Origin of the sequence: Bacillus sp. RC51, assembly GCF_044908115.1 — a bacterium.
In the GTDB taxonomy this organism is placed as follows: Bacteria; Bacillota; Bacilli; order Bacillales; family Bacillaceae_G; genus Bacillus_A; species Bacillus_A mycoides.
The window spans coordinates 173,014-230,684 of sequence record NZ_JBIYCW010000001.1 but is presented as its reverse complement, the minus strand read 5'-3'; the positions used below and the strand labels follow the sequence as shown (position 1 = coordinate 230,684).

53 protein-coding genes, 2 other RNA genes, 1 pseudogene and 2 riboswitches (2 of these 58 only partly in view) are annotated in these 57,671 nt (G+C 35.0%); of the genes and pseudogenes, 16 read left to right on the top strand and 40 right to left on the bottom strand.

Annotated features, from left to right (window positions below; translation table 11 throughout):
* The 6 genes from ABH959_RS01215 to ABH959_RS01190 all read right to left on the bottom strand — a co-directional run.
* Positions 1 to 1,173, bottom strand: partial view of a transglycosylase gene (locus ABH959_RS01215; protein WP_404492179.1) — the 5' portion only. It extends 192 nt beyond the left edge of the window; only the first 1,173 of its 1,365 coding nucleotides appear in the window; the start codon lies at positions 1,171 to 1,173; its stop codon lies beyond the left edge, outside the window.
* 29 nt (positions 1,174 to 1,202) lie between these two features.
* Entirely contained in the window at positions 1,203 to 2,849 is a 1,647-nt protein-coding gene (locus ABH959_RS01210) for a flagellar motor switch protein (RefSeq protein ID WP_404492178.1), read from the bottom strand.
* A 208-nt stretch (positions 2,850 to 3,057) separates the two neighbouring features.
* Positions 3,058 to 5,028, bottom strand: coding sequence for a chemotaxis protein CheW (locus tag ABH959_RS01205; protein ID WP_404492177.1), 1,971 nt, complete (start codon positions 5,026 to 5,028; stop codon positions 3,058 to 3,060).
* Positions 5,029 to 5,157: 129 nt separating this feature from the next.
* Positions 5,158 to 5,526, bottom strand: coding sequence for a response regulator (locus ABH959_RS01200; RefSeq protein WP_000940577.1), 369 nt, complete (start codon positions 5,524 to 5,526; stop codon positions 5,158 to 5,160).
* Positions 5,527 to 5,676: 150 nt separating this feature from the next.
* Positions 5,677 to 6,354, bottom strand: coding sequence for an OmpA family protein (locus tag ABH959_RS01195; protein WP_002012067.1), 678 nt, complete (start codon positions 6,352 to 6,354; stop codon positions 5,677 to 5,679).
* A 22-nt stretch (positions 6,355 to 6,376) separates the two neighbouring features.
* A complete protein-coding gene (locus tag ABH959_RS01190) occupies positions 6,377 to 7,210 on the bottom strand; it encodes a flagellar motor protein MotP (protein ID WP_002012069.1) in 834 nt (277 codons plus the stop codon).
* Between the two features lie 172 nt (positions 7,211 to 7,382).
* Here ABH959_RS01190 and ABH959_RS01185 point away from each other — a divergent pair, with 172 nt between their 5' ends.
* Positions 7,383 to 7,985, top strand: coding sequence for an HD domain-containing protein (locus tag ABH959_RS01185; protein WP_404492176.1), 603 nt, complete (start codon positions 7,383 to 7,385; stop codon positions 7,983 to 7,985).
* Positions 7,986 to 8,023: 38 nt separating this feature from the next.
* On the opposite strand, the gene hfq is transcribed toward ABH959_RS01185, so the two are convergent.
* Both hfq and ABH959_RS01175 read right to left on the bottom strand, forming a co-directional pair.
* On the bottom strand, positions 8,024 to 8,212 hold the full coding sequence (gene hfq, locus ABH959_RS01180; RefSeq protein WP_002012071.1) for an RNA chaperone Hfq: 189 nt from the start codon (positions 8,210 to 8,212) through the stop codon (positions 8,024 to 8,026).
* A 55-nt stretch (positions 8,213 to 8,267) separates the two neighbouring features.
* Positions 8,268 to 8,486, bottom strand: a complete 219-nt coding sequence (locus ABH959_RS01175) for an aspartyl-phosphate phosphatase Spo0E family protein (protein ID WP_002141097.1) — start codon at positions 8,484 to 8,486, stop codon at positions 8,268 to 8,270.
* A gap of 304 nt (positions 8,487 to 8,790) precedes the next feature.
* Here ABH959_RS01175 and ABH959_RS01170 point away from each other — a divergent pair, with 304 nt between their 5' ends.
* From ABH959_RS01170 to ABH959_RS01155, 4 genes are all read left to right on the top strand, one after another.
* Entirely contained in the window at positions 8,791 to 8,907 is a 117-nt protein-coding gene (locus ABH959_RS01170; RefSeq protein WP_000007805.1) for a YjcZ family sporulation protein, read from the top strand.
* Between the two features lie 192 nt (positions 8,908 to 9,099).
* Positions 9,100 to 9,567 carry a VOC family protein gene (locus ABH959_RS01165; protein WP_002193165.1) on the top strand — a complete coding sequence of 156 codons (468 nt, stop codon included), beginning with the start codon at positions 9,100 to 9,102 and terminating at the stop codon, positions 9,565 to 9,567.
* Positions 9,568 to 9,573: 6 nt separating this feature from the next.
* Positions 9,574 to 10,791 carry an MFS transporter gene (locus tag ABH959_RS01160; protein ID WP_215584779.1) on the top strand — a complete coding sequence of 406 codons (1,218 nt, stop codon included), beginning with the start codon at positions 9,574 to 9,576 and terminating at the stop codon, positions 10,789 to 10,791.
* A 247-nt stretch (positions 10,792 to 11,038) separates the two neighbouring features.
* The gene (locus ABH959_RS01155) at positions 11,039 to 11,764 is read left to right on the top strand and encodes a sulfite exporter TauE/SafE family protein (RefSeq protein WP_063217921.1); all 726 of its coding nucleotides are present in this window, start codon (positions 11,039 to 11,041) and stop codon (positions 11,762 to 11,764) included.
* Positions 11,765 to 11,965: 201 nt separating this feature from the next.
* Here the strand turns inward: ABH959_RS01155 and ABH959_RS01150 are convergent, their stop codons facing one another.
* The 5 genes from ABH959_RS01150 to ABH959_RS01130 form a co-directional block, all read right to left on the bottom strand.
* Positions 11,966 to 12,577, bottom strand: coding sequence for a PH domain-containing protein (locus ABH959_RS01150; protein WP_404492175.1), 612 nt, complete (start codon positions 12,575 to 12,577; stop codon positions 11,966 to 11,968).
* 1 nt (position 12,578) lies between these two features.
* Positions 12,579 to 13,124 (bottom strand): sigma-70 family RNA polymerase sigma factor, encoded by a 546-nt coding sequence (locus ABH959_RS01145; protein ID WP_404492174.1) that lies wholly within the window; start codon positions 13,122 to 13,124, stop codon positions 12,579 to 12,581.
* Between the two features lie 217 nt (positions 13,125 to 13,341).
* Positions 13,342 to 14,076 (bottom strand): oxygen-insensitive NADPH nitroreductase, encoded by a 735-nt coding sequence (gene nfsA, locus ABH959_RS01140; protein ID WP_404492173.1) that lies wholly within the window; start codon positions 14,074 to 14,076, stop codon positions 13,342 to 13,344.
* 165 nt (positions 14,077 to 14,241) lie between these two features.
* Positions 14,242 to 14,559: a magnetosome magnetite crystal formation protein family gene (locus ABH959_RS01135; RefSeq protein WP_002011879.1), complete on the bottom strand. Its 318-nt coding sequence runs from the start codon at positions 14,557 to 14,559 to the stop codon at positions 14,242 to 14,244.
* A gap of 147 nt (positions 14,560 to 14,706) precedes the next feature.
* A complete protein-coding gene (locus ABH959_RS01130) occupies positions 14,707 to 15,243 on the bottom strand; it encodes a YdcF family protein (RefSeq protein ID WP_404492323.1) in 537 nt (178 codons plus the stop codon).
* 202 nt (positions 15,244 to 15,445) lie between these two features.
* Here ABH959_RS01130 and ABH959_RS01125 point away from each other — a divergent pair, with 202 nt between their 5' ends.
* Complete coding sequence (locus ABH959_RS01125) at positions 15,446 to 16,111, top strand: DUF421 domain-containing protein (RefSeq protein WP_002126540.1); 666 nt, start codon at positions 15,446 to 15,448, stop codon at positions 16,109 to 16,111.
* A gap of 37 nt (positions 16,112 to 16,148) precedes the next feature.
* On the opposite strand, the gene ABH959_RS01120 is transcribed toward ABH959_RS01125, so the two are convergent.
* Both ABH959_RS01120 and ABH959_RS01115 read right to left on the bottom strand, forming a co-directional pair.
* On the bottom strand, positions 16,149 to 17,504 hold the full coding sequence (locus ABH959_RS01120) for an MATE family efflux transporter (protein ID WP_404492322.1): 1,356 nt from the start codon (positions 17,502 to 17,504) through the stop codon (positions 16,149 to 16,151).
* Between the two features lie 89 nt (positions 17,505 to 17,593).
* A complete protein-coding gene (locus tag ABH959_RS01115) occupies positions 17,594 to 18,424 on the bottom strand; it encodes a MerR family transcriptional regulator (protein ID WP_002086530.1) in 831 nt (276 codons plus the stop codon).
* A 268-nt stretch (positions 18,425 to 18,692) separates the two neighbouring features.
* On the opposite strand from ABH959_RS01115, the gene ABH959_RS01110 reads away from it, so the two are divergent.
* Complete coding sequence (locus ABH959_RS01110) at positions 18,693 to 19,856, top strand: cation:proton antiporter (protein ID WP_404492172.1); 1,164 nt, start codon at positions 18,693 to 18,695, stop codon at positions 19,854 to 19,856.
* Positions 19,857 to 19,919: 63 nt separating this feature from the next.
* Here the strand turns inward: ABH959_RS01110 and ABH959_RS01105 are convergent, their stop codons facing one another.
* The 8 genes from ABH959_RS01105 to ABH959_RS01070 all read right to left on the bottom strand — a co-directional run bounded on the left by ABH959_RS01105 (position 19,920) and on the right by ABH959_RS01070 (position 26,449).
* Entirely contained in the window at positions 19,920 to 20,198 is a 279-nt protein-coding gene (locus ABH959_RS01105; protein ID WP_328010878.1) for a DUF3986 family protein, read from the bottom strand.
* A gap of 65 nt (positions 20,199 to 20,263) precedes the next feature.
* Positions 20,264 to 21,613 carry an aspartate aminotransferase family protein gene (locus ABH959_RS01100; RefSeq protein ID WP_404492171.1) on the bottom strand — a complete coding sequence of 450 codons (1,350 nt, stop codon included), beginning with the start codon at positions 21,611 to 21,613 and terminating at the stop codon, positions 20,264 to 20,266.
* 190 nt (positions 21,614 to 21,803) lie between these two features.
* Positions 21,804 to 23,354 carry a solute symporter family protein gene (locus ABH959_RS01095; protein ID WP_002011892.1) on the bottom strand — a complete coding sequence of 517 codons (1,551 nt, stop codon included), beginning with the start codon at positions 23,352 to 23,354 and terminating at the stop codon, positions 21,804 to 21,806.
* 2 nt (positions 23,355 to 23,356) lie between these two features.
* The gene (locus tag ABH959_RS01090) at positions 23,357 to 23,698 is read right to left on the bottom strand and encodes a DUF485 domain-containing protein (protein WP_002086537.1); all 342 of its coding nucleotides are present in this window, start codon (positions 23,696 to 23,698) and stop codon (positions 23,357 to 23,359) included.
* A 225-nt stretch (positions 23,699 to 23,923) separates the two neighbouring features.
* Complete coding sequence (locus tag ABH959_RS01085; RefSeq protein WP_404492170.1) at positions 23,924 to 24,553, bottom strand: sterol desaturase family protein; 630 nt, start codon at positions 24,551 to 24,553, stop codon at positions 23,924 to 23,926.
* Between the two features lie 82 nt (positions 24,554 to 24,635).
* Entirely contained in the window at positions 24,636 to 24,929 is a 294-nt protein-coding gene (locus ABH959_RS01080; protein ID WP_404492169.1) for a cytoplasmic protein, read from the bottom strand.
* Between the two features lie 19 nt (positions 24,930 to 24,948).
* On the bottom strand, positions 24,949 to 25,581 hold the full coding sequence (locus ABH959_RS01075; protein WP_002030886.1) for a LysE family transporter: 633 nt from the start codon (positions 25,579 to 25,581) through the stop codon (positions 24,949 to 24,951).
* 139 nt (positions 25,582 to 25,720) lie between these two features.
* Entirely contained in the window at positions 25,721 to 26,449 is a 729-nt protein-coding gene (locus ABH959_RS01070; RefSeq protein ID WP_002141079.1) for a YqcI/YcgG family protein, read from the bottom strand.
* A 259-nt stretch (positions 26,450 to 26,708) separates the two neighbouring features.
* Here ABH959_RS01070 and cspB point away from each other — a divergent pair, with 259 nt between their 5' ends.
* Both cspB and ABH959_RS01060 read left to right on the top strand, forming a co-directional pair.
* Entirely contained in the window at positions 26,709 to 26,906 is a 198-nt protein-coding gene (cspB, locus tag ABH959_RS01065; RefSeq protein WP_002011904.1) for a cold shock-like protein CspB, read from the top strand.
* A 119-nt stretch (positions 26,907 to 27,025) separates the two neighbouring features.
* A complete protein-coding gene (locus ABH959_RS01060; protein WP_002011905.1) occupies positions 27,026 to 27,274 on the top strand; it encodes a DUF2564 family protein in 249 nt (82 codons plus the stop codon).
* Between the two features lie 33 nt (positions 27,275 to 27,307).
* Here ABH959_RS01060 and ABH959_RS01055 read toward each other — a convergent pair whose 3' ends face one another.
* The 3 genes from ABH959_RS01055 to ABH959_RS01045 all read right to left on the bottom strand — a co-directional run bounded on the left by ABH959_RS01055 (position 27,308) and on the right by ABH959_RS01045 (position 28,793).
* Entirely contained in the window at positions 27,308 to 27,484 is a 177-nt protein-coding gene (locus ABH959_RS01055) for a zinc-finger domain-containing protein (RefSeq protein WP_002011906.1), read from the bottom strand.
* Between the two features lie 12 nt (positions 27,485 to 27,496).
* Complete coding sequence (locus tag ABH959_RS01050; RefSeq protein ID WP_404444739.1) at positions 27,497 to 28,156, bottom strand: ribonuclease H family protein; 660 nt, start codon at positions 28,154 to 28,156, stop codon at positions 27,497 to 27,499.
* A 148-nt stretch (positions 28,157 to 28,304) separates the two neighbouring features.
* Complete coding sequence (locus ABH959_RS01045; protein WP_002011909.1) at positions 28,305 to 28,793, bottom strand: QueT transporter family protein; 489 nt, start codon at positions 28,791 to 28,793, stop codon at positions 28,305 to 28,307.
* 6 nt (positions 28,794 to 28,799) lie between these two features.
* Positions 28,800 to 28,844: riboswitch (PreQ1 riboswitch) on the bottom strand.
* 131 nt (positions 28,845 to 28,975) lie between these two features.
* On the opposite strand from ABH959_RS01045, the pseudogene ABH959_RS01040 reads away from it, so the two are divergent.
* The 3 genes and pseudogenes from ABH959_RS01040 (at position 28,976) to ABH959_RS01030 (ending at position 31,217) form a co-directional block, all read left to right on the top strand.
* Positions 28,976 to 29,841: pseudogene (locus ABH959_RS01040) on the top strand (aldose 1-epimerase family protein).
* Positions 29,842 to 29,911: 70 nt separating this feature from the next.
* Complete coding sequence (locus tag ABH959_RS01035; protein WP_002011911.1) at positions 29,912 to 30,298, top strand: reverse transcriptase-like protein; 387 nt, start codon at positions 29,912 to 29,914, stop codon at positions 30,296 to 30,298.
* 13 nt (positions 30,299 to 30,311) lie between these two features.
* Positions 30,312 to 31,217 carry a DMT family transporter gene (locus ABH959_RS01030; RefSeq protein WP_158664725.1) on the top strand — a complete coding sequence of 302 codons (906 nt, stop codon included), beginning with the start codon at positions 30,312 to 30,314 and terminating at the stop codon, positions 31,215 to 31,217.
* 2 nt (positions 31,218 to 31,219) lie between these two features.
* Here the strand turns inward: ABH959_RS01030 and ABH959_RS01025 are convergent, their stop codons facing one another.
* The gene (locus tag ABH959_RS01025; protein ID WP_404492168.1) at positions 31,220 to 31,480 is read right to left on the bottom strand and encodes a DUF6123 family protein; all 261 of its coding nucleotides are present in this window, start codon (positions 31,478 to 31,480) and stop codon (positions 31,220 to 31,222) included.
* A gap of 182 nt (positions 31,481 to 31,662) precedes the next feature.
* Between ABH959_RS01025 and ABH959_RS01020 the strand changes: the two genes are divergently transcribed.
* Positions 31,663 to 32,223, top strand: coding sequence for a cysteine hydrolase family protein (locus ABH959_RS01020; RefSeq protein WP_404492167.1), 561 nt, complete (start codon positions 31,663 to 31,665; stop codon positions 32,221 to 32,223).
* A gap of 44 nt (positions 32,224 to 32,267) precedes the next feature.
* Here ABH959_RS01020 and ABH959_RS01015 read toward each other — a convergent pair whose 3' ends face one another.
* Positions 32,268 to 33,128, bottom strand: a complete 861-nt coding sequence (locus ABH959_RS01015) for a GNAT family N-acetyltransferase (protein WP_404492166.1) — start codon at positions 33,126 to 33,128, stop codon at positions 32,268 to 32,270.
* A gap of 122 nt (positions 33,129 to 33,250) precedes the next feature.
* Between ABH959_RS01015 and ABH959_RS01010 the strand changes: the two genes are divergently transcribed.
* Entirely contained in the window at positions 33,251 to 48,283 is a 15,033-nt protein-coding gene (locus ABH959_RS01010; RefSeq protein WP_404492165.1) for a DUF7507 domain-containing protein, read from the top strand.
* A 67-nt stretch (positions 48,284 to 48,350) separates the two neighbouring features.
* Here ABH959_RS01010 and ABH959_RS01005 read toward each other — a convergent pair whose 3' ends face one another.
* From ABH959_RS01005 to ABH959_RS00980, 6 genes are all read right to left on the bottom strand, one after another.
* Entirely contained in the window at positions 48,351 to 48,491 is a 141-nt protein-coding gene (locus tag ABH959_RS01005) for an FbpB family small basic protein (RefSeq protein ID WP_001228051.1), read from the bottom strand.
* A gap of 336 nt (positions 48,492 to 48,827) precedes the next feature.
* On the bottom strand, positions 48,828 to 49,694 hold the full coding sequence (locus ABH959_RS01000) for a 5'-3' exonuclease (RefSeq protein ID WP_113937083.1): 867 nt from the start codon (positions 49,692 to 49,694) through the stop codon (positions 48,828 to 48,830).
* A 132-nt stretch (positions 49,695 to 49,826) separates the two neighbouring features.
* The gene (locus ABH959_RS00995; RefSeq protein ID WP_113937082.1) at positions 49,827 to 50,552 is read right to left on the bottom strand and encodes a P-type ATPase actuator domain-containing protein; all 726 of its coding nucleotides are present in this window, start codon (positions 50,550 to 50,552) and stop codon (positions 49,827 to 49,829) included.
* Between the two features lie 354 nt (positions 50,553 to 50,906).
* A riboswitch (M-box (ykoK) riboswitch) is annotated at positions 50,907 to 51,072 on the bottom strand.
* A 205-nt stretch (positions 51,073 to 51,277) separates the two neighbouring features.
* Positions 51,278 to 51,664, bottom strand: a complete 387-nt coding sequence (locus ABH959_RS00990) for a DUF350 domain-containing protein (RefSeq protein ID WP_002117799.1) — start codon at positions 51,662 to 51,664, stop codon at positions 51,278 to 51,280.
* Complete coding sequence (locus tag ABH959_RS00985) at positions 51,661 to 52,896, bottom strand: glutathionylspermidine synthase family protein (protein ID WP_113937081.1); 1,236 nt, start codon at positions 52,894 to 52,896, stop codon at positions 51,661 to 51,663. The genes ABH959_RS00990 and ABH959_RS00985 overlap by 4 nt, the downstream gene beginning before the upstream one ends.
* A 3-nt stretch (positions 52,897 to 52,899) precedes the next feature.
* Entirely contained in the window at positions 52,900 to 53,211 is a 312-nt protein-coding gene (locus ABH959_RS00980; RefSeq protein WP_113937080.1) for a hypothetical protein, read from the bottom strand.
* Between the two features lie 83 nt (positions 53,212 to 53,294).
* Between ABH959_RS00980 and ABH959_RS00975 the strand changes: the two genes are divergently transcribed.
* Complete coding sequence (locus tag ABH959_RS00975) at positions 53,295 to 53,744, top strand: hypothetical protein (protein ID WP_113937079.1); 450 nt, start codon at positions 53,295 to 53,297, stop codon at positions 53,742 to 53,744.
* A gap of 55 nt (positions 53,745 to 53,799) precedes the next feature.
* Here the strand turns inward: ABH959_RS00975 and ssrS (ABH959_RS00970) are convergent.
* The 5 genes from ssrS (ABH959_RS00970) to ABH959_RS00950 all read right to left on the bottom strand — a co-directional run bounded on the left by ssrS (ABH959_RS00970) (position 53,800) and on the right by ABH959_RS00950 (position 55,901).
* A non-coding RNA gene (gene ssrS / locus ABH959_RS00970) (6S RNA) lies at positions 53,800 to 53,983 on the bottom strand.
* Between the two features lie 21 nt (positions 53,984 to 54,004).
* Positions 54,005 to 54,187: non-coding RNA, 6S RNA (ssrS, locus tag ABH959_RS00965), on the bottom strand.
* A gap of 116 nt (positions 54,188 to 54,303) precedes the next feature.
* Complete coding sequence (locus tag ABH959_RS00960; RefSeq protein WP_113937078.1) at positions 54,304 to 55,137, bottom strand: sulfurtransferase; 834 nt, start codon at positions 55,135 to 55,137, stop codon at positions 54,304 to 54,306.
* Positions 55,138 to 55,139: 2 nt separating this feature from the next.
* The gene (locus tag ABH959_RS00955; RefSeq protein WP_113937077.1) at positions 55,140 to 55,412 is read right to left on the bottom strand and encodes a YpbS family protein; all 273 of its coding nucleotides are present in this window, start codon (positions 55,410 to 55,412) and stop codon (positions 55,140 to 55,142) included.
* Between the two features lie 21 nt (positions 55,413 to 55,433).
* Positions 55,434 to 55,901: a GNAT family N-acetyltransferase gene (locus ABH959_RS00950; protein WP_002030843.1), complete on the bottom strand. Its 468-nt coding sequence runs from the start codon at positions 55,899 to 55,901 to the stop codon at positions 55,434 to 55,436.
* A gap of 72 nt (positions 55,902 to 55,973) precedes the next feature.
* Here ABH959_RS00950 and ABH959_RS00945 point away from each other — a divergent pair, with 72 nt between their 5' ends.
* Entirely contained in the window at positions 55,974 to 56,228 is a 255-nt protein-coding gene (locus ABH959_RS00945) for a DUF3931 domain-containing protein (RefSeq protein ID WP_000369740.1), read from the top strand.
* 3 nt (positions 56,229 to 56,231) lie between these two features.
* Here the strand turns inward: ABH959_RS00945 and ABH959_RS00940 are convergent, their stop codons facing one another.
* Positions 56,232 to 57,671, bottom strand: the end of a protein-coding gene (locus ABH959_RS00940; RefSeq protein WP_113937076.1) for a dynamin family protein. 2,220 nt of this gene lie beyond the right edge of the window; 1,440 of the gene's 3,660 nt are visible here — the last part of the coding sequence; the start codon falls outside the window, past its right edge; it ends in the stop codon at positions 56,232 to 56,234.

Sequence of the window (57,671 nt, the reverse complement as noted above, 5' to 3'; positions counted from 1 at the left end):
CACATTATTTACTTCCTTGTTGTCTGTTAACGACTCTTTTATAACGTAGTTGATTTCCTCTTTTTCTTTCAACGGCTCTTTTATATAAGAGTTCACTTTCTCTTCTTGCTTTGGAATTTGAACAACTGGAAGTTTTTCTTCTGGAAGCGGAGTCGCTATTTTCGAATCTTCCTGCTTCTCAGCTTCTTTCTTATCTTCTAGTTTATTTTGATTCTCATGTTCTTCTATCTTTTCATTATCTTCCACTTTTTGTTCGATAATAGAAATGATATATTCACTCTCTGTCACAAGTTTGTTACCTGCCATATCTGTTACTTCCACAATAAGTTGGTGCGGGCCAATAGGTAACGCTTCTGTTATTTCAAATATTTTCTGCCAATCCATGTCGTGTTTATTATAGTCTAATAAAAAAGTAATATCGTTACCTTCTTCTTTTCCTTTTAATATAACGCGCACTTCTTTAACAACCGATTCTATATCTACCGTTTGTACTCGTATATGAACGGATTCTCCCTTTTTCCGTTCAATTAAGTTCCCTTTTGCCTCATCAATACTAACTTTCTCTAACTTTGGCAATTCTTTATCTATAGTTGGTGCTTCATTGTTTATACGAATGAGCGGGACATTTAATTCGTTCTCTATTACTTCTTCCTTCTCATCTTCTTTATAGCTTTCAACGAGCCTAAGGTTCCAATCACCTTGTAAATCATATATTCCGGCCTTATAATTAGCGATCCATCGCTTCGTTTCTTCTTCATACTCAAAAGATATTATTCTCTCTTGTCTGTACTGCTCACCATTTTTTTGTAATTGTAATATACCTTTTACACTTTGAATGTTTTTTTCATTTGGTTCTACAGCAATCCACACTTCTTCGCCAACCTTTAGCTCCTGCTTATTAACTGTAATAACCCCTCGGTCTGTTTCTATCGTTCTTTCTTCTTTTTGTTCTTTCCCTTGCTCATTTTCTACTACTTTTTTTTCATCTTCAACCGAGGGCATTTCCACTTGTTCCGGCTGTTCCTGAACTTCTTTATTTTTTCCCTCTTGGTCATTCATTTCGCTTATATTTTGATCTTGTACACCTTTTTCTTCTGCCTGCCCTTGCGATGGTAAAAATATACATATATGTAAGAATAGCCAACTAACTAGAAAAAACTTTACTTTTTTCATCTATTTGTTCAAACTCCTATTTTGACGCCTTATAGCGATTTCGTCACTTTTACTCCGAAAAACCCATCTACATTTACAAGTTCTCCATACGCCACTAATACATCGTTCACATAAATTTGAATCGGTTCATCAATATCTTCATCAAGTACGACCGCTTCATTTTCTTGTAGACTTAAAATATCTTGAATTGTTCTCACTGTACTTCCAAATACAAATTTAACATTCATTTCTACATTTTGTAGAATAGATGTATCCATATATGCTGGCTCAACTTGCTTGACTTCTTTATATTCAATTGGCTGTACGACTGGTGCAGGAATTTCTTCCTCTTCAACAACTTCCTCAACTATTTCTTCTTGCTCTTCCACCATCGGATATAGAAGTCTTCTAACCATTTCTTTCGCTTCTGATATCGGTAGTATTTGATACATCTTTGATTGAAGGAGATCACCAATTTCAAGATTAAAAGTAATTTGAACGAGTTCGTCAACTGCCATCGACTCTCCCAAATACTCCATTTCTTCTTTTAAAGAAACAAACTTAACGTCTGGTGGTGTCATATCCATTTTTTCTTTAAACATTTCTGACATCGCTGTTGCAGCATGCCCCATCATTTGGTTCATAATTTCTTTAATGCCACTTAACTCTAATTCACTTAGCTCTTTCTCCGGATCAATTTCACCCGTTCCCATCATCATTAAATCTACCATTGTTAAAGCAACATCTTTCGTAAATACGAATACATTCTCATTTTTTAGTCCTTCAACAAAATCGACATTTAAAATAACAAACGGAACCGGTACTCCTTCATAATGACGAACATTAATCGCCTCTACATTTGGTGTACTAATAGTGACAGGCTGATTTAAAAGCGTCGATAGTACTGTTGAAGCCGAACCGATTGAAATATTCGCAATTTCACCAAGCACATCTTTCTCTTCTTGTGTTAATTGCTCTTTTTCTACATGCTCTTCTACAATCTCAGTTTCCTGCACTTCCGCCGGCTCATCTATTTCTTCTTCCACACCACCAGATAATTGTAACAATTTATTTATCATTCGCTTCGCATGTTCAACTGAAACAACCTGTACAAGCTGAGAATTCACAAGATTATCTATTTTTAATTCAAACGATACTTTAACAACCATATTATTCCCATTAATACCAGAAATCTTCTCCATCTCTTCTGTAAGTTGCACAACTTTAATTGTTGGCGGAGACATGTCTACCGTATCTTGGAAGAATTCTGACATAGATGTTGCTGCGAATCCCATCATTTGATTCATAGCTTCTTGTACTGCACTTAGCTCTAATTCACCAAGCTCTTTTCCCTCTTCAACTTCACCTGTTCCCATCATCATTAAATCAGCAATAGATAAAGCAACATCTTGCTTTAAGACAAGAAGATTTTCCATATCTAATCCTTTTGTGAAATGGATATTTAATACAACATGTGGAATTTCAACATCACTTGTATCATATAAATCTACCAATTCTACTTGAGGAGCAGTAATACTTACTTGCCTATTTAAAATTGTTGATAATACAGTCGAAGCTGAACCAAATGATATATTAGCAATCTCACCAAGAATATCGCATTCTTGAGGCGTTAAATGTTCATTTTCTTTTTCTAGCACAATTGTGCCAGTATCCCCTTTTGTGTGTTGCTCAGGCATTTTTCCTGCCTCCTCATTTTTGTTTTTCTATCAAATGATTTAAACTCTCTATTACACTCGTTATATTTTACCAAACTTATCATCCGAATTGTGAACATGTATTTACTTCCACAATATGTGTAAACGACGGTTTTCATATACTTATATTATTAATTCTACCCAAAAAGCTCCCCAATTGTATACAAGTGGGGAGCTTCCTTCATTCCTATTATAAACCTTCTGGGTTTAAAATGAGGACCACTCGTCCATCACCGAGAATTGTCGCACCAGAGAAATAGTTAGAGCTCTCTGCAAAGAAATCACCTAATGACTTTAAAACTATTTCTCTTTGACCGATAATTGTGTTTACGATAAGTCCATAGCTACGATGTGTATTACGAACAATTAACACAGGAACCATTTGACTATCATATGATGCGAACGCCTCATCTACTGTTTTTTCACCAAATACAGTACTTAAATGTTTCACTTCAATAATTTGATTGCGATAGTTTAAAACGTCTTTCCCTTGTAACGATTGTATGTCTTCTTTCTTAATTCGAATGGCCTCAGCAATATTGCCAAGAGGCAAGGCATAACGCTTATCATTTGTTTGAACAAGCATTGATTGAATAATAGACAATGTTAAAGGAAGTTCAATTCTGAATGTACTTCCTTTTCCTTCTTCAGAATCAATAATTAAATGCCCACCTAAACTATGAATCGTATGTTTAACAACATCTAATCCAACCCCACGTCCAGAAAGGTCAGATACAACTTCCGCTGTACTAAATCCCGGTTGGAAGATAAGATCAAACACTTCACGATCCGTTAATTTATTTGCCTCTGATTCCGTTACAACACCATTTTTTATCGCTTTTTCTAATACTTTTCCTTTATGAATACCATTTCCATCATCAGTAATTTGAATTACGACATGATTTCCACTATGAAACGCCTCTAATTTAATAGTACCTGTCTCATTTTTCCCGGCATCACGTCGGTTTTCGACAGTTTCAATACCATGATCAATTGCATTACGAATTAAATGAACGAGTGGATCACCAATTTCGTCAATAACAATTTTATCAACTTCAGTATCTTCACCTTTAATTTGTAAATCGATTTTTTTACCTAAATCTTTCGCTAACATACGTACCATACGCGGAAAACGATTGAAGACCGTTTCAATCGGTACCATACGCATATTTAATAATACATTTTGGATATCTTTTGAAATATCCCCTAATCGATTTAAATGCTCGATTAACTCTTTATTTTGAATCGTTTCTGCTAATTCATCAATTCGTCCACGCTCAATTACACTTTCTTCAAACATATTCATTAATCTTTCGATTTTTTCTAACTGAACACGAATAGAACGATTCTCTACTTTAGCATTTTTCGTTTTTGTATTACTTTTAGCCGGTGTAGTACTAGCTGTTGGAGTTCGTGCCTCTAGAGATGGATCCAGCTGCGTTGCTGCAATAGATTGTACGATTCCTTCTTCAGCTATATTTCCTTGCTTCACTTCCACTTTCTCAATTTCAGAAACGTGAAGCACCACCTGTTTCAATTCTTCAACACTACGATCAGTATCCATATATACTGTAAACTCAAATCCAAAAGCATCCGCTTCGATTTCTTCAATGCTTGGAACCGTTTTTTGTATATCCCCTACATTTTGTAATGCTTCAATACACATAATGGCACGTACTGCTTTTAAAATGGCTTGTTGTTCGACGGTTATATATACTTCATGTGAAACTGTATCATCATTGTTTATACTACTTTGCTCTATTTGTTCCATAGAAGCTTCTACATTCCCATTTAATAATGCTTCTAATTTATGCTTTGTAGATACAACATCAATATTACCCATTCCGCCCTGCTGCACATCTGTAACCATCTTTTCTAAATTATCAATGCATTCAAAAATAACATCAATAATATTAGCATTCACCATCATATTTCCATGACGGATTTCGTCTAAAACATTTTCCATCTTATGAGTTAAATCTGCCATTTCCGCAAATTCCATACTCGCAGACATACCTTTAAATGTATGAGCTGAGCGGAATATTTCCCCTACAACACCCATATCGGCAGGATTCTGTTCTAAATTTAGCACATTTTCATTTAGCGACTGTAAATGCTCTTCTGCTTCTTCAAAAAATATATTTAATAGATCTGTTTGCATTTTAATCCCCTACCTGTCTAACAAACATTTCATTTATGTATAACAATTTAGTGTTTTATAACGAGAAAAAAGGGGGCCACACGTCTATCCGCTATCATTGATTTGATTCTTTGTGGCACCCCTTCTATATTAGCTATTTGCTACTTTTGTTAAAGCTTCGATAACACGATCGGCTTGGAATGGCTTTACAATAAAGTCTTTTGCCCCGCCTTTAATTGCATCTAATACCATACCTTGTTGTCCCATTGCGGAACAAATGACAACCTTTGCACTCGAATCAATTTTCATAATTTCTTTTAATGCTTCAAGTCCGTCCATTTCAGGCATCGTAATATCTAGTGTTACAATATCAGGTTGAAGCTCTTTATACTTTTGAATCGCTTCTACCCCATTCTCTGCTTCACCGATAACTTCAAATTCTGAATTACTTTTTAATAAGTTTTTAATCATTGTTCGCATAAACATCGCATCGTCTACAACTAAAATTTTATGTGCCATTCTTTTTGGTTCTCTCCCTCTATGTATAAATATATCTTAATATTTCACCTTATCATTCTCACTCATTATACAAAATAAAACGAGAAAATTTAATATTTTTTTAAAAGAATTTCTGTATTTTTATTATTTTATTAATAAAATGGAAATATATTATTCTTTAATATATATTACAACGCGCCGGTTTTTCTCCCAATTTTGCGGTGAATCATTTGATGCTACTGGTTTTGTGTCCGCATATCCTACCGCTGCTAATCGTTTATCATCTACATTATACACTTCAATTAAGTGGTGAATCATATTAGCTGCTCGTGCTGAAGATAATTCCCAGTTGGAAGGAAATTTTTCATTATGAATCGGTCTACTATCTGTATGTCCTTCTACAACAATTGGGTTTGGTACCGATTGAAAGAACCCTACTAATTGACTAATTACTTCTTTTGCTTCCGGCTTAACATTCGCATCGCCTGTATCGAATATTAAGTTATCTACTATAACGATGCTAACACCTGTATCTTCTCGATATACATTCACTTGACTAACACCATTATTATCTACATATGCTTTTAACTTTTTATACAATTCATCCATTCGTTTTTTTGAAACTGCTTTTTCATCATTTTTTTCATGTGAAATATCTGGTATTGTACCTTCCATTACTTTCGCATCCACTTGTTCTGCATCACTAAACTTTTCAAGCATCTTCGATAATTTTACTGTATCTTGTTTTGATGTAGCAACTAATAGTACAAAAAAAGTCAATAACAACATCGTTAAATCAGTAAAAGTCGTCATCCAACGAGGCGATCCTTTTTGCGGTCGTTTTATCATCACCATACCACTCCTTGAAATATTAGGCTGCTCGTTTTTCTTTTTTTATCTTCGTTTCATATACGTATGTATCAAGTTTTAACTTTAACTTAGAAGGAATTTGTCCTCGGTAAAGCTCTGTGATTGCTTCTATTACAAACTTCTTCTCTGTATACAAATCTTCAATGCCACGATACACTTTTTCAGATAACGGTATTGCAATCATGTTTGCAATAACAGATCCATACAATGTCGTCAACATAGCAACTGCCATTCCTGTACCAATTTGCGATGTATCTTGCAAGTTTTGAAGCATAATAATAAGACCAATTAAAGTTCCTATCATACCCCACGCTGGAGCGAAATCACCAATCTTATCTAATAATGTTGCTCCTTTTCTTAACTCATATACTTCTGTTTCAACATCTCTCATTAATACTTCTTTTAATTCTGCTTCATCATATCCACTTAACATTAAACGAATCCCCTTTTGAATAAAAGGATTGTCTACTTGCTCTCCATCAACTTCTAACGAGAGTAAACCATGCTTTTTAGACTTCTTTGAAAAATCAACGAACAAATCCGTTAACTGTTCTAGATTTTCCTCTCTTCTATGTAAAACAGTAAAAATACTTTTCGTATATTTTTTTATTTCTCCAAATCTATATGCCACAATAATTGTCGCTGTTGTTCCCCCTATAACGATCAAAATAGATGAAACATCTAAGAAATTTTTAAAAGCTTTTATTCCACCACCGCCAAGCATGATCGCTGCAATTAAAATAACGAAACCTACTACAATGCCAAAGGGGCTAGAAATATCAAACTTCCTTTTTTTCCTTTGCGGTCTAGCTAATCCTTGATTTTCGTCTCCCATATTCCTGCCCTTCCTTTTTCGTTTTCGTAAAACATTTTTTTATTTTAATAATGCGTTTTCACATATAACAATCATTATACGCGTATCATCTATTTATCGCAATATACTCATTAAATTGACACATTTCATTTCTATATTAGAATTATAGTATGGAAATATGAGGAGGATCACGATGGAACATAACATTTTACAAGTCATTGCATTAGCAGAAAAACTAAAATATGAAATGCGACATAGTTGGCTTTCTAACGGACGTCAAGAAAGTGTTGCTGAACATACGTGGCGTATGTCCCTAATGGCTATCTTAGTTGAGCCTTATTTGGATCAAAAAGTAAATATAGAAAAATTACTTAAAATGGTTATTATTCATGACCTTGTCGAAGCAGAAGCTGGTGATATTCCTGCCTTTGATACGATGAATAGCCGTGAATTACAATTACAAAAACAGAAAAATGAGCTAGAGGCCATTTTAAATATTAAACGTACACTAGAAGGTCCTCTCGGCGTGGAATTATACGATTTATGGATGGAGTTCGAAGCGAAAGAAACGTATGAAGCAAAAGTTGCTAATGCACTTGATAAACTTGAAGTAAAAATTCAGCATAACGAAGCTGATATTGATACTTGGCTACCAATTGAGCATAAAATGACTTTCCAAGTTGGTAAACATACAGATTTTGACTCTTTCTTATCTAGATTACAAAAAATCATTGAACAAGACGGAGAAAAAAAATTACTAGCTGCTGGCATTGACGTTGAAGCATGTAAACATTAACCATTTAATTATGAAATAAGACACTCAAAATGAGTGTCTTATTTCATAATTGTTGATATTGCCTGCTTATAAATAAGTTGTTGTTTTCCATCTACTAATATTAATACTGTAAATCTATCTACTCCAACTACTTCCCCTACTATTCTTACTCCGCTCTTTAAAAATATAGTAACTGCACCTTTTTCTTCTTTTATTTGTTTATACAACTCTTCTTGTAAATGTTCCAATAACTGTTCTCTCCTTTATCAGTAAATAATCCTAATATAAAAAATTAAAGATTAATCACTTACATACTTTGCCTTTTATATTCATAAACTTATTAATTAGTATATCTAAATCTCGACTAAATAACAAAACTTTATCATGATCTAATCCATGCCTAGCAACAAGTTGAATTAACTCTTTCTTTTTGTGTTCTATTTTATTGTGTAATTGTCCCATCTCCATCTCTATACTAAAACTCCCTTTTCCCATAATATTACTTGTAAAATTATAGTACATTTCCACTCATAAAAAAATAAAAAAATGGCTTTTTTTACAAATTTTATATTTATGAAAAGAAATTTTAATGTAATTGTAAGTTACATACCCCTTTCATTTGCAATACATTCACCTAGTATACACTTCCATATTGTTTTACCATTTTTAAAAAAGCGCTATGAAACAAAGTAAATATCACATTTAAATTCGATCACAGGCTCTTGTCTAATTAGAAGTAAGACTTGCTCCTTTTCTAAATAAAAACATATCTTATAAAGTAATCCATTAGTTATATAGATTAATTTCCTAAAAAGGAGGAAAAAACATGAGCTTTGGTGGTAGTTGCGCTGGTTTCGGCGGTGGATTTGCTTTACTCATCGTGCTATTCATCCTTCTAATCATTATCGGATGTAGCTGTTGGGGTGGCGGCGGAGGGTTTTAAATATAATACGTATCCTTTTCGCTAAACTCTAAATGAATGAAATATGTTAATTAAAAACTATACGAAAACAGCTCATATTTGAGCTGTTTTTTCATACTTTCGTATGAATTTATGTCCATCTTTTTTGTGATTTCAACTAACAAGAAATCGTTTACTATGGAATAAGAAACATTTTTACTAAGGAGGATTATAATGATTAAAGGTCTTTATGAAGCACATTTACCTGTCTGTAATTTAGAAATTTCAATACCTTTTTATGAATCACTGGGGTTAAAATTATATAAAAGAGACAACGATATCGCCTTCTTTTGGATTGTAGAAAATGAAAGTTGGATTGGTCTTTGGGAAGGAAAAGAATACAAAGTCAATTATCATCCATCCTTACGACATATCGCTTTCCAAGTAAGCTTACACGATTTAGAAAACGCAATACACTGGCTCAAACAGAAAGGAATTCCAGCGCGAAAAGACTTTGGAATGGAGCCAATTGAGCCAATCGTTTTTCCAGAATTAGCACACGCCTCCGTATATTTTAACGATCCTGATGGAAATAGTTTAGAATTCATTGCACAATTACCTGTTGGACTACCTAAAGCAGAGAAAATGTATTTAAGTGAATGGAAAAAACAAGTACAGGCATCACTTATAGATAAGATTTAATTTCTCATGTCAATTTCTTATTACAGGCTTCTTAAAACAAATAAAAACTTTAAAAAACTATTTTATGGTCAAACATTAAGTGTACTTGGGGATTGGTTTCATACTGTCGCTTTATTAACACTCGTCTATAGCATAACAGAATCTTCATTTATGTTAGCACTCACCTTTATGAGCAAAGGGTTACCTCAACTTCTTCTGAGCCCATTCATAGGCGGCATTGTAGACCGTTTTTCAAAAAAGAAAATTATGATTTTTACTGATAGTTTACGAGGAATTATCGTCCTCACTTATTTATTAGCATTTTACAAAATTGAAATTATTTTCGTTTCTAATATATGCTTATCAGTACTCTCTTGCTTATTCGAGCCTGCTAAGCAATCAACTCTAAAAAATATCGTACATCAAAAGCATTTCGTAACCGCTAACTCTCTTTCTAGTACAATCAATGGTTTTATGTCTATTATGGGAGCTTCTTTAGGTGGGCTCATTGCACAATCTTTAAGTATCGAGATTGCCTTTTTTATTAATAGCCTATCATACTTTATTTCAGCCTATATTATTTATAAAATAAAGATCCCTTCTCGTGACACTTTTAGCAAGAAAAAAGCGTTTTTCACTGATATAAAAGATGGTTATACATACATATTACAAAGCAAAATTATTTTAACATTAATTCTTGTCGGCATTTCATGGGGCATTATTGGAGGTGCCTATCAGTTACTTCTAACAATCTATGCCGAAAGAATCTTCCACACTAACATTGGTATTTTATATGCGGTTCAAGGGGCTGGACTTATGATTGGCAGTCTCTTCGTTAATCTTTATATGTCTAAAAATGAAGACAAAATGAAAAGAGCATTTGGTTGGGCCTATTTACTGCAAGGAATTTTCTTTCTCGGATTCATTCTATCCGATCAACTTATTATCGGTATCATTACATTACTCTGTATGCGTATAGCAGGAGGAATCATCGTTCCACTTGATACGACATTGCTACAAATGTATACAGAAGAAAACATGATTGGTAAAGTTTTTTCATTTCATTATTCCATCTACGGATCGCTTATTCAGTTATCTATGTTTATTACAGGATGGTTTTTAGAAATCCTTTCTCCTCAAGTGATTGGTAGCTTGTTAGCTATATGCTGTATTTTTGTTAGTTTTATATGGCTTTTCTTGTTTTATCGCGGTGAGCTTGGTGAAGAATCTATTGATAATCAATAGATTCTTCACCAAATTTTATTTGATCTCATTTATTAACGCTGCGTAACAATACAATTATTTGAAAATGGCAGCCATATTCGTTAATGGACCCTATACGTGAATGCTATTTGAGAAGAAACTAAGTATTTATGTTAAAATAAAAGTAAGATTGTGAAACATTGCACTTATGCTATAGGCTCAAAATAGCTAAATTCGATTTTCATGGTATTAAAATATTTATTGTATTTGATTAAATAGGAGGGCTATTTTGGAGATTACATTAAGTTTCATATGTATTATATTGGTGGCTTCTGTTTTGCAAACAAGTACAGGTTTTGGCTTTTCCATAATGGCAACACCTTTCTTACTAATGTTATTCTTACCACAAGAAGCTATACAAATAAATATCATTTTATCATTAATTATTTCCATATCACTCATTTGGAAAATAAGAATGGACATTGACTTTATTCTACTGAAAAGGTTAACTATTGGAAGTATAGTTGGTGTACCTTTTGGTATTTTACTCTTCATTTCCATTAATATAAACGCTTTTAAATTAGCAATTAGCATCCTGCTCTTACTATTAACATTGATGCTAATATGCAACTTTAAGGTTAAATCAACACCATTTAGAGATTTTATAGTTGGTGGATTATCAGGGCTTTTAACGACCAGTATCGGTATGCCAGGACCACCCCTGTTACTTTACTTTACAGGAACTGATACGAAAAAAGAGACGTTGAGAGCAACTACTTTAGCTTTTTATCTATTTATATATTTCATTAGTCTACTAACTCAAATACTCTTTACTGGCACAAACAAAACAATTTGGGAATCAAGTTTTTATGCTATTCCAATCGTATTTCTAGGTTTGTATATAGGTCAAATTATTTTCAAATGGCTTAATCAACGGATTTTCAAAATATTTACGTATATCCTTTTAAGTTGTACGGGGGGATATCTTCTTATTGAAAGTTTGAACTTGTTATAGAGGGTGCTTTAGGTAGTGCACAATAATAGATAGGTTCAAACGAAATTATTGCTGCATTTTCAAGTGCGATGGGGCATTCTATATCAAAACTTAAATAACTTTATTGGCAGTTTACAATTAGCAATACTCGTTCTTTCATAAGACAAATATTTTAAATCGAATACTAAATAAAACGATAAAAAGCGGCTATTATGCCGCTTTTTACATTAAATATTTTATAAAGCAAAGACCTGCACTTACTATCACGAATATATTAAAAAATAAGAAAAACCCTTTTTCAAAATCTGTATACTTTTCTACTTTTACTCCGCGTTTTTTTAACTCCATAACTATCATTGCAACTTCACGTGCATACTCAATACTTCCAAATTGTATATGAGTGTTATTATATTTGATCTCAAAGACATTTTTCATTTTTTTATGTTGCGAAATGGATTGTATATCCTCTATTGGCATGCTATGCTCATTTGTTTTTTTAAAATAACAATCTAATCCTTTCATAATCACTCTTTTATTTGTTAAAGCGATATAATAATAAAAAGTAGCTCCTACGTAATATATATTTGGTATTACTTTATTATTTGCCATATATCCTTCGTCTACTAACAGTTCCTTCTCAATTTCTTCACCAGCTTGTAATTCGTTGCGAATTGACTCGTCCAACATTTGTAAAGTTATTTTTTTTAATAACTCTCCATTTCTCACATAATACTTATCTATATTTATAGACTCATTCGCTTCCTTCTCTAAACGTGTAATTTCTTCTTCTGAATATTGGAGCTCATTTAACATCGATAATAATCTTTTATCCATATTACACACTCCCTTTCCACAGTTTTTGAAGTTTTTTCTTTCCACGAGAAATTCGATTGTATATATAGTCAGCCGTTACTTTTAATTCTTTCGCAATATCGTCAATGGAATACCCATCAATATACCTCTTTAAAAAGATATAACGATCCTTTGTATTTAAATCTTGTACGAGTTCCATAATCTCTTCTTCTTGTTCTATTTCATACCTATCATGGATACTTGTATCTATTTCTACGTCTTTATCGATTTTATTCTCTTTATATACTTTCTTTTTATATTCCAATGCCTTTAATTTAGTAATACCAATCATCCAAGATTTTAAGTTTCCCTTTTCTATATCAAATTGTTCGATATTAAACCAAATGACAGTAAATACATCATTATAACAATCATCTATATATTGTTTTTCAATAGGGGTACTTAATGATTTATGAATAATGTACAAAATTAATTTTCCATATTGATCAATTACTTCTTTCAAAGCATCTTGATCGCGTTTTTTCATAGCTATAATTAAATCCTCTTCAGAATCGAAAATCATAAACATCTTCCTTCCTCAGTTCCCCTTTAGCAGCTGCTTTTACTTACTATTGGCATTTATTTCTCATTTTCTATCACTTTTGTAAAAATTTATTAATTTTTATTTTCATTTTATATAATAACAAATAAAAACCGAAGTTGAGAAAGCGAGTCTCGCTTTCTTAGCTTCGGTTTTGCATGTAATGTTATAACTTAAGTTAACATCTCAGGTTTGTCCTTTTTACTCATTTCTTATTAAATCCTTTCTCACTTAAAAACTCTTTCATATGCATTCTTTTCTCTTTGGACATAAATGAGCTCATTGATTCCGTCCATGTTACGTTTTTTTGATTTGACGATCTTTCTTTGTAATACGCACTCATCGTTTCATCATATTCGTTTAATAATTCATCATATTTCTTTTCATCGTATCCATTTTCATGAAGAATGGCTGCTACCGGTAATCGTGGTTTTACTCCATGCTCTTCATCTGGTACGCCGACCGTCATTCCGAATACCGGATATACTTTATCCGGTAAATGAAGCAATTCACTCACTTCTTTCGGGTTATTACGAATTCCGCCAATATAACAAATACCGTATCCTAAAGATTCAGCTGCAAGTGCTAAGTTTTGTGCAAATAATGAGGCATCTACTGTTGCTACAATAAAGTCCTCTACTCCCTCATGTTTAATCTCTGTTCCATGTTTTTCACATGCCATTTCAAGTCGCTTTAAGTCTGCACAACAAACAAAGAATGCTGCGCAGTCTTTCACGTGACGATTCCCGGATAACTCAGCTAGTTTACCCTTGAGTTCTTGATCTGTTACATATATAAGAGAATACGCCTGTACAAAATGTGAGGAAGCTGCATGCTGCGCAGCTTGCACCATTCTTTCTACTATCTCTTTTGAAATTGGTTCTTCTTTATATTTACGAACTGAAACGTGTTGCTCCATTTTATGTATCATCTCATTCATAAAAACCACTCCTTTTTTCTCTTCATAATAAAAAATTAACATATCTTTTTCAATATTCACAACTTATAAGCACAAAAAGAGCACTCCTTTGTGAGTTGCTCTTTTTTAAATACATATTAATATGGTAAATGAAATTATATCGACTTTACACACATAACGACAACGTTAAGCTGCTTTCAATACTTTAATACCTTTAACAATATTCCAAATGAAGTAGTAAATCCCTACAAGAATAAACACTGCATACGTTATAACCATCCCAATTCCAACGCTCTCAGACTGATTGAAACTTAAACCGTATACTCCTGATAAAGCTAACCCTCCAAATAAAATTGCATATGGGAAAACATGTGACCAAAATGCTTTTTTCGCATGATATTTCACCTCATCTTCCGCAACGAAGTACACGATAATTGGTAGTAAAAATGGTGCAAAAAAGATACTAAAGTAACATAGCGAAGATAAAATATTATTTCCTTTCAACCGAATCACCTCTAAAGTTTTTTGTTACCTTCATTATGTCAGGAAACCTTTCCACAAACTATCGCTTTACCTTTCATGAACATGACATTTTTGTAAGATTTCCCTCGAAATAAACCCCGCCTCAAATTTTGGGCGGGATTACTTTAACTATATTCGATTCATAAACCAATATTGCGTAATCGCTAAATATTCTCGTACATTCGATAGAATGATAATTGGCTTCGGTGTTTTGGCCGGAAGCCCTTCTAATTGCAAACCTTGTTTTGCAGCTATTTTTTTCGCTCTAAACATATGGAAATCGTTTGTTACGATCATACCTTTTTTCATATTGGCCGGAATTAACGGTTTTGAGAATTTAATATTTTCATCTGTGCTCGTCGACTTATCTTCCATTATAATGCGGTCTTCTGCAATATTTTGTTTCATTAATCCTTGTTTCATCGCTAATGCTTCTGTAATATCTTCACCTTTTCCTTGGCCTCCAGATACAATAGCAATTGTTTTATCATGTAATTTTAAATACTCAGCTGCTTTATCAATACGATATTGCAATGAATAAGAAGGTTGTGTTCCATTTACTTTCGATCCTAGTACAATTATATAATCCGCATCATCAATTGCATTCATATGCCCATGCTTATAAATGTTATATTGTAAAAACCCCGCATATACGGCGCAAATCATTATAACAACTAAAATATACTTGATTATTTTCTTCTTTCTCATATCCATATACCCCTATTCCCTTTACTTCCTTCATCATAATATCCATTTATTCGTTTGTATACAGACAAATTCCAATTAAGCCTAATTTATCCTCCAAAAGGTAATATTTCTATTAATTTCGGGAATAGTAAGTACAACTTCGCACGAAGGAGTGTCCCTATTGCTTCTCTTTTTATGTAACGTATCATTCTTTTTTATCTTATTTTTACTATCACTTAAGCTACTTGGTAAATCTGCATTAGCACAACTAACTCCTCATGATTTTGGGGCTATTATCTTTTTATCTTATTTAGCTTTTCAAGCCATACCAGTCGCTGGTGCTTTACAAGCATTTCTCGGTATGGTCGTTATTACATGTTTGCATTTGCTTCTTACAAAATTAAGCCTACTCAACAAACTAAATCGTTTTATTCTCGGACACCCCATTATTTTAATTAAACATGGTGATATTATTTTTGAGAACTTACAAAAAAGTAGATATCCGATCCCTGAATTGCTTTCTAACCTTCGCGTCGCAGGATATCCAAGTGTTCATGAAATTGAGTATGCGATATTAGAAGCGAATGGAGCTATTAGTATTTTACCAAAAAGAGAACTTGTGCCTCTGACTCCAAAAGATTTGAATATAAATGTTAAGTATGCAGGCTTACCAATTGCTCTTATCGTTGATTCACAAATTCAATACGATAACTTAAAATTAATCCATAAAAATGAAAAGTGGTTACATGCAGAGTTAATGGAGAAAGGCGTTACAAATATTAAAAATGTGGCTTTCGCTTCTGTGCAGGAGACAGATGGATCTTTTGCGATTAGTTTAAAAGAATGAAAAAAATCCCCTTACTTGTTCAAGGGGATTTTCTTCACTATATTGCTTTTTTCTCTCTCGCCATGTTTAACGGAACAGGATGTTTCATACGATTCATCGTAAATATGATAATTGCTGTCAATACTTCCGCTACTGGCATAACGAGCCAAATTCCGTTTATACCAAATACTTTTGGCATAATCCATAACAACGGGATAACAAATAGTAAACCTCGGCTCATTATTATAAGTACTGATTTTTTCGTTTGTCGCACTGATTGGAAATACTCTCCATACACAATGTTATAGCCTAAAAATACATATTGAATAAAGAATAAACTAATACCTGTTAACGTTAAATCCAATAGTTCTGGCGATTGAACATTAAATAAACCTATAATATATTTCCCGAAGAATAAACCGACAACAATTGCAATGCCTCCGAGTACAAGCGCAATTTTCACAGCAAACTGTAATCCTTCACGCAATCTTTCTGATAAGTTTGCACCGTAATGGAAACTAGCGATTGGTTGTAATGCTGCACCAACACCGAAGAATAATAGTAATGTCATTGCATGAATACTATTCACCATCGCATAGGAAGCGACTCCTATTTCTCCTGCATATTGAACGAATGCAATGTTAAAACCGATCGTTACGATTGCAACTGTACTTTCTGCTGTAAAGCTTGGGAAACCGATCACCATAATTTGTTTAACCGTATCCCATTCAAAGTGGAATTTCGTCCATTTTAAAATACTACTTTTTCTAAAGAAGTGAGTTAATAATACAAGAAAACCAATTGCTGCCGAAAGAATAGTCGCTGAAGCAGCACCAGTTACACCCCATCCAAAGATGAAAATAAAAATATAGTCGAACACTATATTTAATACAGCCGTTACAACAAGACCTGCCATTGCTAAATTAGGATTTCCGTCATTTCGTATAAATGTACTTAAAATATTTTCTAAAACGTATATCATTCCAAATGTTAATAACACCTGTAAATAGTCTAATGCGTATGGTAAAATCACTTCATTCGCACCAAATAAATATGCTAAATCTTCTATTCTCCATAAGCAAATAGCCGCTAAAATGCCTACGATAATAACTGCCACTGTCATAGATTGAGTAAAGATAGACCTTGCTCTTTCCAGTTTATTTTCACCTAGTGCAATGGAATATAGCGTTGCTCCGCCCATTCCAATCCATAATGAAATAGAGAAGAAAATTGAAAATGCTGGAATAGCTACGTTTACTCCGGCTAAACCGTTCGCTCCAACTCCTCTACTAATCATGACTGCATCAATCACAATATTAACCGACATTAATACCATCCCAAGAACAGCTGGTATTAAATACGTAATAAATAAACTTTTAATTGGTTTTTCTCTTAATTTTTCTGTTGTTTCCATCATATAAATGCTCCTTTTTCAATCCTCTGTTCACAGTTTAAACCTTCAAGTTACTTGAAGGTCAATAGAGAATCGAAAAATATATAAGCCTATTTTTTAACAACAGGTATTTGAATTTCCGTTACTTGCTCCTTCGGATTTTCTGTTACGGACCAATCAATTAATGCAAGTTCCAGTGCATCTCCGCACACTTCATATCCTTCGTTATCAATGTGCTTTAATAATTCCGTATACGTTGCGTCTGTTTCTTCATATGGTCCATGGTGATAAGAACAGGCAAATATCCCTTCTTTTATTTCATCTGAAGTATGCGCTTCAAAAGGCATGTAATCCAATAAAATAAACACACTGTTATATGCTTGAAACTCATTTTGCATTAATGCTTTTTTTGAAACTGTTACACCGATATCACCTGAAAATAAACTATTATCAATTTGCTTCATATTTTTTTGCAACGAATGGATATAATATTCAAACATATCATCCGTTGTATTTGGTGCAACTGCAATTGCTGTAATTTTTCGTTTCGGTATCTTTTTATAAATAATTTGATTTGCTTCAGATTTCGTCGCTTTCTTCATTAAATGGATTTTATGTTCCATTTTTGCCAAAGCATACTCGATTTCTCTTTGTTTTTTCAGCATCATTTCTTGTTGTTTTTCAAGTAAATTCAGCGCATAAGATGGATTTCGTTCATCAATATATTTCTTTATTTCCTTTAACGGGATGTTCAATTGGCGTAAAAATTTAATCGTATCTAATAGTGAAAACTGATCAATTGTGTAATAACGATAATTGGTTTGAGGGTCAACAATTGACGGATGAAAAATCCCTTTTTCATCATAATAACGTAATGTAGATTCCGCTATATTATGCATTTTCGCCATTTCCCCAATTGTAAAACGTTGATTTAATAACATTTTTCTTTCTCCATTCATTATATGTAAACTTTATTACTTCCTATTATATATCTATATCCCCCGTTTCTAAAACGAATCCTCTCATGAAAATCTGCTATTTTTTCATTGATTTTTAATAAATTTTATTATATATTAATTACAGGTTCAAATTACAAGTTCAAAAGAACTTGTAATCAGACCCTTTGTTTAATGGATCTTTACATATTATCATTAGGCAAATTCCGAGAAATCGTATGATAAAAATAAAAAATGATGAGGAGAGGATCAAATGGAATTCGAATTTTTCTTTCAAATTGCACTTATCTTATTAAGTACAAAGCTTGCTGGTGACCTTAGTGTTAGATTAGGTCAACCTTCTGTACTCGGTAAATTAATTATTGGTATCGTTATCGGTCCAGCTATATTCGGATGGATTGAAAATTCAGAGCTTCTAACACAATTAAGTAATGTCGGAGTTATTCTTTTAATGTTTATGGCAGGACTTGAAACAGACTTAGAAGAATTAAACGCAAATCGTAATTCTTCTTTAGCTGTTGCACTTGGGGGTATCGTTCTTCCATTCGTAGGTGGTTACGTTGCCGGCCTTGTTGTCGGTATGGAACAAGGGAATGCTGTCTTTTTAGGATTACTTCTATGTGCAACAAGTGTTAGTATTTCCGTTCAAACACTTCGTGATTTAGGTAAAATGAAAACACGTGAAAGTACGACGATGCTTGGAGCCGCTGTATTTGATGACATTCTTGTTGTTATTTTATTAGCATTTGCAATGAGCTTCTTAGGCACAGATGACGTTAACTTAACAATGATTATCTTGAAGAAAGTAGTATTCTTTGCTTCTATCATTTTAATTGGTTGGAAAGGTGTTCCAGCAATCATGCGTTGGTTATCACCACTTCGCGTATCTGAGTCTATCGTTAGTGCTGCGCTTATCATCTGTTTCTCATTCGCATACTTCGGCGAACTATTAGGAATTGCTGGTATTATCGGTGCTTTCGCAGCTGGTATCGCTATTTCTCAAACGAACTACAAACATGAAGTAGAAAAGAAAGTAGAACCAATTGCTTACGCTATGTTCGTTCCAGTATTCTTTGTTAGTATCGGTATGAATATTACATTTGACGGTATTGGCGATCAAATTTGGTTCATCTTAGCATTAACAGTTATCGCTGTATTCACAAAACTAATCGGTTGTGGATTCGGTGCACGAATCACTGGATTTGATGCAAAGTCTTCTGCAATTATCGGTGCTGGTATGGTTTCTCGTGGTGAAGTTGCACTTATCATCGCAGGAACAGGACTTTCTTCTGGCCTATTAGCACAAGATTACTTTACAGCAATCGTTATCGTAGTTATTTTAACAACGATGATTACACCACCAATGTTAAAATACACTTTTGGTGCAAAAGATAAAGCAATGAAAGCAAGTAAATAAGTTTACTATAATAAAAGGAGATTGCTATCTTAAAAGATAGCAATCTCCTTTTTCATTTTCTCTTTAAACAATTCCATTCGTTTTTAACCATTTTTCAAAAATGGAGCGTGCTTCTTCATCATCGATATCATCACGAAATGAATAGACTTTAATGCCGTAATCATCTATATATTCACCTAGCTTCATTTCACTTACTTTCTCATAAAGACTCCCTGCTTCATATTCTGGAATATATGCATCCCAAACTGCCTCATTTATTCTTTTGTACGCTGTCACTTCTAAATCATAACCATCTTCATAATATCCGATGTGATAATGTTTGTTAGGATCATATTTCTCCATTAAAAGCTCCTCCTAATAAACAAAAGCGAGCCTTATATTACAGCTCGCTCCTCTCGTTCTATTTATTAAATACGTTCCATCGCTGTCTTCAACGTTCCGACAATAAAAGCAATTTCTTCACCTGAAATAACGAGCGGCGGTGCTAATGTTAATACGTTATTATACCCTGCTGTTGTCATACCGTTGCGTCCGATAATGAGCCCTTTTTCTTTACAAGCATTTACAACACTTGCAATTTTGTCATTATCAATTGGTTCTTTCGTCGCTTTATCATTTACTAGTTCGATTCCAACTAATAGCCCTTTCCCTCTAATATTTCCAACAAGCGGATGTGCCCCAATTTCTTCTTTTAATTGATTTAATAAAAGCGAACCCATTTGTGCAGAGCGCTCAATTAAATTTTCATTTTCCATAATCTCTAAGTTTTTAAGCGCTAATGCACAAGCCGCTGGATTTCCACCAAATGTATTAATATGGCGGAAGAATTCATATTCTCCTGTTCCTTTAAATGCCTCATAAATTTCTTTTTTTACAGCTGTTGCTGATAATGGTAAATATGCGCTCGTAATACCTTTTGCCATCGTAACGATATCAGGCTTAACGTCATAGTTCATAAACCCAAATGCTTTTCCTGTACGCCCGAAACCACAAATAACTTCATCACTTATAAGTAGTGCTCCGTGTTTTTGACACGTTTCGTGAATTGCTTTCATATAGTCTTGTGGTGGCATTAAAATACCTCCGCCTGTAATAATTGGCTCCATAATAAATGCTGCTATCGTTTCACTTAATTCCCATGTCATAACACGATCTACTTCTTTCACACACTCTACATCATAAATATTTTGCGATTCCATTTCTGGCATGCGGTAACAATCTGGAGGCGTTACATGTAAAAAACCTGAAGCAAATGGCTCATATTGATATCTACGTTGTGCTTGGCCAGTTGCCGCCATCGTTGCCATTGTGTTTCCGTGATAACCACGATAACGCGACATAAATTTATAACGATGCGGTTCACCTTTTTGAGCATAATATTGTCTTGCTATTTTAAAAGCTGTTTCATTCGCTTCTGATCCACTATTAGAGAAGAAAATAACATACTCTCCACCAAGCCACTCGTTTAACTTTTCAGCGAGCTTAATTGCTGGTTCATGTGATTGTGACATCGGAAAGTACGATAATGTTTGCAATTGCTTATAAGCTGCCTCTGCGAGCTCTTTTCTTCCATACCCACTATTTACACACCAAAGGCCACTCATACCGTCTAAGTATCTTTTCCCCTGTATATCTTCAACCCAGCACCCTTCTGCTTTCGCCCCTACCATTGTACTATTCGGGCTAAAGGGACGCATTCCGTGCCACACATATTGCTCATCTTTTGCTAATAATTCATCGGTTTGTTTTGTCTTCATCATTTCTTCCACCTTCCATAACAACTTATTTTTCACAAAGCTGCGCTGGTGCCATGATGAGTTAAATTTCTCCCTGCCTATTTTCATTCCACAAATACAAGACAAATCCTACTTACAAAGCAGTATTATTTACAATAAAATGACAAAAGAAAAAGGAGCTTTTCTTTTATATCGAAAAGCTCCTCTTTTTTTAATGCGAAGATGCATCACTAATACCATGACCAGTATTAGATTTCACAAGAATTTCATCAAATTTCGCTGCATCTTCTTTCTTACTAGAGAAAACAGTTCCTAAATATGCTGCAAGAAACCCGAGCGGGATCGAAATAATTCCAGGTGTCGTATATGGGAATATCGCTTCTCCAACAAAAATAGCTTTTCCAGCTACTGGGTTCCAAACATTTGGACTTAACGCTACAAGAACAATCGCTGATACAAGACCAACAATCATACCAGAAATTGCTCCTGTTGTATTAAAACGCTTCCAATAGATTGTAAATAATATAACCGGTAAGTTTGCACTCGCTGCAACTGCAAATGCTAGTGATACTAAAAATGCTACGTTTAATGTTTGAGCAAATAAAGCAAGTATAATAGATACTATCGCCACCCCAATAGACGCATAACGTGCCATTGACACTTGCTCTTTTTCCGTTGATTTTCCTTTACGGATAATCTCATTATAAAAATCATGCGCGAATGCTGATGCTGCTGTTAACACAAGCCCTGCTACTACAGCTAAAATAGTTGCAAAAGCAATTGCTGATACGAAAGCAAATAAGAAATCTCCGCCTAATGCTTTTGCTAATAAAGGTGCTGCCATATTACCAGCAGGGTTTGCTTTAATAATCGCCTCATTTCCTACAAACGCTGCTGCTCCAAACCCTAAGAAAATTGTCATAATATAAAACGCGCCAATTAACCACGTCGCATATACAACAGATTGACGTGCAGTTTTTGCATCACGTACTGTAAAAAAGCGGACAAGAATATGTGGTAATCCCGCTGTACCAAGGACTAGTCCTAAATTTAAAGAAAGTGTATCAAGACCATCCTTATACTTTACTCCTGGATTTAAAAACGAATCTTTTAATGGAGTAGCTGTTTTCATGTGAGCGAACATTTCAGTCACACTGAAATTAAATTTGGAGAAAACGATAACAGAAATAATAAATGTCCCTGCCATAAGTAATACAGCCTTTACAATTTGAACCCAGCTCGTAGCTGTCATTCCTCCAAAAATAACATACACAGTCATAAGTGTACCTACGATTAATACAGATGTTGTATATTCAATACCTAATAATAGTTTAATAAGTGCACCCGCACCAACTAATTGTGCAATCATATAAAAAATTGAAATCGTCATCGTATTAAGCGCTGCTATACCACGAACTTTTTTCGCATCAAAACGTGCCGCAATCATATCCGCTAACGTGTACTTCCCTAAATTTCTAAGCGGTTCTGCGACAAGATATAGAACAACTAAATAAGCAACTAAAAAGCCGATACTATAAAAGAACCCATCAAACCCAGTTAACGCTATCGCTCCGGCTATACCAAGAAATGACGCAGCAGACATGTAATCCCCAGCAATAGCCAGACCATTTTGCCAGCCAGTTAATCCCCCTCCAGCCGTATAAAATTCACTCGCATTTTTCGTTTTTTTCGATGCGAAATACGTGATAACGAGTGTACCAAGGACGATAATTAAAAATAGTGCAAAAGCGGTTGTATTCAAAGTCAGCCCCTCCCTTGTTGCATATCTTGCAGAATTTTTTGCGAGATTTCATCAAAGGATTCTGCTTTTTTGCTATAAATCATACATAATGCCCATGTCATTATAAATTGCGCAAATGCAAATACCCACGCCCATGTAACATCACCAAATACCGGTGTATTAAGCACCTTTGAATAGGATGTTAAAATAGGTAATGTAATAAAAAAACTTAAAAAGAAAATACTCATCGGAACGATAAACTTCTTTTTCTTATTTAATAGCAATTGAAAATCTTCTGACTGAACAACCTCTGTATAATTCACCTCATTTTGTAACTTACGTGCTGACGTATCATCTCGTTTCATTCTCTGGTCCCCTCTCTTACTTGAAATGCACTTCCCCCTTGTATACCTAAAAACTAAATCTTATAAATATTCAGAAACTTATTTTCATTTTAGACAATCCGTACATTCCTGCAAAGATTTTTCGATAGACATTTTTCGGCATTTTCCCCTAAGTTTTTAATATACTTTTTCACCATAAAATTCGAGTACTTCAATCCACACCAATCGGGATAAAAAAAGTAGTGCTTATCGCACCACTTCTGTCTTTTTCTCTTTTTCTAAATTACGAGCTGTTTCGCTTAATTCAACTTCTTTTCCATCTTTAAGCGTTCCAAATATAAAATCGAATACTGGATTTGAAACACCAAACCAAAACTTTTCATTTTTATAATGGTGTAATATATGCTGTTTTTTTAGCCATCTTCCAAACTTAGTGAAGGGACGAATCGGTTTATGTGCAATATAATGTTTCCATTCATAAACGAGGAGCATGATAATCATTCCGATTCCGAATGAAAGTGTAACAGTAACACTTTTTGTAATACCATACGTTATAAGTAAATATATAGTAAAGCTAGGTATACTAAACCATACAGGCAAAAATAAAAGCTTTAAATCATCTGGATATACGTGATGATCATAATGTAATCTTCTTAACATTTTTAATAAAAATGCGTTTTTAGGCGGCTTTAGATGGAATAAAAAACGGTGTGTCATATATTCGTTAAACGTATAAAAAACAATCCCAAACATACACGCTAACATACCAATCCATGTGAAAAATTGCATTTTTAAAATAATAATAAAAATTAATAAAACACTATACATAATAACAATATCATGTTGTAAAAAAAACTCTTTCATCACTCTCTTCATCTTACTTCCCCCTTTTCCACAAAAACAGCCGCAACATATCGTTACGACCATTTTTTTCTATTTCATTCTTATTCTATTCACTTTACAAATTTGCCTGCTGTTCTATTGCCGAGAAAAAAGTGTTCGGACCAAATATATTTTGCTTCGGAATAATGTGTTCTACTGCAAACACTGTTACTTCTCCTCTTTGTACTTCTCCAATAATGAGACCAAATACTTCATGATTTACCGCGAACGTTGGTTGTTTCGTTTGCAGTAACCTTGCTGCATTTTTAAATACCGCTTCGTATAGTGGATTCCTATCAGTAATTTCTTTTCGGATTTTTGTTGCTAAAGTGATGATAATTTCTTTTCCGTCAATAGTGGTTCGATACATAAAAATCTCCCCTTCAATCTTATATGAACAACTGTAAAGCTTTGTATGCAAAATGGATAGAATATCCTACTAAAATAATACCTGCTCCGGCTGTAATATAGCCAAGTGCTTTTTTCTTTAATAAAGTTCTTCCAAAATGTACAGAAAAAGCAATATTTAAATTCCACAAAATAATACCAACAATAATACAAAGACTGTACAAAAAAGCTTCTTGTTTCGTTACCTTTGTAAGCAACGAGCTAAGTGTACTTCCATATATACCAAACCAAAAAACGAGATTTAATGGATTGGATATCGCAATTAGAAATCCTGCCATAAAAGATTGTTTAAGTCCACCTATCTCTTCTTGTTTATATTCCATATTAGAGTGAGAAATTCCTTGTTTTACACTTTGAAACCCTAAATAAAACAACAAGAAAAAACCAGCGCAATACATAAAAGCTTGTACATATGTATACATAAACACAGAAGATAAACCAAAATAAATAAGCAGCATAAACAAAATATCAGCAGTCATTCCTCCGATTCCAACAATCCACGCATGCCAAAATCCACGTTCAATTCCTCGTTTTAACATTTCAATATTAATCGGACCTACAGGTGCAGCTAATGAAATACCTAATACTATTTGTTGTATAATTGCTCCAAACATCGCTCTATCCTTTCTACTTCTTTTACTATTAAGTAATGATGCAAATAAAGAAAATAGACTAGCTTTCATAAAAATTATTCACTAATACAATACCCTTTTTTATCCAAAATATGCAAAAGAGCCATCCAATTGATGGCTCTTATTTCTCTACTCTATGATGAAAAGGACATTTACCTTTAATCGGCTCAATATCATCCCCTATGAAATATTGTTTCCATTCACGATGATTAGGATCGCCGTAGTGACTAATGTTAGGGTGCTTCGGCAACTGATCCCACTTTTCAACTCGTTCACGGACCATTTGTCTTGAATACGACCCTTTAGGACGATCTCCTTCTAATCCATCGAAAATAGTTCGTGGCTGGAATCCAATAACGAGAGAATTTCCTAAATGCCTAGTCTTTCGCTGTTTATAAGCTGGCGCATTCCCAAATGCAAATATTGGTTCACCACCAAATGAAAATTCCCATAAATGATGGTCTGGATTTTTCGGGATTTGCTTTGGCCATAATTGATTATCTTGTTCATGCAAATATTGTAGTACTTTCCAAAAATAATCTCGATAATATTCGATTGATTTTTCTTCACATTCCGGTTCCACAAAAAGAAAAAATCCTCTTCTTACAATCGGCCGCTCTTTCATTAGCTCCAAAAAAGTTAACATTGTATTGGGCAAATGACTCCAATCATTATGAGAGAGAAATGAATAACGAAGTTCATTCTTCTTCAAAGCTGTTAAACCGAAATAACACGGGAAGGTTGGTTCTAACACGACACTCGAAAAATCATGAAATTCTTTTGCAACCCAATTCGGTATGTCGACTCTATTTTTCATCCCTTCATTATCTAATAAATAAGACTTATCCATTCTTTCACCTCATTATGTACAGCATTCACTTAAGAATATTACATACTCGGCTTGTCCTATACCTTTTTAAAAATTCGAAAAAAATTAATTCAAAATACAAAATTTTAAAAACGCTTACTTGACTAAATTCTACCAATTCATGTATATTTAAATTAATCATTTAGCAGAATATTCGATAATATAGCATTTTTTATTTTTATTATTTTTTAATGAATTTCACTAAATGAAAAAAGGAATCGTTTTTAGGAGGAATTGTGACATGCAAGGAAAAGTAAAATGGTTTAACAATGAAAAAGGTTTTGGATTTATCGAAATGGAAGGCTCTGAAGATGTATTCGTACATTTCTCTGCTATTCAAAGCGACGGCTACAAAGCTTTAGAGGAAGGTCAAGAGGTATCTTTCGACATTACTGAAGGAAACCGTGGACCTCAAGCTGCTAACGTAGCAAAACTTTAATCCCACATATGACAGGAGGTTACCTTACTTGGTAACCTCCTTTGTTATTCCTTTGTATATTTCCGTTTTCCAGAGCAAAAACTATGTGAAATGCGCAAAATACAAAGGAGGCAATAACAATGGGGTCACATGTAAATGATTTTGAAGAAGTAAAATTCCGTGTAGAAACTGCACAAAAAATGGTAGGTTCTGCAACAATTTCAATGGATCCAGACACATTAGAGCATGCCACTACTGCAGTAGAATCGGCTCGTTCTCAGCTTGAAATCATGAAATCCGTTGCAACGGATTTAGATGAGCCATTTCTAATGAATGAAGAAAAAAAATTAAGTAAATGCGAGCATCAATTACACGAAGCAAAGCACTAAAAAACATCCAGAGAAAATTCTCTGGATGTTTTTTTATGACAATTGCTCCCCATACTTTTTCAACTTCTCTCCAACCGTACATTGCCGTATACAAAAAGAATGGGCATAGTATTTACTATGATTTTTCCGATTATGTTCCTGCAGGAAACATCCTCCGCAATACGTTTCTAATAAGTCATTTACCTCTGTAATGAGTTGCTTCTTCTTCACGTGTGCACCTCTCTATTCGGTTATTTCTTTATGACTATCAATTGTCGTCCCTTCTAATGCTTGCGCTGCTAATTGATGTGCCTCTTTATTTTGTTTTCTAGATATCGGTTCACAAATAAGCTTTAATTTCAGTTGCTTCGCTTTTTGTTCAATTTGGTCTAAGTAATGATTTAAATGTTCATCATAGCAAGGCCATTCACCAGCTAATTGCTGCAGTACAACTTGAGAATCTCCACGAAGTGTAACTGCTTCATATTTAATTCCTAATTCCTCGAGTGTATTCATCCCGTATAATAATGCTGCATACTCCGCTTCATTATTATCATATATGCCTTCTATGTATGCATTGCGACGAATTCGGTAATTTGTATTTCCTTTTTTATAGTATACACATATACCAACCCCAGCTTCTTTCGTCTGCACATCATAACCACCATCAAAATAAACTTGAATTTCTTGCGGATCTTCCTCCACTTGCTTACTCAGTTTTTTCATTTCTTTTAATGACCATTCCGCGTCCATTTCATCGAAAAATAAAAGTTCTTTCACCCTACCTGTTTTCTCAAAATCCTCTGCAAATTGCAGTACATCTTCTATGTTCATATAATCTGTCGTTAATTCCGTCTGCAAACCGCGCTTCGTTTTATACAACCAATGAATTTTATATTTCATACTAGATTCCCCTTTTATAAGACTTCTTATATGTAGCCAGCTAATGAAAGCCTCACTTTATTTTATTATATTGTATCAAGAGTCACAGCATTATATTCAATGTGATTACATACAAAAAGAGCTATCCCTATAGGAATAGCTCTTTCATCTATTGCATAAATCTTTCAAATTGCACTCGCTTATTAATCCAGTACATTACAGGCATACCAATTGCCATTACAACAAATTCACCAACTGCACAAGTTAGCCATGTCAATAAAAATGGCAGATCAAACGCAAGATGAAGTTCAATTGCAATCATAAACATTGTGACTGTAAAAATAACTGTATTAAAAATCATACGAGCCCAAACACCTTTAATGAAGCGCATAGAAATAATAGTTGCAAGTAATGCAAGAATGGATTGCCCTACTCCAAATACTAAATCATAAGCGATCATAGGTGAGAAAAAGAGATTCGTTAAAAATACCCCTAATACAATCCCGTAAATTGCTTTCTTATTGAATACAACGAGATGATTAAACATCTCTGAAATACGAAACTGTACACTGGTAAAGCCAAATGGCTGAATAAGCATAGAAACAGCAATATATAATGCCGCTAAAATACCATTACCGACTAATGTCCTTATATTCATGACAAAATCTCCTTAGTTTTTTTACGTGGGATGGTTTCGAACCACGTTATTCGTTTTTAAGCAACAAGATTATATTTTACGCAATAGGCACTCTTTCGTCAATAGATTCCTATCATTTACTACCTTTTTTCTTTTGGACAACGTATAATAAAACATATGAAAGATTTAGGAGGTTTCACTTCATGACAGCAACAATTCAAAATGAAAAAGTGATCGTTTCCATTTCTGACAAAGGTGCAGAATTACAAAGCGTTCGCTTAAAAGAAGATAACACTGAATACTTATGGCAAGGCGATTCTACTTATTGGGGGCGCCGCGCACCAATTTTATTCCCAATTGTCGGCCGATTAGTAGATAATACATACTACGTAGATGGTAAACCATATTCTTTAACACAACACGGCTTTGCTCGTGATCTTACATTCTCTGTAAAAGAACAAAGTGAAACGAATATTACTTATATTGTTACTAGTAATGAAGAAACATTAAAAAAATACCCATACGAATTCGAATTACTCGTTTCTTATGAGCTAGATGGACAAATCGTTCATGTAACATATAAAGTAAATAACCCTACTTCAAAAGAGATGTTTTTCTCAATCGGAGCACATCCTGGTTTCAACTTCCCCTTATTAGAGGGCGAATCATTTACAGATTATCATTTAATGGTTCTGAACGCTTAAAAACAAGCGTATTAGAAGGACCTTATCTTTCAAGTAAAAAGCAATTAATCGCTGAAAATGCGAATGAATTACCACTTACATACGATTTATTCAAAAATGATGCACTTATTTTTGAAAATATGAATACGGATGAAATCTCTATTCGTTCTCATAAACATAATAAATTTGTAAAAGTAGAATTTGACGGATTCCCATTTGTGGGTGTATGGACACCAGGCGAGAACGCACCTTTCTTATGTATTGAACCTTGGTACGGGATTGCTGATGAAGTAAATCCGGCAAAAGATTTCAAGGAAAAAAAAGGAATTCAATCTTTACAAACGAATGAAACATTTACATGTCGTTATAGTATTACAATCGGCTAAGTCACTCTATCCCCTACTTCAAAGAAACATATAAGTAGGGGATCATCTTATAATTTGGAGGTTTCTCATTTTGATTGAAGTATATATTGATGGTGCATCAAAAGGAAATCCTGGTCCTTCTGGTGCAGGAGTGTTTATTAAAGGGGTGCAACCAGCTGTACAGTTATCATTGCCCCTTGGGACAATGTCCAATCATGAAGCAGAATACCACGCTTTACTTGCGGCATTAAAATATTGCACGGAGCATAATTATAACATTGTCTCTTTTCGTACCGATTCGCAGCTTGTCGAGCGAGCTGTCGAAAAAGAATACGCAAAAAATAAAATATTTGCACCACTATTAGAGGAAGCACTGCAGTACATAAAAAGTTTCGATCTCTTTTTTATTAAGTGGATTCCAAGTAGTCAAAATAAAGTTGCTGATGAATTAGCTAGAAAAGCTATCTTACAAAATTAACGGGGGTATGAGTGTGAAAAAAGATTGGGTTGCTCCTCTTGCTTTATTATTCGTCTCTTTTATTTGGGGAGCTACGTTTGTTGTCGTTCAAAATGCTATGTCTTTCGTTGGTCCATTTACTTTTAATGGTATTCGCTTTTTATTCGCTGGAATTATTTTATTATTCGTTCAAATGATTTTCTCAAAAAGAGCTTCAAAACAAGATATAAAACAGAGTAGCTTCGCTGGATTAATTGTTGGATTCTTTTTATGTATTGGCTATGTATTACAAACATTCGGCTTACTTTATACAACTTCTTCAAAAGCTGGTTTCTTAACAGGGCTTAGTATCGTTATGGTACCAATTTTGTCTTTTATCTTTTTAAAACAAAAAGCTACCATTTTTATCGTAATGGGCATTGCTGTAGCAACAGCAGGTTTATACTTATTAACGGCTGGTGATTCTTTTCAATTAAACATTGGAGATATACTCGTTCTCGGTTGTGCAGTTGCTTTTGCTGCCCATATTCTTGTTAACGGTTTCTTTTCTAAGAAAATATCACCTTTATTACTAAGCACCTCTCAAGTATTAGCTGTCGGTATATTTTCTTCTATTTGCGCTTTTTTGTTTGAAGATTGGGAAAAATTATTTTCAGTTTCACTATGGACGAATCAATCCTTTTTATTCGCTCTATTTCTAACTTCCCTATTTGCGACATCCATTGCTTTTTTCATTCAAACATCGGCACAAAAACACACTTCTCCAACGAGAGTAGCAATAATCTTCGCAATGGAGCCTGTTTTTGCAGCATTAACAGGCGTTCTAGTTGCAAACGAACAACTTTCTATTTCTGCCATTATCGGTTGTTTATGTATTTTCCTAGGCATGGTTTTTGTTGAGCTACCTTCCAAAACAAAAAAAGAAGCGCAGGCTGCGTGAAGTTATGCTTGTAACTTCCGCATAAAAGCCGTAGCGCTTTTTTTATCTGTAATTTCTTCCTCTTTCAATCGTTCTAATAACGCAACAAAATAACTGCCATCAAACTGTAATTGATGTTTAATCGTCGCTTCTATTGCTACGTTCACAATCCCATCAGATGCACCAGTATATCCTTGTCCGAACATAATAAATCCTTGTGCTTCCTCTGATAATTTAAATCCTTTCGTATGTAAGAATGAAAGATAATCTTCTACTGTTTGCATGATATTCCCACCTACTCAAAAATTCTCCACTTCCTATCATACATGTTTTTATACTCTATGAGAATGAAATTTATTTGACAACTTTGTAAATCTATCGTCTACTTCTTAGAAAAAAGAGGAGTTCCTTACAATATAAAAGAATATGTAAAGTGGAATTTATTTTATATTAAAGGGGATATCGAATGAAACAAGCACTATTAATTATCGATGCTCAGCAAGAATTAATGGATGGAAATGAACAAGAAAATGAAGTTTTTCGTAAAACCGAGCTATTATCTACACTAAATACAGCCGTACAGAAAGCAATAGATTCAAATGCCCTTATTGTTTTCGTAAGAGATATCGATGTTGCTTCTGGTAGCGGAGAAGGATTTGAAGTACATAATCAAATTAAAGTACCTCAGTCTGCCATCCTTATTAATAAAGCAGCAACAAACTCATTCTATGGCACTTCTTTACTTGAGCTTTTAAAAGAAGAAAAAATTAATCATATTGTTATAGGTGGATGTAAAACAGAACATTGTATTGACACCGCAGTTAGAACAGCTACTGTACAAGGATTTGACGTTACATTAATTAAAAATGGTCATTCCACAACTGATTCTGACGTATTGTCTGCAGAGCAAATTATTGGTCATCATAATAAAACTCTACACGGTCATTATAATGTTGATCATTTTTCTATGGTGAGAGATATCGAGGAAGATCTCTTTCAACCAACTCATGACCAATATCGTGAATAGATTAACTACAAAAAAGAATCCTTTATTTTATAAGGATTCTTTTTTCATCCAAAAATTTGAGCTGCAATGCTATATAATTCTCCGTTTCTTTTCAAAAATTGATCTCTATTTTCCATCATAATTGGCGGTGTATTAACCTTTTGAAAACCGCTAATCTCTAACTCTTTCACGAAATCTTTCTTTCCTTCTGGTACATCCATTCTTAATTTCCCATTATGCCCTTTTGCTAAATAATGTACAATTTTCATTGCCATCGCATCATTTTTAGCAACTACCGGTCCTATTATTTTATTTTCTGACGTTTGTATACTTAAACCGTAACCTAATACATTTTGTTGTGCATCCTTTGTAACAATACATTGTTCACTTTGAATAATTCGATACTTTAAAAACTCTTCTCTATTTGTTCCAAATGCATCTTTATCTATTTGTATTATTTCTTCTAAATCACGTTCTTCATAATTCACAATATACTCTTCATTTCCTACACAATGGTAATTCGCATTGTACGAGTTACATATGTATTTAGAAACATAACTAACAGCCCTGAATCCTAGTTTTTCATATAAAATTTTCCCCTCATCCGTGGCAATAAGCATAATGGGGGTTTGAGTTAATACGCTTTTAACACATAAATCCGTTATTATCTTTCCAATCCCTCTTCCTTTATAATCTGGATGTACAATTACCATTCCAATTGAGGCTAATGTCTCCCCGTATAGTATAATTGCTGCGCTAGCAATAAGCTCTTCTCTCTCATTTACTACACCATATACTATACCCGTATTCAAAATCATCTCAATTTCCTCTCTGTTGTAATCCCAGCCATTATGAGAAGATAATGCTACAATATCCTCTCTTTTCCCTTTCCTAAGACGCTCCACCCTAATCTCCACTTCAATCATTCCCCATCTCCTTCTTTAGACGTTTGAACCATTCTGCATGAATCAACTTGTACATGTTTCCCTTTATCACTCACACACATATCCTATTTTGACCAAGACTATATTGTAAATGAGGTGACAACATGCCCATTACGAATCGATTTTCTACCACCACTAACGGCGCACTCGCTATTACAGGAAACACACTAGGTTTAAGTAAAATTAGCAATCTAAACCGTGCTGGTACAATCGGTGCAATTGGTGCATTCGTAACTACGAATACCGCTTTACAAGTAACTACTTTTCCTGCAGGTACAACGTTAAACTATACACAAAATAGTTCTACCGCTATTTTGAATATCCCTGCTGGTAGTACTATTCTTTACGCAGAACTCGTTTGGGGTGGAAACTATTTATCTCGGGATCAAAACATTACGAGTGTATTAGGAAACCCCGTTTCTTTTACAACACCTGTGTCAACATACTCAATTACCCCTTCGGCTGTTACAGCTTCAAATCAAACATTCGTTTCTGGATCTGTCACATTTGGATTTTACACACGATCAGCGGATGTAACGTCACTCGTTCAAGCTGCTGGATCTGGATCTTATACAACAGGTTCTGTTCCTGGACTTGTAGATCCTTTAGACGCTTCTAATGGAGCAATTAATTCTGCAGGATGGACGCTTATTGTCGCTTATCAAAACGGTTCCTTACCCGCAAGGAATTTAACAATTTACGTAGCTGGTAACCGTGTTTCTGTAGAAACCGGTAGTGCAGATGTATCTGTCTCAGGGTTTTTAACACCTGCCGGGGGACCTGTAAGCGGGAGATTATTTTTAAGTTCTACTGAGGGGGATGCTGATTTAACTGGGGATCAAGCTTTATTTGGACCAAACTTCAGCTCATTAAACGCTTTATCTGGGCCAAATAATGCTGTAAATAACTTCTTCGCGTCTCAAATTAATAATGCAACAGGAAATTTAGATACAACTGGAACATTCGGAACGCGTAATCAAAGCGGATCCACAAGTACTAATATTTCTGCTGGAAGACAAGGGTGGGATATTACAGCCATTGATATATCTCCCTATTTAACAAATTCACAGGTTTCCGCCGCAATCCGTTTAACAACGAACGGTGACGCATATATGCTAAATACAGTTGGTTTACAAATTGATATTAATTCACCTAATATACAAGCAACAAAAAGCGTAAATAAAAGTGTTGCTACAATTGGCGATATTCTAACCTATACAGTTACTGTTCCTAACACCGGGCTTCTTCCTGCAAATAACGTTACTTTTACAGACGTTCTCCCTAACGGCACTTCCTTTATACCTGGCAGCGTAACGATAGATAATGTACCACAAACAAACGCAAATCCTGCCGCTGGTATTTCTCTCGGAACAATTAATAACAACGCTTCTCGTACAGTGACCTTCCAAGCAACTGTCGTTTCTCTTCCAAGTCAAAACCCTATCTCTAACACCGCTAACATTACGTTTCAATACACACCAATTGCTGGGGGAACAACTTTTAACGGTCTTGCAACGAGTAATGCTGCCGGCACACAAATTAACCTTGCAACTATTAATGGAACTAAATCAGTTAACAAACTTTTTGCCGATATTAGTGATACGTTAACTTATAGTATTTCCTTAGCTAATGCAGGAAATATCGCTGCTACAAATGTTATATATACGGATCCCATTCCAAACGGGACTACTTTTATTCCAGGTAGTGTAACTGTTAACGGCGTTATTCAAGCTGGAGCAAATCCTGCTAATGGTATATCCGTTGGAACTATTGCTGCAAATTCTACTACTACCATTTCATTTCAAGTATTCGTTCCTTCTATCCCCCAAACAAATCCAATATTAAATAGTGGTACAACAACATATCAATACATTCCTGTACCAAATCAGCCTGCAGTAAGTGGTACTAATACGACTAATACCGTCTCTACTCAAGTGAATAATGCTACTGTAACTATGGCAAAAACAGTGGATAAAAACTATGCGGATATTGGAGATACACTGACTTACACTGTTGCCTTTACAGGTACAGGTAATACGAATGCGAACAATGTTATTTTTACAGATGCCATTCCTACAGGAACAACTTTTGTCCTAAACAGTTTAACAATAGATGGCACAACACAGGTTGGCGCGAATCCCGCTAATGGTGTGAACATAGGCTCCATCCCAACTGGTACGACAAAAAACGTTTCATTTCAAGTAGTAGTAAACACAATACCTCCAGCAAATATCGTATCTAATGGATCAAGCGCTTCTTATCAGTATACTGTCAACCCTAGTCAATCACCCGTTACGAAAAACATCGCTTCTAACGTCGTTACCACTCAAATTAACAATGCGAATTTAACATTAACAAAATCGACAAATAAACAATTTGCTACAATTGGAGATACAATCAGTTATACAGTCCTTATTACAAACAGTGGAAATACTGCTGCAACGAACGTACAGCTAACAGATCCACTTCCAAATGGAACGATATTGACTCCAGGTACTGTAACGCTAAACGGCGTTTTGCAAAATGTAGCTTCTCTTATTGCCTTACCTATCGGTACAATTCCTGGCGGAGCTACTTTCACCTTATCGTTCCAAGTAACAGTCATCAACATTACCTCCCAAAATCCTATCATTAATAATGCTTTCGCCTCTTATATTTACACTGTAAACCCAAGCCTGCCGCCAACTTCAAAAACAGCAAATTCTAATTCTGTTACCTCAACAATTAGACTAGCAAATCTACATGCTATAAAATCTGTAGATAAAACATTTGCGGAAGTTGGAGATGTATTAACTTACACCTTTGCTCTTACAAACGATGGAAATGTTGCGGCGAACAATGTATTACTATCCGATTCAATTGCAAATGGTACTTCCTTCGTACCGAACAGTGTTATAGTTAACGGTGTTACTCAGCCGGGCGCAACACCAGCTAGCATCAATATTGGTAGCATCAATGCTAATACTACAATTACAGCTTCATTCCAGGTATTAATAACTAGTATTCCAAACCCAAATCCTATTTCGAATAGTGCCTCCATTTCCTATAACTTTATTGTTGATCCAAACGCTTCACCTGTAAGTAAGAACACTACTTCAACCACTACATTTACTCAAGTAAACGATGCAAATGTCATTTCAGCCAAAACAGTGGATCGAGCGTTCGCTACCGTAGGGGATATATTAACTTATACCGTTATTTTAACGAATGCAGGAAGTGTTTCTGCTGATAGTCCTACTTTCGTAGATACGAATCCAGACGGTACTACCTTTATCCCAAACACTTTCCTTATTAATGGTGTGCTCCAAAATAACGCAGATCCAAATATAGGTGTTCCGTTACCTTCCATTCCTACTAACGGCTCACTTACCGTCTCTTATCAAGTAACTGTCACCTCTTTACCAGCACAAAATCCAACAATAAATTCATCTAGTACACAGTATAGCTTTATTCTAAATCCTGGCGATCCACCAATTATAGAAACATCTTTAAGTAACACTGTAAGTACACAAATTAATTTAGCAAATGTAATTATTGTCAAACAAGTAGATTTAACTATTGCTGATGTTGGGCAACCAATCACATATACAATTTCCTTAGCTAACCTTGGCAATACTACAGCAAATAATGTTGTTGTTACCGATATAATCCCTCCCGGCACCACTATCGTACCAAATAGTATTTTTATAGGTGGCGCTTTACAGCTAGGTGCAGACCCAAGTACCGGCCTTCAAGTCGGCTCCATTCCTGCTGGTGGTTTTACAACGATTGTTTTTCAAATAAGTGCAAATGGGCTACCTTCACCAAATCCAATTCAAAATAGCGCTTCACTTCAATATAGCTTTATCGCTGATCCGAGTTTACCCGCTGTTGTTAGAAACTCTGCTAGCAATATAGTAACTACACAAATTAATACCGCTAATATTGTTGCTACAAAACTAACGAGTACAAATTTCGCTGATGTTGGTGATGTCATATTATATGCAACCATTTTAACAAATAACGGTAATATCCCTGCTTCTAATGTAACGTTTACAGATATCATTCCAGCGGGTACCCTCTTCATTCCTAATACTGTAACGATTAACAATGTCCCTATAGCAAATGCAAATCCTGCTAACGGTATTTTGATCGGTACAATCGGGGCGAATTCATCACGTACCGTTTCATTCCAGGTTTTTGTACCAAATATCCCTGCTGTAAATCCGATTACAAATCAATCAGGCACAACATTCCAATATACGTACGATCCATCCAAACCAGCTGTAATGCAGATGGTGGCTTCTAACACGGTACAAACAACAATTAATAACGCTACGATTACCGCTGCAAAATCTGCAGATAAACAGTTCGCTAACGTAAATGATATTATTACGTACACGACTACTTTAACGAATAGTGGGAACACTCTTGCATCAAACGTGATTTTTACAGATGTAATTCCAAACGGGACATCGTTTATTCCTAATAGTGTAACAGTAAATGGGAATATACTGCCTAATGTAAATCCAGCGAATGGGATAGCAATTGATCCAATAAATCCGAATGCAAATACGATAATTTCGTTCCAAGTACAAGTAAATTCCATCCCGAATCCGAACCCAATCCCTAATCAAAGTAATACAGCATACCAATATGTCGTAAATCCTAACTTACCTCCAGCATCCGCCAATGCGTTAAGTAACGTAATAACAACTCAAATTAATAATGCTACGATCGTCGCTACTAAATCAGTGGATACACCGACAGCTGCAATTGGAGATATCGTTACCTATACGATTGCAGTTACAAACACTGGAAATATCCCTGCTAGTGCAAATGTTTTAACGGATGGGCTTGGCGCAGGAGCTTCATTTATCCAAAACTCCGTAACTATCAATAATGTTCCACAACCAGGATTAGATCCATCACTTGGTATTCACTTAGCAGATATTCCACCAGGTAATACTGTATTTATTGCTTTTCAAGCACAAATTTTAGCGATACCGCCTAGTGGCACATTAACAAATAACGCCCTTGTAAATTATGAATATACAGTGAATCCAAACCAATCACCTGCTGTTGGTAGTACAATTACAAACACAACGGTTACTCCAATTATTGATGCTACTCTATCTATAAATAAAACTGTCAATTCAACATTCGCTACTATTGGAGATACACTTACTTTCACTTCTACCATTACTAATTCCGGTAACACTACCGCAAACAATGTTATTTTTACAGATTTAATTCCAGATGGTACAACGTTTATTCCAAATAGTTTTACAGTAAATGGAACAACCATTCCTAATGCAAATCCACAAAATGGTATCAATATCGGTAACATAAATTCAAATGCATCAGTTATACTCAGCTTTCAAGTAAACATTACAACGATTCCAAATCCTAATCCAATCCCTAATAAATCATCGCTTCAATATAGTTTTATTGTAGATATTAATGAACCACCTGTTTCACGAACAGTTAAATCCAATAAAACTTTTACACAAGTAAATACTGCTTCCGTTATCGCAACAAAAACTGCGAGCAGTGCATTTGCTGCTGTTGGCGATACAATTACGTATACAACAACCCTTACCAATAACGGAAATACAACTGCAAACACACCTGTTTTTATCGATATATTACCATTTGAACTTTCATTCGTCCCTGATAGCGTAAAAATTAATACCATCCCACAACTCGGATTTAGGCCAGATAGCGGGGTTCCTTTAGACCCAATTCCAGTTGGAGGAACGACAACCATTACCTTCCAAGCCATTGTCGGTTCAATACCAGCTTCAAACCCTACGATGAACCAATCTAGTACAACATACTCTATCATTGTTGACCCTACCGAGCCGCCTGTTACAGAAACGGCTACTAGTAATCCGGTCTTAGTTCAAATAAATGAAGCAATTATTCAAGCAACGAAAAGTGTGGATCGTATCTTTTCTGACGTAGCACCTGGAAATTCATTTTTAACGTATACTGTTTTATTAGAAAATATAGGGAACACGACTGCTACTAATATCATTTTTACAGATCCGATTCCAAATAATACAGTATTTATAGAAGATAGCGTTCGAGTAGGTGGGGTTTTATTACCTGGAGTAAATCCAGCGAATGGGATACCAATTGGAGATATTATTGCAGGAGATTTTATAAACGTCACCTTCCGCGTGCAAGTAGTTAGTATTCCAAATCCAATTTTCACAATTGGGCCTGGGGGACCAAACTCACCGGTTGTAAACGGTGCTTCTATTAATTATCAATTTATGACAGGACCTAATTTACCACTCGTTTCACGAAGTACAACATCCAATTCTGTTTCGACACAAATAAATTCCGGAGAAATTGCACTAGTTAAATCCGCGGATAAAAATTTCGCAACGATCGGCGATACCATTTCTTATACAATTACATTAAATAACCCTGGAAATGTCACTTCACAAAATATAATTTTCACGGATATTTTGCCTGATGGAACGACATTTATATCTGGCACTCTTATAAATGATTCTGGTACGCAGCAAATTGGCAATCCGGCAAACGGGATTCAGATTGGAAATATAAATCCCGGTGGTACGGCTACTATTACGATAAATGTCCTTGTGACAAACATTCCAAGTATAAATCCAATCTCTAATTCTAGTTCTGTACAATTTCAGCATATTGTCGATCCAAGTCAACCCGCTATAACACAAACCGTTTCATCTAATACCGTGACTACGACAATAAATAGTGCAATATTAACTACAACAAAAAGTGCTGATAAATCTATAGTTTCTGTCGGAGATACAATTACGTATACAACGACTATTACGAATACTGGTAATACACCCGCAACTAATATAACATTTACAAGTGCTATTCCAGCTAGCACTACATTTATACCAAATTCAGTCACAATAAATGGAGTTCAACAGCCTGGTGCGCAACCAGCACTTGGAGTAAATATACCCAATATCGCTCCTGGCCAAACAGTAACTGTTACTTTCCAAGTAAATGTTATTTCTATTCCACCTTCAAGTTCGATTATGGGTAACGATACAATTTTATATTCTTATACTGTCGATCCAAACGGTGCTCCTGCTACTACTTCTACTTCAACGAATATTGTTACAACCCCTGTATTAGATGCTATGATAACGATGGTAAAATCGGTTGATCAAACGCTTGTAACACTAGGTGATACCATTACCTATACGACAATTTTAACGAATAAAGGTAATACAAATGCAACTAATATTACTTTCATTGACCTTATACCAGATGGCACAACATTTATTACTGATAGTGTTACAATAAATGGCATCACACAAATTGGTCTTAACCCTAATACAGGTATAACGATTGGATCAATTGCTCCTAACAGCTCAATATCTATAGCATTTCAAGTTACCGCTACTTCCACCCCTGTTCAAAATCCGATTGCCAATTCCGCTACTGCTTCTTACACATTTATCGCCGATCCAAATGCACCGATTGTTTCAAGAACTGCTACTTCCAACACAGTGTTCACTACAATTAATACAGCTACCATTCTTTCATCGAAACAAGTTGATAAAGCATTTAGCAGCATCGGAGACACACTCACTTATACTGTCGCTTTAACAAACAACGGAAATTCCTCCGCACAAAATGTTATATTCACAGATATCGTGCCGAGCGGAACTACTTTTATTGCAAACACATTTTCTATTAATGGAATTCCTCAAAGCGGTGCGAATCCAACGAATGGTGTAAATATCGGACCTATAACAGCTGGGGCTACAGTAAATGTTTCATTCCAAGTAAACGTGACCTCATTACCAACCGCAAATCCAATTGTAAATTTCTCATCGACATCGTATCAATTAGTCTCACCACCTGATGCAGAAACTTCAATTAGTAATCCTGTTTCAACGCAAATTAGAGAAGCTATATTATCCATGACGAAAAATGAAAGTGTATCCTTTGCAGATATCGGGCAAACTGCCTTTTATACTACTTCTATTATCAATGTAGGCAATACCGATGCAACTAACATTGTATTCACAGACGTATTACCAAGTGGACTCACATTTGTTCCTAGCACATTAACTGTCGATGGCATTTTACAACCTAATGCGGATCCAAATACAGGTGTATTACTTGCAGCACTTCCACCAAATGAAATATATAGTATCGTCTTTCAAGTTACAGTGAACAGCATTCCACCTATTAATCCAGCACCGAATACAGCATCAACGACATATGAGTTTACTGTTGATCCAGGTAATCCGCCGGTATCGAATACAGCTAGCTCCAACACTACACTTCTTCAAATAAACAACGCACATATTATTAGTACAAAAACAGCAAATCTTACTTTTACGGATGTTGGTAATACAATAACATTTACACTTAACCTTCCTAATACAGGGAATGTGGCTGCAACTGATGTAACTATTATCGATATTCTTGATAGCAATTTAAGTTTCATTCCAAACAGTTTCACAGTTAATGGGCAAACCATTCCAAACGCTGATTTGTCTACTGGTGTAAACATAGGTTCAATTAATGGGGGTAATACGGCAATCGTTACATTCCAAGCAACTGTTACTACACTTCCAACACTTAATCCAATTTCTAATTTTGCTTCTACCACATATCATTATGTCGTTGATCCTAGCCAGTCACCTATTACAACTTCCAATCAATCGAATACAACGACAACCCAAATTAATAGCGCTATCCTTACTGCACAAAAAAATTCAAATGCGGAAACGGTAGATATCGGGCAGGATATCGTCTACTCCGTTACAATTACAAATAGCGGAAATGTTAGTGCAACGAATGTTATTTTTACCGACCTTATTCCAGCCGGAACTTCCTTTGAACCGAATAGTTTTACACTTAACGGAATTAGCATCCCAAATGCAAATATAATTACAGGTGTTCCAATTGGTGATATCGCGCCAAACCAATCTGTCATCGTAGCATTTCATATTAATGCCAATGAAATTCCGCCTATAAATCCAATTTCCAACCAAGCTAGCGTTAGCTTCCAACATATCGTTAATCCAGCAAATCCTCCAGTTTCAAAAAATATTACTTCTAACAGCGTTACAACAAAAATTGAAAGTGCTATTTTAAACACTATTAAAATAGGAGATAAAGCTTTTGCAACTATCGGTGATACGATTACGTATACAACTACTATTACGAACACAGGAAATATTCCTGCTAACAACGTTATTTTTTCAGATCCTTTACCAACATGGACACAATTTGTTGCAGGATCAGTTGTTGTTGATGGCACTCCATTACCATCCGCTTCTATTATTAGCGGTGTTGGCATAAATACAATAACTCCAAATCAAATCGTAACAATCATATTCCAAGTTCAAATTGTAAGCAATCCAACAACGTTCACACCTGAACTCCAAAACTTAGGATTTGTTAACTTCCAATATAACGTAGGCAATTCATTACAAGCCCAGCCTGGCAATGTGGAAACGAACGTCTTCGTTACTTCTATTAATTCAGCAATACTTTCAGCTGTAAAAACTGCTAATACAGCCTTTGCAAATATCGGAGACACAATCACTTATACAGTTTTGATTCAAAACAGCGGCAATACAAACGCTACGAATTTAAATTTCTCAGATCTTATTCCAGCTGGAACGACCTTTGTTGAAAATAGTTTCTCTGTAAATGGAAGTATCATTCCAGGGGCAGATCCAAATAACGGGGTTAATATCGGAACCGTTAGTACGAACAGTTCCTTAACTGTTACTTTCCAAGTCATGGTTGCATCTACTCCACCTTCAAACCCAATTACAAACGTTGGATCTATTCAATTCACATTCATTGTTGACCCGGCAGCTCCTCCTGTTACAAGCACAATAAATTCTAATGGCGCTTCAACACAAATTAATAACGCTACCGTTACTACTGTTTTAGAAGCAAATCGATCAATCGTATCCATCGGAGATATAATTACGTATACAGCAACATTAACAAATACCGGAAACTTCCCTGCAAATTCTGTATTGCTCATAAACGGAGTTCCTGTAGGTGCAGTATTCGTTCCAAATAGCGTTACGTTAAATGGAATGTCACTTCCAAATGCAAGTCCAACTCTCGGTATTCCAGTTGGTATTATCGCACCAGGTGATTTTGCTACTATTACGTTCCAATTTCTTGCAAGCTCTATTCCACCGCAAGGGGCGATTATAAATCAAGCCATTACAAGTTACACGTATATTGTCGATCCAAGTCAACCTCCAGTTACAGCAACATCCTCATCTAATACGGTTAATACAGCTGTCGTTGATGCATCGTTATCCGTAATTAAAAATACAGATTCTCTCGTACAATCTACTAACGGTACAATCACTTACACAGTAGTCGTTCAAAATAACGGAAATACAACTGCAAATACAGTTAATTTAACAGATTTGGTCCCAGAAGGAACTGCATTTATTCCTAATAGCGTGACCATTAATAGCGTTTCCGTTCCAGGTGCCGATCCAAACATAGGGATACCTTTAAACGCCATCGCGCCGTCAGAAATCGTCACCGTCACATTCCAAGTTATCGTTCAATCCATTCCAAGCGTGAATCCAATTTCTAATACAGCCCGTATTGACTATACTTTTATCGCCGATCCAACCTCTCCTATCATCTCTCGTACAATTACTTCTAATCCAGCATCCACACAAATTTCAGATGCGACTATCATTTCTTTAAAAGCAGTCAATGCACAACAAGCAACAACTAGCGATATTTTGACCTACACGATAACATTAGAAAATAACGGAAATATCTCAGCAACTAATCTCTCATTTTTAGATTCTACTCCAAATGGGACTACATTCGTAGAAAATAGTTTTACACTTAACGGAACAGCTATACCTGGTGCCAATCCAAACGTAGGTGTTACTTTGCCTAACCTTGCAGCAAACGCTACTCACCTTATTTCGTTTCAAATTCTTATTAATAATTCATTCTCGCAAGATTCTATTACAAATCAATCCAATACAACATATACAATTCAACCAGATCCAAGCCAGCCGCCTATTACTGAAACATCTACAAGTAATATTGTCATTACAAATTTTGTGCAAGCACAATTGACAATTACAAAAACGTCCAATCCAATAACTGTAGATATTGGCGGAACTATACTTTATATTTCTGAAGTGAAAAATATCGGCAATGTTGACGCAATAAATATTATTTTTACAGATTCTATTCCAGCTGGGACTACATTCGTTCCCGATAGTGTCACAATTAACGGTGTCCTGCAACCAGGTGTAAATCCAGAAAACGGAATACCAATTGGAACGATTCCAGCAAACAGCTCCAAAACAATACTATTTCAAGTGCAAACAAACAATCCACCTACTGAAACCGAAATTGTAAATCAATCTTCTGCAAATTACCAATATGTAAGTATTCCTACAGCTCCACCGGTGAATCGCTCTGCAAATTCTAACATTGTTACAACATCACTTCAAAATGCAAATATTATTTCTGTTAAAAGCGCGGATGTAACTTTCGTATCAATTGGGCAAATTATTACCTACACAAATACACTACAAAATATAGGAACCATTCTAGCTAACAATACCGTGTTTATTGATAACATTCCAGAAGGTACTATATTCATTGAAGATAGCTTATCAATAAATAATGTGATTCAGCCTGGCGCGAATCCTGAAAACGGAGTAACTCTCAGTACGATACAACCAAATGAAACAGTCACTATTTCATTCCAAGTACAACTTACAAATATACCGTCCGGCAATACCGTCATTAATATTTCAGACACTTCGTACGAATACCAAATTGACCCTAGCTCTCCGATTATTCAGCGTAGATCGTTATCAAATGCAGTAAACACGGAAGTGCGGACGGCAAATATTAGTGCAATTAAATCCGCCAATAGATCCATTACACGCATCGGCCAAATTATCACATATACAGTCGCAGTTACAAACGCTGGTACAGTACCTATTACAAATGCACTACTTATTGACGCAATTGCAGCTGGCACCACATTCGTTCCAAATAGCATCCTTGTAGATGGCATACCAAGACCTAACGAAAATCCAATTACCGGAATCACCCTTGATATTATCCTTCCAAATAATACGATTATTGTTACGTTCCAAGTAAATGTAGTCTCTATACCTTCTCAAAATAACATTAATAATATCGCTGTCATTCACTATGAATATCAACCGGATCCAAGCTCACCACCAATTTCAGAAACGACCTCTTCCAATAGTACAAATATACAATTTATTGACGCTATTCTTATCGCTACAAAATCCGCTAATAAAGTATTAGCTAATATTGATGAAATCATTGAATATACAGTATTAATCCAAAATAACGGATCCACTACAACTAACTCCATCTTTTTTACAGATACTATAGAAGATGGAACAGTATTTATTCCGGGAAGTGTAATAGTTAACAATACTGTACTTCCTACAGCAGATCCGAATATCGGCTTTTCCATTGCTAATATCGCGTCAGGTCAATCGACAACAATAACATTCCAAGTTTCCGTTACGAATTTACCTGCTGTAAATCCAACACCTAATACGGCAAACATCGTCTACGACTTTATTTTCAATCCTGACTTTGCACCAATTCAAAAATCTACTACTTCCAATACTACTTTCGTTCAAATTAATGACGCTGATATCGTTTCACTGAAAACTGTTGATTTAACTTCTGTAACGATTGGTGACATTTTAACTTATACAACAACTTTAACGAATACAGGGAATACGGATGCTACTGCTGTTGTATTTACAGACAATATTCCTGATGGAACAACCTTTATAGACGGTAGTGTTTTAGTAAATAATATTCCTCAGCTTAACGCCAATCCAAGTGCCGGTATACTTGTAGGAACGATTGCTCCTGACATTTCTATTCCAGTCACATTTTCTGTTACCGTCGTAACTCTTCCAGCTAGCGGCCATGTTCAAAATCAATCAACTTCTCGTTATACAATAAATGGGGAAGAACAAATATCGACTAGTAATATTACCTTCACTGAAGTTATTTCTGCTAATGTAATTGCTACAAAAACAACGCCTATCCAATATGCTGACCTACAAACTATTATCCCTTACACAATTTCCATCATAAATAACGGAAATATACAAGTGGAAAACATTATCGTTACAGATATCATCCCAGCAAATACGAGCTTTATAGAGAATAGCGTTATTGTAAATGGCAACGCTCGGCCAAATGACAATCCACTTAGCGGTATACCAATTGATAACATTCCGCCTAATACGACAGCAACTATTCTATTCCAAGTCCGGGTTATTTCGATTCCGCAAACAAATCCAATCTCTAACACGAGTGCAATTGAATATGAATACACGGTACCAGATCAACAACCTATTACCGAAACTATTATTTCATCAGCTGCTGTAACAGAAATTAATCATGCGAATTTGACTAGTAATAAAGCTGTTGACCTTGCATTTGCAACGGTTGGTGATACGTTAACGTATACGATTACACTAAATCAAACTGGTAATGTTTCAGCAGATGATGTAGTCATTCAAGATATTATTCCTCAAGGTACTACGTTTATAGAAAATAGTGTCATTGTAAAAGGAGAAACTGTTCCGGGAGTTAATCCAGTAAGCGGCATACCAATTGGTACTATAATTGTAGGTGGAGATGCCATCGCTTCCTTCCAAGTAACTGTGACTTCTATTCCAACACCAAATGAACTCAGCAACAAAGCAATTACTACTTTTAACTATATAGTCAATCCAAATAACTTACCTGTTACAAATACGATTACAACAAATACTGTGACAACAACTGTCCAAAATGATAATGTCGTTGCCATAAAATCTGTTAATGCCACGAATGCATTACCTAGTCAAACTTTAACGTATACAATTACAATTACTAATAGTGGCAATGTAACGATTGAAGATCTTTTCGTTGTAGACACCGTATCAGTAGATACAACCTTCGTTACTAGCAGTGTTACGATTAACGGAATCAATCAACCGAATGCGAATCCTGAAAACGGTATTACATTAGGAAACCTTGCTCCTAATGAATCTGCTATCATTACGTTCCAAGTAACAATATCTTCTTCGACTCTTCAGCCTACAATTAATAACAATGCTTCTGTTTCCTATACTGTTATCCTTGATCCGAATGAACCACCTATTACAATTACAAAGCAAACAAATACCGTTACAACAACACTCATTGATCCAATGGTGCGCATTGAGAAAACCGCTGACAAATCTATTGTCGTTATAGGAGATATTATTACATTCACATTAGAGGTATTTAATAATTCCCCAATTCCTACAGTAAGTACTTCCGTTTTAGATATGATTCCAGCTGGTACAACATTTATAGAAAACAGCGTAACAATTAACGGTACTTCGGTTCCAAATATTCGTCCAGACACCGGTATTAATATCGGCGCTTTACCTGCAGATGGAGTAGCAACTATAACATTTAAAGTTCTCGTAACTTCTATTCCTTCAAACAGTGCGATTATCAATTCTGCAACCGTTACAGCTGCTTTCCAATTGACACCACAGGATCCAATTATTATTTTCATTGTTAATTCGAATATTGTTCGTATACCAGTTCAATTTATAACGGCAGCAGTGATAAAAAATGCTTCCGTTAGCTCAGCTTATTTAAACCAATATTTTGATTATACAGTGCGTATTACGAATACTTCCGAGATTTCACTTTCAAATATTTCATTACAAGACACCATTCCAGCAGGTTTACAATTTATGAACGGTACGGTCTTCATTAATGGGGAACGCTCTCCACTAGCGAATCCGAATATCGGTTTCCTAGTCGCTACTAATTTGAAACCGAACGAAACAATTATCGTATTATTCACAGTACAAGTGATAAGTCCACCTATTAATAATGAATTTAAAAACACGGCAAACGTTTCTTTACAACTTCAAGTCTCTCCTACCGATCCACCAATCACAGTAACCATTACAAGTAACGAAAACATCGTCACCTTTATTCTAGAAAATCCAGATGAAACACTTCCAAATTTAAATTGTTTCTTTGACGGTGAACGTTTCATACGCATTACTCCTCGAAATATACGAAATTACTTTTGGACTTGGATTTGGTGGCGTTAATCAAAAAAGAAAAAGCTTGTAGTTCGGATAATATCCAAACTACAAGCTTTTTTCATAAACAAAATTATCAATTGCTAGCAGCACTATATGCTACATGTCGTTTCTCAATCCGTTCTTCAATTTCTTTCATATTCTCTTTATTAGTTAGTAGGGATTGTTTATTTTCTATTAATAATTGTTTAAAGGATTTTCTCACTTTTTTTCGCATGTTTATTTTCCTCCTTGGGGGATGGTTTATATAAAAGATAACTTGAAACTTTAATTAATGAGAGGATTTACCCTCACTAATTATTAGCCTACATCAATCGGGCTTTTACAGGGAGTTACTCTTCCATCATCACTCTTTATTCAGCTATAATACTGAGATAGAAGTCCTATCTCCCGTTAATGCGGGATAAGGATTTATCTGTGTGTCCTTATAATAGTTGATTGTTGTGAATTCCATTTGAACTTCATATGAAAATTCCGTTTATTTTCTGACAACTTTGTGAACAAAAAAAGAAAGGTTAATCAAAAATATATTTGATCAACCTTTCCATGCTCTTTAAAGCATATTAATTAATATTTCAGGTCTTCCCCAATTCATTTCGTTACAAACAAAGCGTAGTTTTTCTTCGTCCATTGTGTGTAACCCTTCTTCTAACGAGCATGAAATTGGAACTTCACAATGAATTTGCGCTAATTGTAAAGAGATATTTAAATTCTCTAAATCACTTTCAATTTTTGTGCGCTGCGCTTTCGTTAATGATGCTATATTTTCTAGCACTGCCGATACTGTCCCGTATTCTTGAATAAGCTTATACGCTGTTTTTTCACCAATACCTTTTACACCCGGATAATTATCACTTGTATCTCCCATGAAAGCTTTCGCATGAACAATTTGCCAAGGTTCTACACCTTTATCTTCCATGATTTTTTCCGGTGTGTAATACTCGTAATTTCCAATTCCTTTACGAAGAAGCATAACTGTAACATTCGTATCAACAAGTTGAAGTAAATCTGTATCACCTGTCAAAATATAAACTTCCGCTTCATTGCAATATTGTTTTGCAAGCGTACCGATACAATCATCCGCTTCATAACCTTTCATACCGATTACAGGCATAGATAATTTCGCAGTCATTTCTTGCACTAAATCAAATTGCGGAATTAATTCTTCCGGCGGTGCTGCACGATTTGCTTTATAATTCGAGAAAGATTCCGTTCTAAATGTCGTACTTCCCATATCCCAGCACGTTACAATGTGCGTTGGTTCGATTGCTTGTGTTGCTGTTAATAAATGCTTCATATAACCATGAATCCCATTCGTCGGGGTACCATCTTGTCGTTTCATAAATTGTCCATATACACTTGTTGCGTAAAAAGCACGAAATAATAGTGCCATACCATCAACTAATAATACTTTTTTCATAATTCCTCTCCTACTAACAAAAAATAATAACCTCACGTTATCACGTAAGGTTATATATAGATTACCATTCTACGTTTTTGTTCAACTTTGTCTATTATACATTGTTTTTGTATATTTAGCATCATTAACACATTAAGACATTCTACCACAGCAAGTATGAAGTATTCCTGAATACGTATTTTTACCTGTCGAAACAACTACAGCCTTTGCATTTCCGTCAACAATATACGTACCTTTGAAACATACATTTTCAAGTTCAAGTGGATTATAGTCTTTCATCCGTTTTAATGGAATAAATCGTTTACGTTCAAGATGATAGCAACTTTCAAATTTCTCAATACTAGCATCATTTCCTGTCAGCATAGATTCATTTACTAATAAATCATTTGCATAAATAATACGTACATCTGCCGGCACTGTATCGCCCTCTGAAAGAAAAATCATATCTCCAGGTACAAGCTCTTGTATTGGTAATTTCATCATTTTCAGTTCACTGTTTAGCCCTGTTACGCTAGAGGCTTCTACTCTAGAAACAGTAACTGTTTCACATTGTAATTCATCACCCATATTTTGTTTTGAAAGACCTGGAATCATTCCACTTAGCTTCATCATTACTTCCGCAATACGCGCTCTTTTTGAAGTTAATTCATTTCGACCGTATACTTGAATACGCTTTTGTGCCTCTTTCATAGATAGTCCGTCTCTTGTTGTTTTAAAATACGCAAATACAGATTTTACATCTCTTGTTGCGATTTCAATTAATAAATCTTTATTTTTTTGAAGCATTGTTTGTTCTTTCATTGCTTTTTTACTTAATTTATACGAAGTGTTACCCACACTTTTATTTACATATAACATATTATCGTCTCCTCCTTTACAACATAGGAAGAAACGCTTTGTTTCTCAATTTATCCACTTTACCGTGAAAGTGTCTAGCGCTTAAATACTCGAATAAACGCTACATTACGATAAATATAGAGGGAGGAACAAGTCGTTTCCTGCCTACATCATATATTTTTGATTTGAAGTATATGGGTAACGGAACCGAGTCAGAATTTGACATGCTCCTCACCTCCTCTTTAATTTTTTAGTTATAATCTATACTATGAAATTACTCATAGCTTGCTAACAAAAAAGACCCTTACTCATAAGAGAGCAAAGGTCATTGCATACACAAATAAGCGATTCCTAATATAATACAATTAGAAATCTACGGACCTCTCCCTCGCCGAGTTTTAGCACTGTATAGCATAGGTTCATTACCAGCTACGTTAAGAAAAACCTTAATTCGATCATTCCTGTTGACCCATTGGCGTCTCTCGACATTTTTGGGCAGTAGCATTTCTCTATACAGGAGCCTCACCTAACAGAGACTTATTATAATTACATAGAAAATGTTACTCTTATTTAAAATAGATGTCAACACTTTGTATGGAAACTTTTCCTTTTATTACAACAACTATCTCGAGTTTAGTACACTAATACGTATTCTGCTCAGCGTTCGGCTACATAAATTAATCGGACACATATTGCAAGAAATTAGCACATGAAAAATAAAACCCTTACGTTAAAATGTAAGGGTTTTAATATGTTACACAACCAGCAATTACAATTCCGATGGAAAGTGATAAAAACATAAGGAAAAGACCAACTGCTTGATTATCTTCTTCAAGGCTTTTATTAATATTAAAACGTGGTGTAAGCCATTCCGCTAAATAAAAGACAATAATTTGAGCTAATATCCCAACAGCCCCCCATGAAACCATATCAAGAATTGAAATAGAATTAGCAGCCGTTGAATATAAAACGATAGCAAGGCCAAGTAGTCTTCCTCCAAGTACATAGCTTACCGCTTTATTTCCTTGAGCCATTAACTTAAATTCCTTAACTTTCGTTGTCACTTCCATAAGAAAAAGACCGATACATAAAAGTGCAAGTGATACTGCTAAATATAGTAAAAAATTAATCATTTATTTTCCTCCTTCTTAATACCTACCGGTAAATAATACGATTCATTTCCCGTAATTTTTTCTCCAGCACGTATACCGATGCTACTCGCTTTTCCAGCAATTAAAAACGCCCCAAACACGTACGAAAGCTTCTCAATTCCTTTTTCAGTTTCCAAAAATACAACTGGAAGATCTGTATATTTCTGAAATATAGGAAGTGATGATTTATACGTTTCATGTGCATTTCGAATCATAACATTCGTATCCTTATCACGAATCGTAATCGTGTCACCTTCTCTACCGAACGAAGGTTTTTGAACGAAAGGACTTTTCCCAAAAAATAAATCTGGCTCTAAATATGTAGGAAGCATATATTCTTTAATCCACTTTTGTTCCTCACTTGTGTAAAAAGCACCTTCTTCTGCTAATCCCCAAATAAGACATTGAATTGATTTTGGCTGAAGTAAAAAGGCCGACAAAGGATTTATAATACAAAGCTTTCCTTCTTTTACAAGTTGCAAGAGTTCCACTCCCACCAAATCCCCAGTTTCGGGATCTTGATCTTCAATCAAGTCTTCAATTGGATATGTTTGGCGATATAAAATATCAATTGGTACACCATCTCTATCTACTAAAGCATCGGCTGTAATTCTAAGTTCTGTCATTGGCATTACTTTATTCTCAACATGACATAGCCCACTCAAATACATAGTCGTATTCCAATCTTCTATATGTTCATGATGAGCTGTGAAAACAACATTTGGATCTTCCATTCCTTTTGCAAACTCCATTACGGCTTTTGTAATACCAGAAGAAAGTAAGCGCTCTTGATTTGCATTTGGATTATCATATCCTAATTCTTCACAAACTTTTCCATTCATTTGAAAGCATTCCACAATAAAAGTCGGAGTGTCACTATTAAACTCAAGCATTTTAATACGATTATCATCTGTTAAAGCAAAATCAAATCGTGAAATAACAGATTCAGGATACATTCTTTTCAGTCTAATAAAAGGCAAGCTTGCAGTTGGAAAACCGAGTTCAAGAAGCTGTTCATTAGATAAATTCCGAAGAATTCTAGCAGTCTTAAAAAATATTTTCCCCATTCTTTCAGTTGCTACTTGTAATTGTTTCATCGTTTGCTCTGTTATCGGGAAAACATGAAACAAACTATATTCACATTCATATAAATCCGACCAGAAATGAGGATAATTCGAATAAAATTCTTTTCGTTCCTTTATGTATTGCGACATATTTTAACCTCCAAATCCACCTTTTGAACCGCTTCCAATTCCACCTTTAAATTCGGCCGAAGATTGATAAGTTTTAAACTCTGATGAATTTTTGAAGGCGGATTTATTTTGATAGTATGTACCACCATAAAAGTAATGTCCACGATAACCTGAACTACTATCATCACACTGCCAAACACCAAGCTCATCATCCCAATCCCAATCAGAACAACTATTATCATTCGGTTCAGGGGGAATATCTTGCGCGCAGCCAAATAAAGTGCCCGTCATTAAAGATGTTAGGACACCACCTACTAGCCATTTCGTTTTTGTCACCTTTGCACTCCCCTTTTAAAATTATATTTCTATTATATAAGATACCATGATAAAGTAGAAGAAAAAGGAAGGAGAGGGATAAAATGAGATTGGAATATCGGCTCAATGATGAAACTAACGGGTATCCGGCTTTATGGAACTACACAAATATTTCTAATTCTGAAATTGTCGCGCGCATGACTTGTGAATATTTTACAAAAGATAGAAATACATATGTCGTTACTGCAACTTCAGTAGATCCAGACGGGACAGCAGTGTTATATATACAAAAAGAAGTTTTTTTCAACGACCCTTCAGATCCTACATACTCGCACATAGGTTTTGAAATTAGGGAACTAAAGGAAACAAGCTCAATTATGATAGAAAGTAAAGATGTTTGGAATTACGAGGATATCTTACCCTCTCTCCATTCAGATATTATATATATTCAACAGGATAGAATACATTTGGAATTCACCCTAGATTCAAGAGAAATTGATGAAGACCGCAAGTGCTATATTTATTATGGGAACTTTACAGGTAAATCGAGATAACATGAGCATATATATTCAACAAAAAAACCTTACGTATAAAACGTAAGGTTTTTTATATAGTCCCACATATGCCGTTATCTATAGATGTCCATAAACCTGCTCTCACAGGTGGATGTCCTCACAAATGTTTGTAACTTCCTTCTTAAAAAGATGGCCTGCTATCTACATTTAAATATTGAACTTCCATATTATACTTATTGGTTTAAGACATACACAAGCTACGTACACCGTAGGAATTTTATATACTATTAGTTGAAATAAGACCCCCGCAAGTGCCGTCTCTCGTAAATGTCCAAAAACCCGCTACTCGCAGGTGGATGCCCTCACAGTTACCGTATATCTTCCTCCACAAGGAAGGCTTGATAATGGTCACTAAATATTGAGCTTCCGTAAAACTAACATCGGTTTTAGACATAAATAAGTTACGCACACCGCAGGATGTATTATTTACTTGTCGTTATATTATCACATTGTTTCCAATGTGTAAAATATAATATTTTTGAAGCAATCTCTTGCTTGTGACCTTATTTTAATACAAATTATTTTTGCATGCAAGTGATTAATCTTCTTCTTTTGCAATTTGATTTTCTGGATAAGAAATCCAATCACTCCAGCTACCTGTATACAACTTAACATTTTGAAAACCAGCTAATGTTAATGCAACTATGTTCGGACACGCTGTAACACCAGAACCACAATATACGATTGTTTCCTTCTCTTTATCAAGATTTTGGAAACGCCCTTGCTGTTCCTCTTCGTTTTTAAAGTGTCCCGATTCTAAAATCCCATCTTTCCAAAAATAGTTTACTGCCGTCGGAATATGCCCTGCCTTCGAATCAACGAGCTCTTCCGCACCAGCATAACGTTTTGGTTCCCTAGAATCAATTAATGTCATATTTGTACCTGCACGAATTTTCCCTCTCACATCTTCCATCGTTACAAGCATATTTTCTTGTATTTCCGGTATAAAAGGTTTTCGTGCAATAACTGGGATATTCGGCGTTGTGTGTAATCCATTCTCTTTCCAAGCTGGAAATCCACCGTCTAATATATACACTTTCTCATGTCCTACATAGTTTAATAACCACCATAAACGAGAAGCCATTGCACCAGCTTGACTGTCATACGCAATCACTGTCGTATGTTCATCAATCCCGGCCTGTGAAAGCTTGTCTGCAAACTCCTCAATATTTGGCAACGGATGGCGGCCACCATGTTCTGCTACAGGACTTGATAAATCTAAATTTAAATCAAAATATAACGCATGAGGAATATGTTCTTCCTCATACTTCTCTCTACCCCAATTAGGATTCGCTAAATCAAATCGACAATCGATTATACGGACATTCTCATCTTCTATATGCTCACGTAACCATTCGACTGTAACAACCATCTTTAACGACCTTCTTTCTCTTGCAAACGACCTACATACTCCATAACCATATCTTTTGTAACAAGTTTACGCTGCAGTGCAACGCCATTTTTTGCAAGTTCATTAATTTGCTTTGTTACAACATTAATGACATCAACCGAAAATTCTTTCCCATTTGACGCAAGAGATACGGCTGCTTCAATAGCTGCTTCACGCTGCGCATCTAATTGTAAACATGCTTTTACACTTTCATTTTGTTTACGAGAATGTGCTGTAATTGCTTTATGTACTTCCATCTTCTCTTCCCCCTAAATAAGTTATACGTTCTTATTCAATTCCATTGCAAGCCGAATCATATCACGACATACAATCCCATTTTCAATAATCTCTTCTTCATAATGCTTTGAAAAGTAATCAAAATCAATAGAAAAAATACGAAATCCACATTTTTGATATAAAGCAAGTTGTGAAACACTAGAATTGCCTGTACCAACTTCAAGTTTTGACATACCATATCCTTTAGCAGTTTCTATGGCATGACTTAATAGCTTCTTTCCAATCCCTTTTCCTTGCAAATGCTCTACAACCGCAACGTTCATAATTTCCATCGTCTTCGGCCTTGTTTCCAAAAGAACATATACACCGATAACACTCTCCTCTTGCTTAGCTACATATGTTAAGCCTCTTTGTGCATATGCATCAATTTGCTGCTCACTTGGATCAGCAAGCAATAATAAAGGTTTCGGTATAGCTTCTTTCGAAATATACTCTATTACTACGCCCATAAAAAATTCCCCTTTCTCTATTGTTCTAAACCCTCCTTGTCTACCATAAATAATAGAAAGGAGGGATTCATCATGGACAACAATGAGAAAAAATGCAACGTCATCTCTATTGATGGAAAGAAAAAGAAGAGCGACACATATTCCTATCCAAAATTAGTAGTAGAAAACAAAACGTATGAGTTTTCTTCATTCGTCTTATGCGGTGAAACACCAGACGGCAGACGCTTAGTTCTTACCCATATGATTTCTACTGATGAGTTTGCAGGGTTTGTAAAATCTTTAGATACTGTACTACAAAAGAAAATTGAACGAATCTTTTTTTCATAACAGCTATTTAATATAAATTTCTTTTTCAATTTCTACTAACTGCTTTTGTAGCTCTTCTTTACTTTGTTCGTATAGTGATACATCAATTGTTTCAGCTAAAGCGAATAATATACTTTCATAATAATTCTCAACATCTTGCTGCATCACTTTTTGGAATAGGTTCCATTTTGCATCCCACTCTTGCTTATAATGATGAACGAATAAATCTTCTTCATCAACTACATAGTTTGATACGAAAGGTTCTAACACTCCTTTAGCGTCTTCTTGCATAAAAGCTTTATCATTTTTTTCAAAAAAGCTTTTCTCATTTTTAAAATGTGCTAGTGCCTTTTTAAAATCTTTTATTTCTATTGAAGGAAACGGCTCTTTATGTGTAATAATTTTATATTCATAATCCACTGTTCCACCCATAGAAATCGATTCATTTTCCACTTTGCAATTCACAACAATTTCATCCTTTGCACGCTTCATCGCTTCATCTATCCATTTTTCAAGACGTAATGATGTCGCACGCATTTCTTGTAATAAATCATGTTGAATAAATGAAACTAATTCCATTACACATTGCTGCAACTGCATTTTCACATTCCCATCTGTTCGTAACGACGCCGGATTAATAAATTCAGTAAACACATCGTTATAGCGTAAAAATAGACGTTGGTGTACATAATAAAGCAATTCTTTCACTTCATTTTGCATTGCTTGCTCTTCAGCAAGTACACTATATGATGAAATAATATGAAGTAGCTGATTACGCTCTGCTTCATATTTTTTTGTTTGCTTCTCTTTCTCATCATTTCCCTGCTTTGCGCCATTTATCATATTTACAAGAAGCTGATTCGCTCCTTGCAATGCACCATATAAAGCATGCACAGATACAAGCATTAAATCCCTCATCATAAAGGACGTAAATGATTCTTCAAACTTAGTAATCCCGGAGTTTTGTAAAATACCATACTTTTCTTTATCAATACTTTTCCCTTGCTTTTCTTCAAGCGCACATAAACTTGAAATTGCAAATAAACGTGGATTTCTAATACCGTATTGCAGGAGCTGATCAGCAATATAACCTTTTACCATTTCAAGTTCTTCTTCAGATTGTGCTAAATCGGCAGCATTTATTAAGAAGAACATTTTATCAAGTGCAAATGTATCCTTTACACGACCGAGCTGAATTAAAAATTCACGATCTGCACGAGAGAAAACATGATTATAGTATGTTACGAATAAAATAGCATCTGCGTTTTTAATATACTGGAATGCAACATCCGTATGGCGCGCGTTAATAGAATCCGCCCCTGGTGTATCTACAAGAGCTACTCCTTGCCTTGTTAAAGCACAATCATAATAAAGCTCCATATACTCAACAAAGCATGATTTTTCTTCATTAGCTACATAATCAGAGAACTCCTCTAACGTAACTTGTAATTGTTCCCCTAAATG

Excerpts from the sequence above, each read along its gene's own strand:
- ABH959_RS01210 (WP_404492178.1), bottom strand. The coding sequence starts at position 2,849 with ATGCCTGAGCAACACACAAAAGGGGATACTGGCACAATTGTGCTAGAA.
- ABH959_RS01205 (WP_404492177.1), bottom strand. The coding sequence starts at position 5,028 with ATGCAAACAGATCTATTAAATATATTTTTTGAAGAAGCAGAAGAGCAT.
- ABH959_RS01200 (WP_000940577.1), bottom strand. The coding sequence starts at position 5,526 with ATGGCACATAAAATTTTAGTTGTAGACGATGCGATGTTTATGCGAACA.
- ABH959_RS01195 (WP_002012067.1), bottom strand. The coding sequence starts at position 6,354 with ATGATAAAACGACCGCAAAAAGGATCGCCTCGTTGGATGACGACTTTT.
- ABH959_RS01190 (WP_002012069.1), bottom strand. The coding sequence starts at position 7,210 with ATGGGAGACGAAAATCAAGGATTAGCTAGACCGCAAAGGAAAAAAAGG.
- ABH959_RS01185 (WP_404492176.1), top strand. The coding sequence starts at position 7,383 with ATGGAACATAACATTTTACAAGTCATTGCATTAGCAGAAAAACTAAAA.
- ABH959_RS01175 (WP_002141097.1), bottom strand. The coding sequence starts at position 8,486 with ATGTACTATAATTTTACAAGTAATATTATGGGAAAAGGGAGTTTTAGT.
- ABH959_RS01170 (WP_000007805.1), top strand. The coding sequence starts at position 8,791 with ATGAGCTTTGGTGGTAGTTGCGCTGGTTTCGGCGGTGGATTTGCTTTA.
- ABH959_RS01165 (WP_002193165.1), top strand. The coding sequence starts at position 9,100 with ATGATTAAAGGTCTTTATGAAGCACATTTACCTGTCTGTAATTTAGAA.
- ABH959_RS01160 (WP_215584779.1), top strand. The coding sequence starts at position 9,574 with ATGTCAATTTCTTATTACAGGCTTCTTAAAACAAATAAAAACTTTAAA.
- ABH959_RS01150 (WP_404492175.1), bottom strand. The coding sequence starts at position 12,577 with ATGGATAAAAGATTATTATCGATGTTAAATGAGCTCCAATATTCAGAA.
- ABH959_RS01145 (WP_404492174.1), bottom strand. The coding sequence starts at position 13,124 with ATGTTTATGATTTTCGATTCTGAAGAGGATTTAATTATAGCTATGAAA.
- nfsA (WP_404492173.1), bottom strand. The coding sequence starts at position 14,076 with ATGAATGAGATGATACATAAAATGGAGCAACACGTTTCAGTTCGTAAA.
- ABH959_RS01130 (WP_404492323.1), bottom strand. The coding sequence starts at position 15,243 with ATGATTTGCGCCGTATATGCGGGGTTTTTACAATATAACATTTATAAG.
- ABH959_RS01120 (WP_404492322.1), bottom strand. The coding sequence starts at position 17,504 with ATGGAAACAACAGAAAAATTAAGAGAAAAACCAATTAAAAGTTTATTT.
- ABH959_RS01115 (WP_002086530.1), bottom strand. The coding sequence starts at position 18,424 with ATGTTATTAAATCAACGTTTTACAATTGGGGAAATGGCGAAAATGCAT.
- ABH959_RS01110 (WP_404492172.1), top strand. The coding sequence starts at position 18,693 with ATGGAATTCGAATTTTTCTTTCAAATTGCACTTATCTTATTAAGTACA.
- ABH959_RS01105 (WP_328010878.1), bottom strand. The coding sequence starts at position 20,198 with ATGGAGAAATATGATCCTAACAAACATTATCACATCGGATATTATGAA.
- ABH959_RS01100 (WP_404492171.1), bottom strand. The coding sequence starts at position 21,613 with ATGAAGACAAAACAAACCGATGAATTATTAGCAAAAGATGAGCAATAT.
- ABH959_RS01090 (WP_002086537.1), bottom strand. The coding sequence starts at position 23,698 with ATGAAACGAGATGATACGTCAGCACGTAAGTTACAAAATGAGGTGAAT.
- ABH959_RS01085 (WP_404492170.1), bottom strand. The coding sequence starts at position 24,553 with ATGAAGAGAGTGATGAAAGAGTTTTTTTTACAACATGATATTGTTATT.
- ABH959_RS01080 (WP_404492169.1), bottom strand. The coding sequence starts at position 24,929 with ATGTATCGAACCACTATTGACGGAAAAGAAATTATCATCACTTTAGCA.
- ABH959_RS01075 (WP_002030886.1), bottom strand. The coding sequence starts at position 25,581 with ATGTTTGGAGCAATTATACAACAAATAGTATTAGGTATTTCATTAGCT.
- ABH959_RS01070 (WP_002141079.1), bottom strand. The coding sequence starts at position 26,449 with ATGGATAAGTCTTATTTATTAGATAATGAAGGGATGAAAAATAGAGTC.
- cspB (WP_002011904.1), top strand. The coding sequence starts at position 26,709 with ATGCAAGGAAAAGTAAAATGGTTTAACAATGAAAAAGGTTTTGGATTT.
- ABH959_RS01060 (WP_002011905.1), top strand. The coding sequence starts at position 27,026 with ATGGGGTCACATGTAAATGATTTTGAAGAAGTAAAATTCCGTGTAGAA.
- ABH959_RS01050 (WP_404444739.1), bottom strand. The coding sequence starts at position 28,156 with ATGAAATATAAAATTCATTGGTTGTATAAAACGAAGCGCGGTTTGCAG.
- ABH959_RS01045 (WP_002011909.1), bottom strand. The coding sequence starts at position 28,793 with ATGAATATAAGGACATTAGTCGGTAATGGTATTTTAGCGGCATTATAT.
- ABH959_RS01025 (WP_404492168.1), bottom strand. The coding sequence starts at position 31,480 with ATGCAAACAGTAGAAGATTATCTTTCATTCTTACATACGAAAGGATTT.
- ABH959_RS01020 (WP_404492167.1), top strand. The coding sequence starts at position 31,663 with ATGAAACAAGCACTATTAATTATCGATGCTCAGCAAGAATTAATGGAT.
- ABH959_RS01015 (WP_404492166.1), bottom strand. The coding sequence starts at position 33,128 with ATGATTGAAGTGGAGATTAGGGTGGAGCGTCTTAGGAAAGGGAAAAGA.
- ABH959_RS01010 (WP_404492165.1), top strand. The coding sequence starts at position 33,251 with ATGCCCATTACGAATCGATTTTCTACCACCACTAACGGCGCACTCGCT.
- ABH959_RS01005 (WP_001228051.1), bottom strand. The coding sequence starts at position 48,491 with ATGCGAAAAAAAGTGAGAAAATCCTTTAAACAATTATTAATAGAAAAT.
- ABH959_RS01000 (WP_113937083.1), bottom strand. The coding sequence starts at position 49,694 with ATGAAAAAAGTATTATTAGTTGATGGTATGGCACTATTATTTCGTGCT.
- ABH959_RS00995 (WP_113937082.1), bottom strand. The coding sequence starts at position 50,552 with ATGTTATATGTAAATAAAAGTGTGGGTAACACTTCGTATAAATTAAGT.
- ABH959_RS00990 (WP_002117799.1), bottom strand. The coding sequence starts at position 51,664 with ATGATTAATTTTTTACTATATTTAGCAGTATCACTTGCACTTTTATGT.
- ABH959_RS00985 (WP_113937081.1), bottom strand. The coding sequence starts at position 52,896 with ATGTCGCAATACATAAAGGAACGAAAAGAATTTTATTCGAATTATCCT.
- ABH959_RS00975 (WP_113937079.1), top strand. The coding sequence starts at position 53,295 with ATGAGATTGGAATATCGGCTCAATGATGAAACTAACGGGTATCCGGCT.
- ABH959_RS00960 (WP_113937078.1), bottom strand. The coding sequence starts at position 55,137 with ATGGTTGTTACAGTCGAATGGTTACGTGAGCATATAGAAGATGAGAAT.
- ABH959_RS00955 (WP_113937077.1), bottom strand. The coding sequence starts at position 55,412 with ATGGAAGTACATAAAGCAATTACAGCACATTCTCGTAAACAAAATGAA.
- ABH959_RS00950 (WP_002030843.1), bottom strand. The coding sequence starts at position 55,901 with ATGGGCGTAGTAATAGAGTATATTTCGAAAGAAGCTATACCGAAACCT.
- ABH959_RS00945 (WP_000369740.1), top strand. The coding sequence starts at position 55,974 with ATGGACAACAATGAGAAAAAATGCAACGTCATCTCTATTGATGGAAAG.